The sequence below is a fragment of the Aureisphaera galaxeae genome (genome assembly GCF_028561275.1).
GTDB classification, from domain to species: Bacteria; Bacteroidota; Bacteroidia; order Flavobacteriales; family Flavobacteriaceae; genus Aureisphaera; species Aureisphaera galaxeae.
Genome location: NZ_JAQQTF010000004.1, coordinates 804,414 through 862,084, shown reverse-complemented (window position 1 = coordinate 862,084; position 57,671 = coordinate 804,414). Strand labels below are relative to the sequence as shown.

At 41.8% G+C, this 57,671-nt stretch carries 60 protein-coding genes (2 of these 60 cut by a window edge); 24 read left to right on the top strand and 36 right to left on the bottom strand.

The features are described from left to right. Positions 1-150: the end of a multidrug effflux MFS transporter gene (locus POV27_RS09250; RefSeq protein WP_419179938.1), read on the top strand. It extends 1,008 nt beyond the left edge of the window; only the last 150 of its 1,158 coding nucleotides appear in the window; the start codon falls outside the window, past its left edge; its stop codon occupies positions 148-150. On the opposite strand, the gene POV27_RS09245 is transcribed toward POV27_RS09250, so the two are convergent. Then, positions 151-615, bottom strand: a complete 465-nt coding sequence (locus tag POV27_RS09245; RefSeq protein WP_272862467.1) for a Dabb family protein — start codon at positions 613-615, stop codon at positions 151-153. It lies immediately after the preceding gene. Between the two features lie 498 nt (positions 616-1,113). Between POV27_RS09245 and POV27_RS09240 the strand changes: the two genes are divergently transcribed. Continuing rightward, a complete protein-coding gene (locus POV27_RS09240; RefSeq protein WP_272862466.1) occupies positions 1,114-1,857 on the top strand; it encodes a ThuA domain-containing protein in 744 nt (247 codons plus the stop codon). A gap of 17 nt (positions 1,858-1,874) precedes the next feature. Then, entirely contained in the window at positions 1,875-2,390 is a 516-nt protein-coding gene (locus POV27_RS09235; RefSeq protein ID WP_272862465.1) for a YceI family protein, read from the top strand. Positions 2,391-2,450: 60 nt separating this feature from the next. Here the strand turns inward: POV27_RS09235 and POV27_RS09230 are convergent, their stop codons facing one another. After that, positions 2,451-2,597, bottom strand: a complete 147-nt coding sequence (locus POV27_RS09230) for a hypothetical protein (protein WP_272862464.1) — start codon at positions 2,595-2,597, stop codon at positions 2,451-2,453. A gap of 100 nt (positions 2,598-2,697) precedes the next feature. Between POV27_RS09230 and POV27_RS09225 the strand changes: the two genes are divergently transcribed. Genes POV27_RS09225 through POV27_RS09210 form a run of 4 tightly spaced genes read left to right on the top strand, consistent with a single transcriptional unit; the run spans position 2,698 to position 6,882 of the window. After that, positions 2,698-3,681 (top strand): SMP-30/gluconolactonase/LRE family protein, encoded by a 984-nt coding sequence (locus POV27_RS09225; protein ID WP_272862463.1) that lies wholly within the window; start codon positions 2,698-2,700, stop codon positions 3,679-3,681. Beyond that, a complete protein-coding gene (locus POV27_RS09220; RefSeq protein WP_272862462.1) occupies positions 3,668-4,159 on the top strand; it encodes a gluconokinase in 492 nt (163 codons plus the stop codon). The genes POV27_RS09225 and POV27_RS09220 overlap by 14 nt, the downstream gene beginning before the upstream one ends. Continuing rightward, complete coding sequence (gene gndA / locus POV27_RS09215; RefSeq protein WP_272862461.1) at positions 4,152-5,549, top strand: NADP-dependent phosphogluconate dehydrogenase; 1,398 nt, start codon at positions 4,152-4,154, stop codon at positions 5,547-5,549. Before POV27_RS09220 ends, gndA begins: the two co-directional genes overlap by 8 nt. Further along, the gene (locus POV27_RS09210) at positions 5,542-6,882 is read left to right on the top strand and encodes a GntP family permease (protein WP_272862460.1); all 1,341 of its coding nucleotides are present in this window, start codon (positions 5,542-5,544) and stop codon (positions 6,880-6,882) included. Before gndA ends, POV27_RS09210 begins: the two co-directional genes overlap by 8 nt. Here the strand turns inward: POV27_RS09210 and POV27_RS09205 are convergent. From POV27_RS09205 to POV27_RS09150, 12 genes are all read right to left on the bottom strand, one after another. Next, a complete protein-coding gene (locus POV27_RS09205; protein WP_272862459.1) occupies positions 6,879-8,099 on the bottom strand; it encodes a class I SAM-dependent rRNA methyltransferase in 1,221 nt (406 codons plus the stop codon). The genes POV27_RS09210 and POV27_RS09205 overlap by 4 nt on opposite strands. Beyond that, positions 8,099-8,884, bottom strand: coding sequence for a TerC family protein (locus POV27_RS09200; protein WP_272862458.1), 786 nt, complete (start codon positions 8,882-8,884; stop codon positions 8,099-8,101). Before POV27_RS09200 ends, POV27_RS09205 begins: the two co-directional genes overlap by 1 nt. Before the next feature lie 13 nt (positions 8,885-8,897). After that, positions 8,898-9,149, bottom strand: a complete 252-nt coding sequence (locus POV27_RS09195; protein WP_272862457.1) for an acyl carrier protein — start codon at positions 9,147-9,149, stop codon at positions 8,898-8,900. Between the two features lie 3 nt (positions 9,150-9,152). Continuing rightward, positions 9,153-10,424, bottom strand: a complete 1,272-nt coding sequence (locus POV27_RS09190; RefSeq protein WP_272862456.1) for a beta-ketoacyl-[acyl-carrier-protein] synthase family protein — start codon at positions 10,422-10,424, stop codon at positions 9,153-9,155. Beyond that, on the bottom strand, positions 10,424-10,867 hold the full coding sequence (locus POV27_RS09185; protein ID WP_272862455.1) for a 3-hydroxyacyl-ACP dehydratase FabZ family protein: 444 nt from the start codon (positions 10,865-10,867) through the stop codon (positions 10,424-10,426). Before POV27_RS09185 ends, POV27_RS09190 begins: the two co-directional genes overlap by 1 nt. Next, entirely contained in the window at positions 10,868-11,626 is a 759-nt protein-coding gene (locus POV27_RS09180) for an SDR family oxidoreductase (RefSeq protein ID WP_272862454.1), read from the bottom strand. A 1-nt stretch (position 11,627) separates the two neighbouring features. Next, positions 11,628-12,680: a type III polyketide synthase gene (locus tag POV27_RS09175; RefSeq protein WP_272862453.1), complete on the bottom strand. Its 1,053-nt coding sequence runs from the start codon at positions 12,678-12,680 to the stop codon at positions 11,628-11,630. Next, positions 12,677-13,393 (bottom strand): methyltransferase domain-containing protein, encoded by a 717-nt coding sequence (locus POV27_RS09170; protein WP_272862452.1) that lies wholly within the window; start codon positions 13,391-13,393, stop codon positions 12,677-12,679. Before POV27_RS09170 ends, POV27_RS09175 begins: the two co-directional genes overlap by 4 nt. Continuing rightward, positions 13,393-14,496 carry an NAD(P)/FAD-dependent oxidoreductase gene (locus POV27_RS09165; RefSeq protein WP_272862451.1) on the bottom strand — a complete coding sequence of 368 codons (1,104 nt, stop codon included), beginning with the start codon at positions 14,494-14,496 and terminating at the stop codon, positions 13,393-13,395. The genes POV27_RS09170 and POV27_RS09165 overlap by 1 nt, the downstream gene beginning before the upstream one ends. Positions 14,497-14,606: 110 nt before the next feature. Beyond that, positions 14,607-15,323, bottom strand: coding sequence for a YiaD family glycine zipper/OmpA-like lipoprotein (locus tag POV27_RS09160; RefSeq protein ID WP_473087680.1), 717 nt, complete (start codon positions 15,321-15,323; stop codon positions 14,607-14,609). Beyond that, on the bottom strand, positions 15,323-15,808 hold the full coding sequence (locus POV27_RS09155; protein ID WP_272862450.1) for a lipocalin family protein: 486 nt from the start codon (positions 15,806-15,808) through the stop codon (positions 15,323-15,325). Before POV27_RS09155 ends, POV27_RS09160 begins: the two co-directional genes overlap by 1 nt. Before the next feature lie 129 nt (positions 15,809-15,937). Continuing rightward, positions 15,938-17,941: an alpha-ketoacid dehydrogenase subunit alpha/beta gene (locus POV27_RS09150; RefSeq protein WP_272862449.1), complete on the bottom strand. Its 2,004-nt coding sequence runs from the start codon at positions 17,939-17,941 to the stop codon at positions 15,938-15,940. Between the two features lie 123 nt (positions 17,942-18,064). Between POV27_RS09150 and POV27_RS09145 the strand changes: the two genes are divergently transcribed. Genes POV27_RS09145 through POV27_RS09125 form a run of 5 tightly spaced genes read left to right on the top strand, consistent with a single transcriptional unit; the run spans position 18,065 to position 21,982 of the window. Next, positions 18,065-19,015 (top strand): isopenicillin N synthase family dioxygenase, encoded by a 951-nt coding sequence (locus tag POV27_RS09145; protein WP_272862448.1) that lies wholly within the window; start codon positions 18,065-18,067, stop codon positions 19,013-19,015. A 7-nt stretch (positions 19,016-19,022) separates the two neighbouring features. Further along, positions 19,023-19,349 carry a translation initiation factor gene (locus POV27_RS09140; RefSeq protein WP_272862447.1) on the top strand — a complete coding sequence of 109 codons (327 nt, stop codon included), beginning with the start codon at positions 19,023-19,025 and terminating at the stop codon, positions 19,347-19,349. Further along, positions 19,339-20,262: a DUF1835 domain-containing protein gene (locus tag POV27_RS09135; protein WP_272862446.1), complete on the top strand. Its 924-nt coding sequence runs from the start codon at positions 19,339-19,341 to the stop codon at positions 20,260-20,262. The genes POV27_RS09140 and POV27_RS09135 overlap by 11 nt, the downstream gene beginning before the upstream one ends. Then, positions 20,262-21,131 (top strand): nucleoside phosphorylase, encoded by an 870-nt coding sequence (locus tag POV27_RS09130; RefSeq protein WP_272862445.1) that lies wholly within the window; start codon positions 20,262-20,264, stop codon positions 21,129-21,131. The genes POV27_RS09135 and POV27_RS09130 overlap by 1 nt, the downstream gene beginning before the upstream one ends. Next, on the top strand, positions 21,128-21,982 hold the full coding sequence (locus POV27_RS09125) for a substrate-binding domain-containing protein (protein ID WP_272862444.1): 855 nt from the start codon (positions 21,128-21,130) through the stop codon (positions 21,980-21,982). Before POV27_RS09130 ends, POV27_RS09125 begins: the two co-directional genes overlap by 4 nt. A gap of 203 nt (positions 21,983-22,185) precedes the next feature. On the opposite strand, the gene ung is transcribed toward POV27_RS09125, so the two are convergent. Next, the gene (ung, locus tag POV27_RS09120; RefSeq protein WP_272862443.1) at positions 22,186-22,851 is read right to left on the bottom strand and encodes a uracil-DNA glycosylase; all 666 of its coding nucleotides are present in this window, start codon (positions 22,849-22,851) and stop codon (positions 22,186-22,188) included. A gap of 59 nt (positions 22,852-22,910) precedes the next feature. Between ung and POV27_RS09115 the strand changes: the two genes are divergently transcribed. The 5 genes from POV27_RS09115 to POV27_RS09095 all read left to right on the top strand — a co-directional run bounded on the left by POV27_RS09115 (position 22,911) and on the right by POV27_RS09095 (position 29,529). Beyond that, entirely contained in the window at positions 22,911-25,082 is a 2,172-nt protein-coding gene (locus POV27_RS09115) for an endonuclease MutS2 (RefSeq protein ID WP_272862442.1), read from the top strand. Positions 25,083-25,119: 37 nt separating this feature from the next. Next, a complete protein-coding gene (locus POV27_RS09110; RefSeq protein WP_272862441.1) occupies positions 25,120-26,124 on the top strand; it encodes a serine hydrolase domain-containing protein in 1,005 nt (334 codons plus the stop codon). Positions 26,125-26,143: 19 nt separating this feature from the next. Then, positions 26,144-26,644 (top strand): hypothetical protein, encoded by a 501-nt coding sequence (locus POV27_RS09105; protein ID WP_272862440.1) that lies wholly within the window; start codon positions 26,144-26,146, stop codon positions 26,642-26,644. Between the two features lies 1 nt (position 26,645). Beyond that, positions 26,646-27,827, top strand: a complete 1,182-nt coding sequence (locus tag POV27_RS09100) for a helix-turn-helix domain-containing protein (RefSeq protein WP_272862439.1) — start codon at positions 26,646-26,648, stop codon at positions 27,825-27,827. A gap of 70 nt (positions 27,828-27,897) precedes the next feature. Then, positions 27,898-29,529, top strand: a complete 1,632-nt coding sequence (locus POV27_RS09095) for a serine hydrolase domain-containing protein (protein WP_272862438.1) — start codon at positions 27,898-27,900, stop codon at positions 29,527-29,529. A gap of 72 nt (positions 29,530-29,601) precedes the next feature. On the opposite strand, the gene POV27_RS09090 is transcribed toward POV27_RS09095, so the two are convergent. The 4 genes from POV27_RS09090 to POV27_RS09075 all read right to left on the bottom strand — a co-directional run bounded on the left by POV27_RS09090 (position 29,602) and on the right by POV27_RS09075 (position 33,627). Further along, complete coding sequence (locus POV27_RS09090) at positions 29,602-31,152, bottom strand: thiol-activated cytolysin family protein (protein WP_272862437.1); 1,551 nt, start codon at positions 31,150-31,152, stop codon at positions 29,602-29,604. 258 nt (positions 31,153-31,410) lie between these two features. Continuing rightward, positions 31,411-32,031 (bottom strand): hypothetical protein, encoded by a 621-nt coding sequence (locus POV27_RS09085; RefSeq protein ID WP_272862436.1) that lies wholly within the window; start codon positions 32,029-32,031, stop codon positions 31,411-31,413. A 72-nt stretch (positions 32,032-32,103) separates the two neighbouring features. Next, a complete protein-coding gene (locus POV27_RS09080; RefSeq protein ID WP_272862435.1) occupies positions 32,104-32,754 on the bottom strand; it encodes a hypothetical protein in 651 nt (216 codons plus the stop codon). 219 nt (positions 32,755-32,973) lie between these two features. Further along, complete coding sequence (locus POV27_RS09075) at positions 32,974-33,627, bottom strand: hypothetical protein (protein ID WP_272862434.1); 654 nt, start codon at positions 33,625-33,627, stop codon at positions 32,974-32,976. A 288-nt stretch (positions 33,628-33,915) separates the two neighbouring features. Between POV27_RS09075 and POV27_RS09070 the strand changes: the two genes are divergently transcribed. After that, positions 33,916-34,311 (top strand): thiol-disulfide oxidoreductase DCC family protein, encoded by a 396-nt coding sequence (locus POV27_RS09070; RefSeq protein WP_272862433.1) that lies wholly within the window; start codon positions 33,916-33,918, stop codon positions 34,309-34,311. Positions 34,312-34,320: 9 nt separating this feature from the next. Here POV27_RS09070 and POV27_RS09065 read toward each other — a convergent pair whose 3' ends face one another. The 5 genes from POV27_RS09065 to POV27_RS09045 form a co-directional block, all read right to left on the bottom strand. Continuing rightward, a complete protein-coding gene (locus POV27_RS09065; RefSeq protein WP_272862432.1) occupies positions 34,321-35,484 on the bottom strand; it encodes a peptidase MATCAP family protein in 1,164 nt (387 codons plus the stop codon). A gap of 1 nt (position 35,485) precedes the next feature. Further along, the gene (locus POV27_RS09060) at positions 35,486-36,316 is read right to left on the bottom strand and encodes an N-formylglutamate amidohydrolase (protein ID WP_272862431.1); all 831 of its coding nucleotides are present in this window, start codon (positions 36,314-36,316) and stop codon (positions 35,486-35,488) included. 14 nt (positions 36,317-36,330) lie between these two features. Next, positions 36,331-37,359, bottom strand: a complete 1,029-nt coding sequence (gene gshB, locus POV27_RS09055) for a glutathione synthase (RefSeq protein WP_272862430.1) — start codon at positions 37,357-37,359, stop codon at positions 36,331-36,333. A 66-nt stretch (positions 37,360-37,425) separates the two neighbouring features. Further along, on the bottom strand, positions 37,426-38,367 hold the full coding sequence (locus tag POV27_RS09050; RefSeq protein ID WP_272862429.1) for a hypothetical protein: 942 nt from the start codon (positions 38,365-38,367) through the stop codon (positions 37,426-37,428). Between the two features lie 5 nt (positions 38,368-38,372). After that, positions 38,373-39,161 (bottom strand): hypothetical protein, encoded by a 789-nt coding sequence (locus POV27_RS09045; protein ID WP_272862428.1) that lies wholly within the window; start codon positions 39,159-39,161, stop codon positions 38,373-38,375. A gap of 198 nt (positions 39,162-39,359) precedes the next feature. Here POV27_RS09045 and POV27_RS09040 point away from each other — a divergent pair, with 198 nt between their 5' ends. Next, the gene (locus POV27_RS09040) at positions 39,360-40,172 is read left to right on the top strand and encodes a mechanosensitive ion channel family protein (RefSeq protein WP_272862427.1); all 813 of its coding nucleotides are present in this window, start codon (positions 39,360-39,362) and stop codon (positions 40,170-40,172) included. Positions 40,173-40,224: 52 nt separating this feature from the next. On the opposite strand, the gene POV27_RS09035 is transcribed toward POV27_RS09040, so the two are convergent. Together POV27_RS09035 and aroC are read right to left on the bottom strand one after the other, a co-directional pair. Continuing rightward, positions 40,225-41,550 (bottom strand): dicarboxylate/amino acid:cation symporter, encoded by a 1,326-nt coding sequence (locus tag POV27_RS09035; RefSeq protein WP_272862426.1) that lies wholly within the window; start codon positions 41,548-41,550, stop codon positions 40,225-40,227. Between the two features lie 10 nt (positions 41,551-41,560). After that, positions 41,561-42,625, bottom strand: coding sequence for a chorismate synthase (gene aroC / locus POV27_RS09030; protein WP_272862425.1), 1,065 nt, complete (start codon positions 42,623-42,625; stop codon positions 41,561-41,563). Between the two features lie 172 nt (positions 42,626-42,797). Between aroC and POV27_RS09025 the strand changes: the two genes are divergently transcribed. Then, positions 42,798-43,637, top strand: coding sequence for a UDP-2,3-diacylglucosamine diphosphatase (locus POV27_RS09025; RefSeq protein WP_272862424.1), 840 nt, complete (start codon positions 42,798-42,800; stop codon positions 43,635-43,637). Here POV27_RS09025 and POV27_RS09020 read toward each other — a convergent pair. Together POV27_RS09020 and POV27_RS09015 are read right to left on the bottom strand one after the other, a co-directional pair. Continuing rightward, positions 43,629-46,535 carry an FAD-binding and (Fe-S)-binding domain-containing protein gene (locus tag POV27_RS09020; protein ID WP_272862423.1) on the bottom strand — a complete coding sequence of 969 codons (2,907 nt, stop codon included), beginning with the start codon at positions 46,533-46,535 and terminating at the stop codon, positions 43,629-43,631. The genes POV27_RS09025 and POV27_RS09020 overlap by 9 nt on opposite strands. Continuing rightward, on the bottom strand, positions 46,532-47,005 hold the full coding sequence (locus POV27_RS09015) for an Lrp/AsnC family transcriptional regulator (protein ID WP_272862422.1): 474 nt from the start codon (positions 47,003-47,005) through the stop codon (positions 46,532-46,534). Before POV27_RS09015 ends, POV27_RS09020 begins: the two co-directional genes overlap by 4 nt. Positions 47,006-47,172: 167 nt before the next feature. On the opposite strand from POV27_RS09015, the gene POV27_RS09010 reads away from it, so the two are divergent. The 4 genes from POV27_RS09010 (at position 47,173) to POV27_RS08995 (ending at position 50,691) form a co-directional block, all read left to right on the top strand. Further along, positions 47,173-47,967 (top strand): DUF1338 domain-containing protein, encoded by a 795-nt coding sequence (locus POV27_RS09010; protein ID WP_272862421.1) that lies wholly within the window; start codon positions 47,173-47,175, stop codon positions 47,965-47,967. A 97-nt stretch (positions 47,968-48,064) separates the two neighbouring features. After that, positions 48,065-48,553, top strand: coding sequence for a hypothetical protein (locus POV27_RS09005; protein WP_272862420.1), 489 nt, complete (start codon positions 48,065-48,067; stop codon positions 48,551-48,553). Positions 48,554-48,703: 150 nt separating this feature from the next. Further along, positions 48,704-49,066 carry a hypothetical protein gene (locus POV27_RS09000; RefSeq protein ID WP_272862419.1) on the top strand — a complete coding sequence of 121 codons (363 nt, stop codon included), beginning with the start codon at positions 48,704-48,706 and terminating at the stop codon, positions 49,064-49,066. Between the two features lie 5 nt (positions 49,067-49,071). Beyond that, positions 49,072-50,691, top strand: coding sequence for an FAD-linked oxidase (locus tag POV27_RS08995; protein ID WP_272862418.1), 1,620 nt, complete (start codon positions 49,072-49,074; stop codon positions 50,689-50,691). A 63-nt stretch (positions 50,692-50,754) separates the two neighbouring features. Here POV27_RS08995 and bshA read toward each other — a convergent pair whose 3' ends face one another. The 8 genes in view from bshA to POV27_RS08955 are tightly spaced (at most 31 nt apart) and all read right to left on the bottom strand, a layout consistent with a single transcriptional unit that may run on beyond the window. Further along, complete coding sequence (gene bshA, locus POV27_RS08990; RefSeq protein WP_272862417.1) at positions 50,755-51,894, bottom strand: N-acetyl-alpha-D-glucosaminyl L-malate synthase BshA; 1,140 nt, start codon at positions 51,892-51,894, stop codon at positions 50,755-50,757. After that, positions 51,891-54,851, bottom strand: coding sequence for a serine hydrolase domain-containing protein (locus tag POV27_RS08985; RefSeq protein WP_272862416.1), 2,961 nt, complete (start codon positions 54,849-54,851; stop codon positions 51,891-51,893). Before POV27_RS08985 ends, bshA begins: the two co-directional genes overlap by 4 nt. Positions 54,852-54,882: 31 nt before the next feature. Then, positions 54,883-55,368, bottom strand: a complete 486-nt coding sequence (locus tag POV27_RS08980) for an ABC transporter ATPase (protein ID WP_272862415.1) — start codon at positions 55,366-55,368, stop codon at positions 54,883-54,885. Between the two features lie 3 nt (positions 55,369-55,371). Next, complete coding sequence (locus POV27_RS08975; protein WP_272862414.1) at positions 55,372-56,163, bottom strand: (Fe-S)-binding protein; 792 nt, start codon at positions 56,161-56,163, stop codon at positions 55,372-55,374. A gap of 7 nt (positions 56,164-56,170) precedes the next feature. After that, positions 56,171-56,578 carry a hypothetical protein gene (locus POV27_RS08970; RefSeq protein ID WP_272862413.1) on the bottom strand — a complete coding sequence of 136 codons (408 nt, stop codon included), beginning with the start codon at positions 56,576-56,578 and terminating at the stop codon, positions 56,171-56,173. 1 nt (position 56,579) lies between these two features. After that, positions 56,580-57,014, bottom strand: coding sequence for an LNS2 domain-containing protein (locus POV27_RS08965; RefSeq protein ID WP_272862412.1), 435 nt, complete (start codon positions 57,012-57,014; stop codon positions 56,580-56,582). Next, positions 57,007-57,354 (bottom strand): hypothetical protein, encoded by a 348-nt coding sequence (locus tag POV27_RS08960; protein WP_272862411.1) that lies wholly within the window; start codon positions 57,352-57,354, stop codon positions 57,007-57,009. The genes POV27_RS08965 and POV27_RS08960 overlap by 8 nt, the downstream gene beginning before the upstream one ends. Next, positions 57,344-57,671, bottom strand: partial view of a 4Fe-4S dicluster domain-containing protein gene (locus tag POV27_RS08955; RefSeq protein ID WP_272862410.1) — the final stretch only. It continues 974 nt past the right edge of the window; 328 of the gene's 1,302 nt are visible here — the last part of the coding sequence; the start codon falls outside the window, past its right edge; its stop codon occupies positions 57,344-57,346. The genes POV27_RS08960 and POV27_RS08955 overlap by 11 nt, the downstream gene beginning before the upstream one ends.

Genomic DNA, 57,671 nt, shown 5'->3' with positions numbered 1-57,671 from the left:
ATCTCCACCTTAATGGCAGTGCCTATTAGTACTTATATCGGAAGGTTTTTGGAGTCTTCTACCCTACCGGTTTTTATCGGTTTCGCAGCCTGTTCGGGAATTTCTACCGTAGTGCTTTTCGCTATTAAAAGGAAAAAAGCCGCCGTCTGATTATCTCAGATTCTCAGAATCGTATACCACCACCTTATTCCATAAATGTGATGACTCTTCTACGAATTGAACATGTACAGGTTCTACCTGATACAGATCTTGCTCCTCTTTGTTTTTAAAGGTAAGTACAATACTGAAAGTGAAACTATCATCCACTACATCGCGATCTGACAGGGCTGGCGCTCCCACATGACTGGAAACTACATATTCGGAAGCATCTAAAAATTTATATAACGAAGCAAGAAAGGCTTCCCGGTCTTCTTCATTATCCGGTTGTTTCAGCCATATGTAGACATTGTGAGCAAAGCTTCCGTAACAGGGTCCATTGTCCGATTCGACAGTTTCCGGGGATTCGCCATTTCTAAGGGTCACCGTACCGGTATCCGACGTTACGGGTTGTTTTTCCTCTGGGGATTTGCAACTGAAAAGAATCAAAAGACTAAGGGAAAGGAAAATGTATTTCATGAGATCTACGATTGACTAATTTGTTATTGACGGGTGATTATTTATGATTGAATATTTCTTATTTATAATTTACTGCTAACTGCTAACTGCTAACTGCTAACTGCTAACTGCTACTGTACACTGCAACTGCTAACTGCTACTGTGCACTGCATACTAATGACTCCTCGATACATTCTCTTTCGCTTCGATGCTCTCCGCTTCATAGAACACTCGGAGTCCCACTACTCATTGCTACTGCGCACTGATTATTCAACAGTTAAACAAATAAACCCATTAACCTTGAACCCAGAACATTCCATCCTTCCACAAGCTCAGGATGACAGGTCGCACTGTCAACTGCTACTGTTCACTGATTATTCAACGGCTAAACGATTAAGCAACTCAACATCCCAACCTTCCTACATTCGAACCCAGAACCAGAAAACCTTGAACTCGGAACTCGCAAACCCAAAAACCGCTTTCCAAATTTAGTACATTTGTTTAGCAACACCATCGTTAATGAAAAATATACTTGTTCTAGTAGTTCTCCTCTTCAGTTTTACCCAAGTTTCCTGTGCGGATAGTACCAAAAAACCGCGTATTCTGGTTTTTAGCAAGACCGAAGGTTATCGCCATGAGTCCATTCCCGATGGAATTAAAGCATTCCAATCGTTAGGACAACAGCACGACTTCATTGTAGATGCTACCGAAGACGCCACCAAGTTTACAGATGAAAACCTGAAACAATACGTTGCCATTGTCTTTTTGAATACTACGGGAGATGTTTTAAACGAATCCCAACAACAAGCATTTACACACTATATGAGAAATGGTGGTGGATTCATAGGCATTCATGCAGCTACAGACACCGAATACGATTGGCCCTGGTATGGCAAGATGGTAGGCGCCTATTTCGAATCGCACCCAGATCAACAAAAAGCCACCCTTAACAGTGATAATCTTATCCATCCAGCAACACGATGGATACCGAAAGTCTACGAACACTTCGATGAATGGTATAATTTTAAGAACGTACAACCCGATCTAGACATTCTTGTTACTGTAGATGAGTCAACCTATCACGGTGGAAAGCATGGAACACAACATCCCATTTCATGGTCTCAAATTTACGATGGCGGACGGGTGTTTTATACCGCATTAGGGCATACCAAGGAGTCCTATAAAAACAAGTACGTTTTAACCCATATACTCGGCGGATTGGAATGGGTCATTGGAGATAGAAATGTTAGCTTTTTTGAATAATTCCGACGTATCACACTATGAGAACCTTTGTTTATTTCCTTTTTATCTTACTGACTTCCAACCTCATCGGACAAACAATTTCGATCAAAGAATCCGAAGCACAAGTTTCTTTTGTTTTCTTGGATGAAGATGTACAAGGAAGCATCGAGGGTTTCACTTTTACAGGAAATATTGATCTGAATGCTTTGGAAAGTTCCGTCATTTCAGGATCTGTGATTACGAAGACTTTAGATACCAATAATTGGTTGCGCAGTCGACACTTACGGTCCAAAAAATTCTTTCATGCCAAGGAACATCCTACCCTCGATTTCAAAAGTGAGCAGATCACTGGCACAAATGAATCGTTCCAAGTAAAAGGCACATTAACCATAAAGGGAATCACTCAAGAAGTGACGTGGAAATTTGCAAACGGGGGAAATCATCTTATTGGGACAACCCACATAAACACTCACGATTTCGAGATTGAAGTGTACAAGGAAAGAGAACGAAACGAAGTAGATATATCGATCACCCTTCCCTACTCCCGCCAATAAAATTCCATAAAAAAAGGCACACCAAGTGCACCTACATCTGTTATATAAAACAAGGCAGTATTACTCTTGCTCGTTCTTCACCAGCACCAATTCGCCATTTTCATTCAGTACCAACTTATCATTTTTAGAGCTACGTCTAAAATTGAATGATCTTCTGTAGCGGGATTGGAAATCTGCATGCGTTTTTTTCTTGGGTCTTTTCGTCATAACTCATCAGAATTTATTTCGAAATTAAATACTAAACGATTAATTTTAAAACTTTTTAGAAAAAAATTGTGAAAAAATCACATTTTTAACATTCCAATTAATGAAAGCTAACCTTCTATTAACCATAATTTTACTTTGCACTTTATCCTTTAGCTGCAAACAAAAAGATACACAAATCCCTATTGTGGAAACCGAAATGGAAACTCCAAATCTTGCCAAATTAGAATATAAAATTAAAGCCGAATTGGGTGAGGGTGCTTTTTGGAACCACAAAACCCAAGAATTTTATTGGGTAGATATTCTAGGAAAACAATTACACATATATAATCCTGAAACCAAAAAAAATAGGTCCTTCCCCACTCCTTCTTTAATCGGAACTGTGGTTCCTAAGAACGATTCTTTGGCTTTGGTAGCACTAGAAGATGGTGTGTATATGCTGAATACTGTAAATGGCTCCTTAGCAATACTTTCTGATGTAGAAAAAGAATTGACCATCAATCGATTCAATGATGGTAAATGCGACCCCAATGGTAATCTTTGGGTGGGCTCCATGCACCTGGAGCAAAGCGAACCCAAAGGGAGCGTATACAAGATCGACGAACAAGGTAAGACTGAAAAGATGATTGATAGCGTGACCATTTCTAATGGAATTGTTTGGACATCAGACCACAAGACCATGTATTATATCGATACACCCACAGCTACCATTAGAGCGTATGATTATGATGTTGAAACGGCCACTATTTCCAATGAGCGTGCCGTGGTTACTGTAGATCCCAAAGATGGTTTTCCAGATGGTATGGCGATAGACAGCGAAGACATGCTTTGGGTAGGCATGTGGAATGGTAATGCAGTAGCCCGTTTCAATCCCAAAACAGGAGCGCTTATTTCCAAGATTGAGGTACCTGCACATAATGTGACGGCCTGTGCTTTTGGAGGACCTAACCTAAATGTTCTTTATATCACCACTGCTAGTGTGGACATGACCGAAGCTGAAAAAGAACAGTATCCGTTAGCGGGCTCTATTTTTGTTGCGAATCCAGGAGTAGCTGGTGTAAAAAGTGATTTCTTTGGAGCGAAATAAAGTCATAGTAGTATTGGGTGTTAGCGGTAGTGGTAAAAGCACTATTGGAAAGAAATTGGCCCATGCCCTTGAAATTCCATTCTATGATGCGGATGATTTTCATCCGCAAAGCAATATTGATAAAATGAAAAGCGGCCAACCCCTCAATGATGAGGACCGCTATCCTTGGCTAAAGAAGCTCTCTGAAGAGATCCGTTCTTGGAATAAAAAGGAAGGTGGGGTTTTAGCCTGCTCGGCTTTAAAGGAATCCTACAGAAAGATACTTGAGACGCACACGACAGTCGATTGGGTGTTTCTTACAGGCTCTTTTGAAACCATTTTTGAACGCATGAAGAACCGAAACCATTTCATGAAGGCAGATATGCTACAGTCCCAATTTGATGCTTTGGAAGCTCCCGAATATGGATACCATGTTGATGTTCGCATCAACCCTAGAAGAATTGTTGAATCCATTATAAAACGTTTTGGATATGCTTAAATCAGACATAGGGATAATCGGATTGGGAGTTATGGGCAGAAGCCTAGCTAAGAATATGCTATCTAAAGACTTTTCGGTTTCCGCATACAACCGATGGACAGAAGCCGAGAAGGATATCGTACCTAATTTCCTGAAAGATGCCTCAGATAATGCACAAGGCTTCACTAATCTATCTAAATTCGTGAACTCTTTGCAATCTCCCAGGAAAATTATACTTATGGTTACTGCAGGAGCCGCCGTAGATGCTGTAGTTTCTGAACTTAAGCCGCTACTGGACTCAGGCGATATCATCGCTGATGGTGGTAACTCCCATTTCAAGGATACCCAACGACGCGTGCAAGAATTGAAAGAAAACGATATCGAATTCTTGGGTGTTGGTGTATCCGGCGGCGAACAGGGCGCCCTTCATGGCCCTTGTATTATGCCCGGAGGAAAACAGGAAGCGTATTTGCAGTTTCAACCTATATTAGAAGCTATTGCTGCCAAGGACAACGATGGGAAACCTTGTGTTTCATGGATTGGTCCCGATGGTTCAGGGCATTTGGTAAAGACCGTTCACAACGGAATTGAATATGCAGAAATGCAACTCATTGCCGATTGCTATGCCATCCTCTCTCCTACCCATTCCAATGAAGAAATCGCAGCCATTTTCATAAAGTGGAACAAAGGCGATCACAAAAGTTACTTACTGGGTATAACAGCCACTATCCTTCAAAAAAAGGAAGGAGATGACTATCTAATTGATAAAGTATTAGACAAAGCTGGGAACAAAGGGACGGGGTCATGGACTTCTCAATTGGCTTTTCAATTAGGTATCCCCACACCCACCATCAATGCTGCGGTAACCGCGCGTTACCTTTCTTCTAAAAAAGAGGAAAGGATGAAGCTTAGCAAGGCCATCCCTGGACACGCCATAGATGAAGTACCAAGTCTCGAAGCCTTAGCGGCAACTTATCGTGCTTGTCGTATACTAAATCATCATCAAGGGTTCGAAGTGATCCGAGCTGCCTCTGATGCCCACAACTGGAATATCAATCTATCGGAATTGGCGAGGATTTGGACCGAAGGCTGTATCATTAAATCCCAACTCATGGAGAGTTTTGTTGATGTATTCAAAAACCATACATCAATTCTCGATGATCGCACCATACTTCGAACCATTTTGAAAAGCGAAAAGCCGTTTCTTTACACCTTGATTTATTCATTGAAATATAGATTATTAAATAGTTGTATTTCAGAAAGTTACAATTATTATGCATTCATAACCACTGCGCAATCTTCTGCTCATATCATCCAAGCACAGCGTGATGAATTTGGAGCACATACCTATAGACGAAACGATCGTCCCGAAAACGAATCCTTCACCACTAACTGGACCAATAATGGATAGTACTTTACTCATTGCCATCTTTGTGGGCATCGCTGCCCTCCTACTGCTTATATTACGTTTTAGAATCCAGGCCTTCATTGCCCTACTCATTGCAAGTATCATCGTGGGGATCATTGCTGGCATGGATCCGTATCAAATCATAGTGACCATACAGGAAGGAATGGGCAGTACACTGGGCTTTGTGGCCGTTGTCGTGGGTCTCGGAGCCATGTTCGGGGCTATCTTGGAACATTCTGGAGGTGCGGAAGCTGTCGCTTCTTTCTTACTAAGTCGTTTCAAAGAAAAGGGAACTTCCTGGGCGCTCATGCTCACTGGGTTTCTTATTGCTATTCCTGTGTTCTTCGATGTGGCCTTTATCATCCTCGTTCCTATGATCTATTCCTTGCAGCGAACCTCTAAAAAATCTTTGCTGTTATACGGAATCCCCTTATTAGCTGGACTTGCGGTAACTCATACCTTCATCCCACCTACTCCTGGTCCCGTGGCAGTAGCCGATATATTGAAAGCAGATTTAGGATGGGTAATTGTTTTTGGATTTATTGTCGGAATACCTACCGCCATAATAAGCGGACCCATATTCGGACGATATATAGCAAAGAAAATCCATATCGATGCACCTGCCCTACTTTCCGATATTGAACAGGAAGATGGCAAACGCCCTTCCGTCTGGATGATTTTCAGCATTATTGCATTACCGATTTTCCTAATCGTGGGTAACACATTCCTAAATAGCGATATGGCCTCTTGGGCTTCAGAAAGTGTGAAAAACTGGGCCAAAATGATCGGCCATCCCTTTGTCGCCTTAATCCTAGCCAATCTCATTGCGTGGTATGTATTGGGAATTAAAAGAGGAAACACGGCCAAAACCTTGCAAACCATTACAGGAAAATCATTAGCCCCTGCAGGAATTATCATTCTACTCACGGGTGCTGGAGGCGTTTTTAAACAAATGCTTATTGAAACAGGTACCGGAACCATGATGGCCGACTACTTCAAGGAATTGGGTCTGGGAATCTTAGTAGTTTCGTTCATCATTGCTGCGCTCGTACGCATCCTGCAAGGATCTGCCACCGTAGCCATGATCACGGCTGCTGGTGTGGTAGCTTCATTATTGGAAACGGATCCCTTAGGTGCTATCGACACAGCTTTATTGGTCATTGCCATAGCCTCTGGAGCGACCATATTGTCGCACGTGAATGATAGCGGATTCTGGATGGTATGTAAATATATGGGAATGACGGAGAAACAAACCTTCCGAAGCTTTACGGTCATGACCACCGTCCTAGCATTAGTGGGGATTACATTCGTTGGCCTAATTTCAATCTTCGTTTAATTGCTGAAACGGTAATATCCGCACTTAAGATAAGCTCCTTCTGGAAATCCGATGGGATGATCTACATCGTGATAGGTCTTATCCTCCATTCGAAACGTTCTTCCGGATGCTTCCAACGCCTTTGCGTTGATATCGAAGAAATCTGGGGCCGTTACTCGTGAAGAACAGGATGCCAAAACCAGTAAACCCTTAACAGCTACCAATTGTGCCCCTAAAATCGCCAATTGCGCATATTTCTTTTTGGCTAAGGTGATTTCCTTGGCGCTCTTGGCAAAACTAGGCGGATCTACCACTACAATATCGTACTGTTTTCTATTTTCAACCAAGCGGTTCATCTCAGCAAAGGCGTCTCCTGCAAGGGTGATATGAACTCCTGAGACATCATTCAATTTTGCATTTTCTTGAGCGACTTCCAACGCTTGTTTGCTAATATCCAAACTAGTCACTTCAGTGGCGCCACCCACCAAGGCATGTACCGAAAAGCCTCCCGCATAACTGAATACATCCAACACGGTTTTTCCTTCAGATAGCTCCCCTACCCGTTTTCGGTTCGCTCTATGATCCAAGAAATAGCCCGTTTTGTGACCTTTAATCACATTGGCTGAAAAGTTCACTCCGTGTTCTACAAAGGGTACCACTTCGTCTTCCAACGCACCAAACGCCACCATTCCATCTTCTAGGTTATGGGAATTGTTTTGCTGAAGGTTCCTACTTAAACGCAATACGCAACAGCTTGCCTCGGAAGTTTTTATGAGTAACTCTAATATGACTTTCAAAAAGGGAAACCAAATAGCGGAATACAGCTTCACCACCAAAACAGTATCGTACACATCGGCTATCAAGCTTGGAAACCCATCATTTTCCCCAAATAGTAAACGATAGCTATTCGTTTCTGTTTTCAATAAGGATGCTCGTTTGGAATAGGCTTCATTAATCTTACTTTCGAAAAAGGAGGCATCTAACTTAGCTCCACTTCCAAAGTGAACCATTTTAATGCGAATGGGAGAACTTGGGTCATACAAACCAACTCCAATGGGTTTATTTTTGGTATGACTAAAGATGACAGCAATGTCTCCAGAAGCCCCTTCTTTATTAACCTTGTCAATGCTATCGCTAAAGATCCAAGGGTGGTTACTGCGAACACTCTTTTCCCCTTTGGCCGAAAGCTTTATGGCTAAGACCTTCGGTGTTACTTCGGGAAAAGAAATAGAAAACATTAATCGTCGAATTCTCGGTTAATCTCTTGGCTAAGCTTCTTCTGGTAGCGACTTTGCACGATATCGATAAGCACCAGCACAGCAATCACGAAATAGAAAGTAGCCTTGCTCATGGCTTCAATTTCGCTTCCGAATAACTTGAGATGCGCTAAATGTCCGCCTTCCGAAAGCAACATGATTCCTACTACCAAAAGAATGAACAATCCAAGTACTTCGTACATTCGGTTCTTCTTTAAGAACTCGGTTACTTTTCCAGCCAACCAGATCATGAGTAATCCACCAATTACAATGGCAATAGCCATCGTAAGGAATACATCTGTAAGGGCGATAGCGCCGAGAATGGAGTCGAAAGAGAACACCAAATTCATGAGGACAATAGAAAAGATAATCGCCCCAACCGATTTGGGTTTCTTGGGTTTATCGTCTTCATCCTCTATCACCATCATATGCCATATTTCTTTCATAGCGGTATACATGATGAAAACACCTCCAAAGAGGATGATAATACTGTGCAGGTTGAAAGATCCTTCGAAAATGCCGTTATCGTGGAACTCAAACCACGGATCCTGGAACAATTCGATAAGGCGCAACAACACAAACAGCAAAACAATACGAAGTACGATCGCCATACCAATCCCAAGCCTGCGTACCTTGGCTTGTTGATCCAAAGGAGCTCTTTTGGACTCTATGGATATGTACAGAAGGTTATCCAACCCCAGTACCCCTTGCAACAGTATGAGCAATAGTAATGTAATTAAGTTTTCAGCAGTAAAAAAAGCTTCCATGGTGATGGTTTAGTTAGTTGTTTATTTTTTCTTGAATCAATTTAATTGCGTTGGAAACAGTATCCAAGGCTTGCAATTCATGATCCTTAATAGATATATTGAAGGCATCTTCCACATCCAAAACGACATCGATTAGGTGGGCAGAATTGATATTAAGTTCTTGTATTAGATGGCTTTCTGGTGTGATACTATCAACGGAAACGTCTTCTGGTAAGTATACTTTTATGATGTCCCGTAGTTGGTCATAGATGGCTTCGGATGTCATTCACTAAATTTTTCTAAAGATAATACACGCATTCACATCTCCAAAACCAAAACTGGCTTTTGCCGCGGTTTTTAAAGGCACTTCAATTTCCTCTTGCGGAACCTTTTCACGATCAATGAGTTCACTTATTTCGGGATGCAAATCTTCACAATTGATATTCGGAAAAACGAAACCATGCTGCAATTGCAATACCGTCGAAATAATCTCCATACTGCCACTGGCTGCCAATCCATGCCCTATCATAGCTTTTAATGAATTGATATAGGGGAAGTCCTTTCCTTTTCGACCTAAAGCCTCGCACCAATTTGCGATCTCTGTCGGATCTTTTGCCGTTGCCGTTAAATGCCCATTCAGGTAATCCAATTCCCTTGAAGTTATTTGGGCATTACGTATGGCATCTGTAATACATTTTTGCACAGCCTTGCTATTGGGAGCCGTCATGCTTCCGCCTAAACGTTGCCCACCATTATTGCTGCTTCCACCCAAAACTTCCGTATAGATGGTAGCACCCCGTTTTTGAGCACTTTCCAAGGATTCCAACAATACCGCCCCCGCTCCACTGCCTGGCACAAAACCACTAGCACTGGCACTCATAGGCCTTGACGCCTGTTTGGGGGTGTCATTATGTTTAAACGTGGTCACTTTCATAGCATCGAAACCACCCCAGACATAGGGACTGGCATCACTACAACTTCCACAGAGCATTTGTTCGGCTTTGCCATTGGCAATATGATCATACCCCATAAGGACTGCTTCCGTTCCGGTTGCGCAGGCCGATGAATTGGTGGTAACCCAATTGCCAGCTCCTATCTTACCTCCTAAATAGGCACTAATGCCACTAGCCATTGTCTGAATTACTGTAGTGCTTCCCAAACGTCTTACATTACCGTCATCCAATTTATAAATCGCTTCGCGAAATTTCTCTACGCCACTGGTCCCGGTTCCGAAAACAACTCCCAAATCCCATAAGGGTTCGCCTTCTTTTTCAGCGACGTTAATTCCTGCATCTGCCAAAGCATCCATACCCGCCATTACACCATACAAGATGCCATTGCTGTTAAAATTCCGCAATTCGAGATCGGTAAAGTATTGTTTTTGTAATGTTTCAGGAACCTCAGGTTGGGCGCCTAACTGACAAGAAAAATTAAGCTCGGTTAATTTGGGGAAATGCCGAATTCCAGAGACGCCAGAACGTATATTCTTAAGGAAGGTAAGAATTCCCACTCCATTGGGAGATACAATTCCCATACCTGTTATCACTACCCTTCGTTTCACTAGGATTCCTTTTTATTTTGAAAAATGATGCCACTAATGGTGCCTTTGCAGACCACTTTTTCATTTTCATTCAGCATTTTCACTTGACACTTCAATTTTCCAAAACGGAAATATTCCTTTTCAGAAATCACCGTCACCTTCTCACCAGGTAATACGGGCTCATAGAAATGAACTTCGTTGGAAACAAGGGCAATCTTATCGTCTTCGGTTAAGCCATCAATAAGATGAATCCCCAAACATACCACACCTATCTGGGCCATGCATTCGGTAAGAATAACACCGGGCGTAATGGGATTTCCCTTAAAATGACCTTGGTAGAAGTATTCATCTTCAGCAAACGTATAGGTCCCTTGGGCTCCGTCATCACTAACAGCATCCAACGCATCTACGAAGAGGAATGGCTTTTCGTAAGGTAATTGTGCTATGATTTCCTGATGTTTCATTTAACGTAAACTTTCCCCGCCATCGGCTTTGATCACAGTGCCATTAATCCACCCAGCACCTTCTTTACATAAGGCAACAACAACTCCACCAACGGCTTCGGGGGTTGTCACTTTAGAAAAAGGATTCCGTTGGGCGGCACTCTTTAAAAGGGCATCGTACCCAGGTATATGTCGAAGGGAAGGCGTATCCGTTACTCCCGCTTGTATACAATTAGTAGCAATTCCATGGGGCGCGTATTCTACCGCCATTTGCCGCATTAAGGCTTCCAAGGCCGCCTTGGCTACCGAAACTGCTCCGTACCCCTTCCAAACTCTGGTATTCCCTTCACTGGTAAAAGCTAAATTCTGAGCTCCTTCTGCAAACTTCCCTTCCGCTACCAAAGCTGCCGTCCATTGCCACCAGCTTAAGGCCATAGCATCCAAGGTAATTTTGAAATCTTCCAAAGAAATATGTGATAAGGGCTTTACCGTTCCTTTGGCGATGCTATGTAACAATACACCCACTGAATTATTTGGAAGCGCTTCCACTACTTCATTTAAGGTCTCCAATTTCAAAGCATCCCTATTGAAGGATTTCACTTGAACACCCAAAGATTCCATCTCGGCAATAGCCAATTGCAATGTCTCCATTTCGGACTTACGATCCCGATGCACCAGACAAATATGAAAGCCTTCCTTAGCCAACGCTCTAGCACTGGCGAGGCCTAATCCGCTACTGCCGCCTAAAATGACAGCCCATTTCTGTAGGTGATTCTCCATATTAAAATTCCAATAAGATGCGCTGGGCCGAAAAACCAGGCCCAAAACTCAGCATCAATCCCAATTCTCCTTCGGGTATGTCCCGTTCTAAAAATCGCTCGAGCACATATAGTACCGTAGCACTGCTCATATTTCCATATAAGTTAAGAACTTCTTTTGTATCCTCAATGTTTTTTCCCAATCCTCCGAATAAATCTTCGACCGTTTGTACAATCTTCTTCCCGCCGGGATGAAAAACAAGGTGATCCACATCGGCTATGGTCTTTCCATTCGCCTCTAAAAAGGGATGAATAATATTACCAAAATGCTGGGCAATCTGATCGGGAACGTCTTTGTCTAAAATCATCTGTAGGCCCGTATTCACCATTTTAAAACCCATCATATGGGTCGCATCATAAAAATGATACATGGCTTCATCAATAATCTTGGGGCCTTCGGCATTTTCTTCGGAAGACATCAATACACAAGCCGCACCATCGCCAAAAATAGCAGCACTTACGATGTTAACCATGGAAAAATCTTCCAATTGAAAGGTAGCCGTTGGGGATTCTAACGCCAACACTGCTGCTCGCTTCCCAGGATTGGCCTTTAGAAAATTATGGGCATAGATCATTCCTGAAATTCCAGCGGCACAGCCCATTTCAGTTACTGGTAATCGCACAACATCCTGCCGCAGGTTCATCTCATTGATGAGATAAGCATCTACCGAAGGAATCATGATCCCAGTACAACTTACGGTGATAATAAAGTCGATGTCCTTGGGACTCCAATTCGCTTTGACTAGGGCCTTTTCCAAACTCTGTTTCCCCAACTCCTTCATTCCCTTTATATAGATATCATTTCGCTCTTCGAAAGTGGAATTGAAAAACACTTCATGGGCATCCATGATGGAATAGCGACGACTTACCCCTGCGCCTTCGAAAATCTTGATCACTTTTCTACGAAAACGATCGTCCTGCCCCTGTAGCCATTGTTCCACAAAGGGAAGGATTTCGGCCGTAGACCGGGTATATTGGGGAAGTTGCTTGGCAACTGTAGTAATTGTTACGCTCATGTATTAGAGATCAACCATTGATACCGAAATGCCCATTTCCATCGTATGCGATGGGTTCCGGATATCTCCTGGCTTAGGTGTTGCAATTCTTTTTTCTTAAATCCTTTCGCTACCGAAATAAGTCCATCGTTCCTTGCCGTATCTGTTTTCAAAAACACGGCACCGAATATTCGAAACAACCGAAATGCCCATGCACTCCTTTCTAGGTCGTTTACAACGATGCCAACTTTCGATCGTTGCTGTAATTTCTGAAGCAATCCTATGATTTCTTCTTCTTCAAAATGATGTAAAAACAAGGTGCAAAGGGCAATGTCGAATTCGGGTAGCGAATCCATCCCTGAAAATACATCTATTTTTTTGAATTCTAGGTTAGAATACCCAGAAGAACGCTTTTGGGCCTCTTCCAAAATAAATGGATTGGCATCAACCCCTATCCCTGTCATCTCCAAACCTTTCTTTAGAGCCCAACGAGAACACTGTCGTAAGATCTCCCCATCTCCACATCCCAAATCTACGATCACCAAAGGTTCAGTTATTTTGTTTCTTCCATCTAATAGATCTTGAATACCGGAAAGCGTAATATGGGTGCCGCCTAAAAGGGTATTTACAGTTTTAAGGTCCTTCAGGAGCAGCTTCATCTCAGCACCTTGGAAGTTCATGTCGTCCATGACCTCCAACTCCTTAGATCGATATTTAGATGAAAACGAAACCATCAAAAAGTAGATCCATGGGTTTTACAAATCAGTTTGGGAATCAACACAGGGAAACGTTTCACAAATTGCACGCCCCAATGCGAAATCTGTTTGTTCAACAATAATTGCTGAAGGATCCTTCCGTAAAACAAACGTGTTTGAAAGGTTTGCCGCCATTGTTCGGAATACTTCTTTTCAATAGCCTCACGATTCAGGGAACTCGATTGGATTGCCCTGACCAATATTTCTGAAATGAGCTTCGCACTGTGAATTGCCATCGCCATACCATTACCGCAAAGTGGATGAATAAGCCCAGCGCTATCCCCAATCATAAAGGTATTGTGCTCCACAGGATTCTTAGGATAAAAGGAAACTTGCGCTATGGACAAGGGGCGCTCAAAAACAGGGGTTGCCTGCTCGAAGAACGTTTTTAAATGAGGATTCTGAGACATTACAGTTTCCTGAAATTCTGCTATACCCGACGACTTCTTAAACGTTGTGTACTTTGCCAGATAACAGGCATTCACCACGCCTGTTTCTGTTTTGGACAGTCCGCAATAACCTCCATCGAAATTGTGCAGGGCTACCACATCATCTTTAAAATCGAACTCGTAATGCGCCTTTACGGCCAACCATGGCGAGCGCTTTTCAATAAAATCCCGTTGCAAATACACATCGAGGTTGGATCGCTTACCGTAGGCCCCTATTAAAAAATGGGATCGATAGGTTTCATTGGATTTGGTATCTACGGTGAAGGTACTATCTTCTTCAAACCGGATTTCATCTACTTGGCCAAACACCACATCAATTCTGTCTTTTACTTTTTCGTACAACAGTAAATCCAGTGCATAACGGGATATCCCGAATCCGCCCAATGGAAGCTTTGCTCTGGCTACGCCTCCTTTTTTGGTCGAAATCTCAAATTGGGTAATGGGTATGGCACCTTCAGCAAAAGGATCGACTCCCAAAGAATTGAGATAAGGAATCACCTCGTTTGAAATGTATTCCCCGCAAACTTTGTGCTTGGGATAAGCGTTTTTTTCAATCAGCAACACTTTAATCCCATGCTTAGAAAAGTGCAAAGCAGCGGTTAACCCTGCAAGGCCGCCTCCTACTATAATCACTGAATATATCTTGGGGGAATTCACTTCTTAAAGTACGGAGGAAATCTTCAGAAAAAAAAATCCCAAGAACGCTGTCTTGGGATTTTATGATTTCAAATTCTTAATAGGGTTTAGTTCCCTCCGCCTGCCTCTTTTTCGGCTTCTTGCTTCATTTTCTCATTAGGAACAATTACAATATTCACCCTACGGTTCTGTGCACGACCTTCTGGTGTATCGTTGGAAGCGATAGGGCTTGTTTCCCCAAACCAGTTGGTATTGAAACGCCCTGGGCTTAATCCCTTTGATCCTGTAAAGTAATTGGTTACAGACTGAGCACGATTTTTGGAAAGTGTCATATTGTATTCATCACTTCCGGTACTATCGGTATGCCCAACTACCAAAACATCGGTGTCCCGGAATTCTACCAAAACACCTGCAAGTTTATCTAAAGTCGCTTTAGAATCGGCATTGATGTTGTATTTATTGGTATCGAAATACACTCCATTGTTTTCGCCATCGAAGGTGACGATAATACCGTCATCTACGCGTTCCACTTTAGCGCCTGGCACTTCTTCTTCGATTTTCTGGGCGTTCTTGTCCATTTTGGCACCGATAAGCACCCCAGCGGCACCTCCAACGACACCACCAATTACTGCACCTATTTCACCATTTCCACCTTTTCCAATATTATTACCCAAAATGGCTCCCAATACAGCGCCTCCAGCAGCACCAATTACGGCACCTTTCTGTTTGTTATTGGCATTCCGCGTAGCGTCACATCCTGTTAGCCCTAATGCTAGAACCAGGGCTAAACTTATACTAGCAATTTGTTTCATATATCGTTTCATTATTCATTGATTTTAGAGAAGTTCATAGTAATGGTAAAGGGCTTTCCTTCCAATTGTACCGTCTGTTCCCAGCGCATAGAAGAGTTACTCAACTGGGCCAATCGCAATCGGAAACCAACAGCCCTATCTTTATCGGGCTTACCCAGCTTTGTAGTGGGTTTCAGCAAGAAATCATAAAGGCCCGTATCCGGATCTATTTCCTGAATGGTAAAAATGAAATTTCGCTCACCCGTGGGGCAATTTCCATCGGTAATGGAGTAATAACCCGAGTTATTATTTGGAATAAAACGCCACGAGCTTCCTTCAAAACACTCTTTGGACGTATCCTGGAACATCGTAATGTTAAAGGTGCCTTTTTCGCTATAAGTAATGTCATCTATGACCCAATCGCCTTTAATGACTTTTTTGGACTCTATGACCGTTTTGGGCGTGCCGCAGCCCGCCATGATGGCGATAACCGCCAATAGCATCATAACTTTTTTCATATGCTTGGTTTTACGAGGTTGATATTCGTTTGGTTTGCTAACGAAAGGTACTAAAAAACGAAATACCCAAGACGTGGAATCGACGGTAAATCAACCAAATAAACGGGTGTTTAAACGAAAAGCGAACCTTTAATACGCCAAAAGTTCGGCCAATGTTTCTTCAAAACGGGTTTTAGGCAAGTAATTGTTCTCCAAATTCTGCGCAAAAGGAATCGGTGTTTCCAAACTGGCCACACGTCGGATGGGTGCATCTAAATGCTCAAAACAATTTTCAGTAATGAGTGCAGAAATATCACTGGCAATACCTCCAAACATAGAATCTTCCTGAAGGATAAGCACCTTCCCCGTTTTCTTAACAGAAGTATAGATCGCCTCTGTATCTAAGGGCGATAGTGTGCGTAGATCGAGCAAATCCACGGAATAATTGTTATTTTCCAATACTTCCAATGCCCAGTGAACCCCAGCTCCATAGGTAATAATGGTAAGATCGTTACCTTCCTTTAAAAGTGCAGCTTTCCCCAGGGGAAGCGTATAATAATCTGTAGGAACTTCTTGACGGATGCTTCTATACAATGCTTTGTGTTCAAAAAACATCACAGGATTCGGATCTTCAATGGCCGTTGCCAATAGTCCTTTTGCATCATAAGGAAATGCGGGATAAACGACTTTTAACCCTGGAGTATGGGTAAACCACGCTTCATTGGTCTGACTATGGAAAGGTCCAGCACCTACTCCTGCTCCACAGGGCATACGGATCACAACATCGGCATTCTGATCCCAGCGGTAATGGCATTTGGCTAGGTAATTTACGATAGGATTGAAACCAGAAGTAACAAAATCGGCGAACTGCATCTCCATAATGGCTTTAAAACCATTAATGGACAACCCCATGGTAGCCGAAACAATAGCACTTTCACAAATGGGAGTGTTGCGCACACGCTCCCTTCCAAAAGCTTCAACAAATCCTTCCGTAATCTTAAAAACACCTCCGTATTCTGCAATATCCTGTCCCATGATTACAGCATTATCATGGCGTTCCATGGACTGCTTCAAACCTTCAGAAATAGCATCTACAAAACGGAGTTCTTTTGTTTCTAATTTCGAACTAACTTTCTGATATATAAATTCTTGAAATACATCATTTAATTCATCACTTTCAGTAGATTCAATAACCTCTTCAGCGAAAGCAATGTCCAAGCCAGCATTGATTTCATTCTTTATTTCGGCCTTATACGTAGCGATTTTTGTTTCAGAAAGGATGCCTTCAGAAAGTAGATAACTTTCAAAATTCAATACAGGATCTTTTTGAGCCCAAGTCTCCATCAATTCTGCAGGCACGTATTTGGTACCACTCGCCTCTTCATGACCTCGCATCCTAAAGGTTTTGAACTCCAATAACACCGGTCTTGGATCCTTGCGCATGCTTTCCACAATGTCGGTAACCTGCGAGAATACCTCCAAAACATTATTCCCTTCAATAATATGGGATTCCATACCGTAGCCCTTACCGCGGTCGGCTAGGTTTTCGCATCGATATTGTTCTTCAGTAGGCGTAGAAAGCCCATATCCATTGTTCTCAATACAGAAAAGTACGGGCAATTGCCATACAGAAGCCACATTTAATGCCTCGTGAATATCCCCTTCACTGGTCCCGCCTTCTCCGGTAAACACAGCACATACTTGGTCGTTATTCTTTAGAAGATTTCCTAAGGCAATCCCAGAGGCTACTCCAAATTGAGGCCCCAAATGGGAAATCATCCCCACAATATTGTATTCCTGGGTTCCGAAATGGAAACTTCGGTCGCGACCTTTAGTAAATCCACTAGCTTTTCCTTGCCATTGGGAGAACAGACGGTGCAACGGAATTTCACGGGTGGTAAACACCCCTAAGTTTCGGTGCATGGGCAGGATATACTCTTCTTTATTCAGTACAGAAGAGATTCCTACCGATATGGCTTCTTGCCCAATACCACTGAACCATTTGGAAATTTTCCCCTGCCGCAGAAGAATCAACATCTTTTCCTCTATTAATCGAGGTTTAAGCATACGCTTGTACAGGGTAATCAGTACATCATCACTGAGATTCTTGCGGTCATAATCGAAAAAAATGGATTCCTTGGTTTCGGTTGCCATGTTCAAAATTTTGTGAATGTCAAATGTAGAAAAAAAGCCTATTGTACAAACTATTTCCCCGTATTTTTTCGCTCGGAAATCCTCGGTATATTTGATATATTTGTATGTATAAACGATGATGTTATGAATAATATACCTAGCGTAGATTTGGCCGACTTCCTTTCGGAGGATCCAGCGAGAAAGCAAAAGTTTGTGGATGAAATTGGAAGTGCCTATGAAGAGATTGGATTTGTATCCCTTAAAAACCACTTTTTGGATGACCAATTGGTGGAAGATCTTTATAAAGAAGTAAAAGGTTTCTTTGCCTTACCCGTAGAAACCAAACGACAATACGAAATTGAAGGTTTGGGGGGGCAACGTGGTTATGTTTCCTTCGGAAAAGAGCACGCCAAAGGCAAGAAAGAAGGAGATTTAAAAGAATTCTGGCATTTTGGCCAAGAACCGGCAGCAGATGCCAACCTTCCCGAGGAGTATCCGGAAAATGTAATAGTGGAAGAACGCCCTTATTTTAATGCCACAGGAATGGAAGCCTATCGAATGCTCGAGAAAACAGGAATCTATGTGCTTCGCGCTTTGGCTTTATATATAGGTTTGGAAGAGCACTATTTCGACAAATGGGCAAACAACGGAAACAGTATCCTACGCCCCATCCACTACCCTCCTATTACCGAAGAACCCCAAGGGGCCGTTCGCGCCGGTGCCCATGGTGACATTAATCTAATCACCTTACTTATGGGAGCTTCTACAGGAGGACTGCAGGTACTGCGTAAAGACGGACAGTGGATCGACGCCATTCCTGAAGAAGATGAATTGGTGATCAATGTAGGCGATATGTTAGAGCGTCATACCAACAACAAACTTCGTTCTACGATCCACCGTGTGGTAAACCCTCCTAAGGAGCAATGGCATACGCCAAGATATTCCATTCCATTCTTCATGCACCCAAGAAGCGATATGCGTTTGGATTGTTTGGAAGCTTGTATTGATGAAAACCACCCAAAAGCGTACGAAGACATTTCTGCAGGTGAGTTCCTCCACCAACGATTGGTAGATATTGGTTTGATTAAAAAGTAACGTCACTTTGGATTTACAAGAACAACTTAAAAACCTTTTTCCAGACCATGTTCCCAGTGAGGAACCTAAGAAGGAAGAGAAGCCCACAGTTTGGCTTCAGGACGAGCCGCTCATTTGTAAATATGAGAAGCGCAAGGGAAAGCCCATCACCATTATTGAAGGATATAACGGAGCCGACCATGATTTTAAACAATTGGCCAAGGAGATAAAGCAATTGCTGAGTGTTGGTGGAAGTTTTAAGAATGAACAAATCATCATTCAAGGAGATTACCGGGATCGGATCATGAAATTCCTTCAGGAAAAAGGCTTTAAAACCAAACGGGTTGGCGGCTAATATTGTACATCTTACCAACGGCGATAGCTTCACGGAATGCTTGCGATCGATCATTCAGAAGGAAACGATCCTAACTTGGAATGAAATCCTTTGTGAAGGCCCCACTTACCCTGAAGTCCTATCTGAGGCCTTTATCGATGAACGTATTGCATACCTGAAAAGGTTCGAACCTACAGCCGAGACTAAATACCATGATTTTGTTGCTCAATTTGATGTATTGAACACTTCCCATTTTGATACGGTAGTGCTCTGGTTCGAATATGATTTGTTCTGTCACATCAACCTAGCAGCCGCCTGTTCCTATATGGCTTCACAATTACCCAATACGACCTTTTATTTGGTGTGTAGCGGACATATCCCGGAAAAAGAAGGCCTTTTTGGGCTGAGCGAACTTTCTGAAGAAGCCATTCTTCGAGAATACGAAAACAAAGTCTTGTTGAATGCTTCTGATCGAAACTCTCTGATTCAATTTTGGGAGACCTATTGCTCGGATGATCATTCTCGATTAAGAGAAGTGGATTTTGACGCGGAAAAGCTTCCATACCTATCAGAATGCATAACAGCACATCTCCAACGTTTTCCTTCCGAAGAGAACGGATTAAATGCTTTGGAAACACAGGTATTGAAAGCCATTGATGACAACGAACTCACTTCCACTCATACATTGGTTGGGCAATTGCTTCGCAATCAGGGATATTATGGTTTTGGGGATCTGCAATGGTTTCAAATCGTAGAAAGGTTATGGCATTTATTCGACCAAGATGAGGTATTAAAATTAACGGATACAGGAAGTGATATTCTGCACAAAAACCACAATGTTTTACACGACTTACAGGACAATACCCTATTTGGTCGATGTGCCAAATACGACTACCTTTACAGCTCCACCAAACAGGCTATAGCAAAGAGATAATGCGCATTCCAGAATCGGAACTTATTCTAAACCAAGATGGTAGTATATACCACTTGCATTTACATCCAGAAGATATTGCTGAAACCATCATTACCGTTGGCGATCCCGACCGCGTATCGGAGGTAACACGGCATTTCGACACCATTGAATTCACCAAGCAAAAACGCGAATTCAAGACCCAAACGGGAAGTTATAAAGGAAAACGGATGACGGTAATTTCTACGGGGATTGGAACCGACAATATCGATATTGTTTTCAACGAACTGGATGCTTTGGCTAATATCGATCTAGAAACACGTACCACAAAAGAAACCTTCACCCAATTGGATTTCATTCGCATTGGTACTTCGGGTGCTATACAGCCAGATATTGCAGTTGATAGTTTTTTAGTATCCGCCATGGCCATTGGTTTCGATAACCTAGTCCATTTCTATGGAGACCATGATTATTCTGACGATGCCTTTATTAATGCCTTTATGAATCACTTACAATGGAGTCCAAGGAAATCGGAGCCTTATAGTGTGGCCGCGAGTCCGCACCTATTGGCCTTATTTCCAGATTCCGATTTCATTCAGGGAATTACAGCCACCAATGTTGGGTTTTACGGCCCACAAGGAAGAAAGTTACGATTGGCTTTAGAAGACGATGGGATGAATAAAAAACTGGAGTCTTTCAGATATAATGATAAGACCATTACAAATCTTGAGATGGAAACTTCTGGCATTTATGCCATGGCTAGTTTGTTGGGGCATAATGCTGTTTCCCTTAATGCTATCTTGGCCAACAGAGCGCTAGGAACCTTTAGCGATTCGCCTTCAAAGGCGGTGGATTCCCTTATTATAAATGTTTTAGACCGTATTGTAGCATGAAGAAATTTCACATAGGAGGCGTACCCGAGCATTTTAATTTACCTTGGTATTTAACGCTACGTAATAAGGAATACCAAGAAGAAGGCATAAACTTGCGTTGGAAGGATTTCTATGGTGGGACAGGGCAAATGTGCAAAGCCCTTCGTGAAAAAGAAATCGACATGGCGGTTATTCTTACCGAAGGCGTTATTCGTGATATCATTAATGGGAATGACTGTAAAATTGTTCAGGTCTTCGTGGCTTCCCCATTGATCTGGGGTATCCATGTTGCCAAGAATTCCGATTACCACTCCGTTTCAGACATAAAGGGAACTGCCGCCGCTATTAGCCGATACGGTTCTGGCTCACACCTTATGGCGTATGTCAATGCAGAAAACCACGGCTGGGATACGGAAAACGACCTTCAATTTGAAGTAATCAAAAACCTGGAGGGAGCTTTACAATCCCTTCCGGAGGGCAAAGGGGATTATTTCATGTGGGAAAAGTTTACGACCAAGCCCTATGTGGACAATGGCCCTTTCCGTTTAGTAGGCGAATGCCCTACCCCATGGCCTTGCTTTGTGATTGCCGTTCGGGAAGATGTATTGGAAAATAATCCGGATAGCGTGAAGACTATCTTGGATATTATTAATAACACTACCCTCGACTTCAAGAATATCCCATCGATCGATCGAATGATTTCCAATAGATACGATCAGCAATTGGAAGACGTTCAGGAGTGGCTTTCGCTCACAGAATGGTCTCAAAACAACCTTAGTTTGGACCAAGTTGAGGCTGTTCAGGAAAAATTATTGCAGCTGGAACTCATTGATAGAAAGGTGTCTAGCAAGGAATTGTTGCACTCTTTTTAATTTTTTTAAAAAAAAGCGCAACCTTTTTTGCTACCCGGCGTCTTACCTACGTAAAAACCTAAGAAGTATGACAACCTTTCTGATAGTTTTGGGAACCTTACTAGCAATCAACTTCTTGTTATTACAGTTTAGCTGTAACAAAGTAACCGAGCCAGAAGCACCCGCCGAAGAGTAGACTACCCGCAGTCTATTGTATGATATGTTCACCACTCTATAGTGGCATTCCCTATTTGTTTTAGATATTCATTCGTTTTACTGAAGTGTTGGTTTCCGAACCAATATCCCCTATTCGCGCTTAAAGGCGAAGGATGCCCACTGGCAAGCACTGTATGTTTTGCACCATTTACCTTAGCCCCTTTTTTCTTGGCGTAGCCACCCCAGAGCAAGAAGACCAATCCTTCTCTTTCTGAGGACAAACGCTCAATCACTGCATCGGTAAACTTTTCCCATCCTTTATTCTGATGGCTTCCCGCGGTATGCGCTCGAACAGTTAACGTAGCATTCAACAAAAGGACGCCTTGCGAAGCCCATCGCTCAAGGTTACCGCTTTGTGGTACTTCAATCCCCAGATCGTTTTTCAATTCCAAGAAAATATTCTGAAGGGATGGTGGATGTGGGATTCCATCGGCTACCGAAAAGCACAACCCATTGGCCTGTCCCGGACCGTGATAGGGATCCTGCCCTATGATGACTACTTTTACCTTGTCGAAAGGTGTATGGTCGAAAGCAGAAAAGATCTGTTTTCCCGGAGGATAACAGCGATGTGATTTGTATTCTGCCCTTACAAATTGGATAAGGTTCTGAAAATAAGGTTTGTCGAACTCGGACGTCAATTTATCGTGCCAAGTGGGTTCAATGTTTACTGACATTATTCGTACTTTTGCGCACGTAAAATTACAATAAAAACCCTTTGTAGATCATCCCGTTTATGATCAAGATCGATACAAAAACGCTTCAGGATTTAGAATTCCCCACGGCATTGCAGCAGGTCTCCGACCTTTGTATTACCGAATTGGGAAAGGAAGCCGTATTAGGTATTGTTCCGTTTTCAGACGAAGACGAAATCATGGGAGAGTTGCACAGGGTACGTGAGTTTACCGCTTCTTTCGATACCGACAACCCTATTCCCAACCACGGTTTCGAAGCCATTTCGAACGAATTGAAGTTGTTGGGAATTGAAAACAGTACGTTGGAAGTTTCGGGTTTCCGGCGCATTCTTTCCGTATCCGAAACGACTAAGACGCTGCTCAAATTCTTCAAAAAATATGAAGAGTTTTATGTGTATCTCGGTGAGTTTTCAGAAAAGATCACCTTTACGAGCCTTATCTCGGATGCCATTCATAAGGTATTCGACAGGTATGGAGATGTAAAGAATGATGCCACTCCAGAGTTGGCTGCTATTAGAAAGCGATTGAATGTAGTAAAGGGACAGATTAATTCTTCTTTTTCGAAAGCCCTCTCCCACTACGCCCAGAATGATTATTTGGATGAAATCCGTGAATCGGTAGTAGACAATCGAAGGGTGCTGGCGGTACGCGCCATGCATCGCAAAAAGATCAAAGGTGCTGTACTGGGAAGTTCCAAGACTGGGAGTATCGTATACATGGAGCCTCAAGAAACATTGGAATATGCCAATGAGCTAAGTAATCTACAGCATGAGGAACTGGAGGAAGTAAAACGTATCCTAAAGGAACTTACGGAATACGTGCGTCCTTATCAACAATTGTTATCGCAATACCAGGACTATTTAATTACTGTAGATACCTGGCATGCCAAAGCGAAATATGCTATTCAGATAAAGGGATGCCTGCCGATTCTTACCGAAGAGAAAAGGCTGTTTCTTAAGGACGCCTATCATCCCCTACTCCTTTTGGCAAACAAAGCACAAAAGAAAAAAACATTTCCGCAGACTATAGAGTTACACCTTGAAAACAGAATCATTGTTATTTCAGGGCCTAATGCTGGAGGAAAGAGTATTACGTTGAAAACCGCTGGACTGTTGCAACTCATGTTACAAAGCGGTATGCTCATTCCTGTAGATCCGTTAAGTGAATTCTGTTTTTTCGATCGTATCCTTACCGATATTGGTGATAATCAGTCGATAGAAAATCACTTGAGCACCTATAGTTATCGTCTTAAGAAGATGAATCAGTTTCTGAAGAAGTGTAACGCCAAAACCTTGTTCCTAATCGATGAATTTGGAACGGGAAGTGACCCTGAATTGGGTGGTGCCTTGGCCGAAACCTTTTTGGAAGTGTTCTATGAGCGTGAAGCTTTCGGAATCATTACGACACACTATACGAATTTGAAGCTATTGGCTTCCGAACTCCCTCATGCTACCAATGCTAATATGCAGTTTGATAGCAAAAGTTTAGAGCCTGTTTATAAGCTTCAATTGGGAGAGGCAGGAAGTTCCTTTACCTTCGAGGTGGCACAGAAAAATGGAATTCCGTACAGTCTCATCAACAAATCGAAGAAAAAGATTGAACGCGGAAAGGTTCGTTTCGATAAGACTATTGCCAATCTTCAAAAAGAGCGTTCGCAGCTACGAAAAACTTCGGCCTCTTTAAAAACCAAGGAAGAAAAAGCAAGAGAAGAAAGTAAGCAATTGGAAATGACCAACGCACGGGCTCAGGAAAAGCTGGAGCGCTATCAAGAGGTCTTTGATGCCAACCAGCGATTGATTCAGTTAGGAAAGAAATTCGATGCCTTGGCCAATAACTACTTCAACAACAAACAAAAGAAACGTTTGTTAGACGAGCTCATGAAGCTGGTCATGGTGGAGAACAGCAAGCGTAAAAAGGCCACCCCCAAGCCCAAAGCCAAGAAAAAGGAGGAAAAAGCAAAGGAACATGAGCTGCGTCAAGAAGTAGAACAAAAGGTAGCCCAGATCCGTAAAAAGAAGAAGAAAGAAAAAGCCGAGGCCCAAAAAGAACCAGCTCCCAAACCCAAGGTCGCCTTAAAAGTGGGTGATCGCGTTCGGATGATTAATGGGAAGGCCATTGGCACCATTGATACAATTGAAAAAAAGAAAGCCATTGTAAACTATGGCATGTTCACGACCAATGTAAGTTTGGAAGAGCTGGAAAAGGTATCGTAAGGGAATACCTTTGGCAGTAATAAGTTATATTGCAAACTTGAAATCGACCGCATTTTTATTGACTCTTTTTATTGCCCTGGCGTTTGGGTGTCAGAAAAAGCCTGAGATCTGGGATCGCGAAAAACTAAATGAAGCCTTGGCCTATGCCGAAAAAGCCGGCACTTTTTCACTCATCATACAGGTTGATGGAGAGATCATTGCCTCCTATGGAGATATTGATTCCATTAGTAGGGTGCATTCTATTAGGAAAGCGATATTAATGGCCCTTATTTCCCAGCATCTGGATAAGATTGATTTGGAGTCCACATTGTCAGAAATCGGTATTGATGACGATCCCATCCCGCTCACAGAATTGCAAAAGAGTACAAAAATAATTCACCTATTAAAAAGCACTTCGGGTATAAATCATCCGGCAGTTTCGCAAGTTGGAAATGCACAACTACTTAGGGACAGTTTATTGGGCTTAGCCGAAAACGAACCAGGAACGAAATGGGCTTATAATAATTGGGATTATAATGCACTTACCACGGTTTTTGAAAATCTATCGGGACTTTCTGTTGGAGAAGCCTTTGATGATGGAATAGCTAAACCCTTAGGAATAAAAGAATATGAGACCTTCTACAGAAAGGATACGACCCTATCGATGCATGCAAAGGTTGGATTTCGATTGTCTACAAGGGATATGGCGAAATTTGGTCAGTTGTTTTTAGATAATGGCAACTGGGATGGAAAGGAAATAATTCCGAAAAATTGGATTGAAAACATTACTACCAACTATACCTTGAATCCTATACCTAAAAAGGAAAGATTAGCCCAAGGATTTCTTTGGTGGCTGCCAGCCAAAGACTATGCGGGAGGTTTGCCTGAAGGCTCATATGTAACTACAGGGACCGCTGGGCAACGAATTTTTGTGATCCCCGAATGGAATATGGTAGTTGCGCATAAGGTAATGACCGATATTCCCTCGAAAGAAAGAACACCTGTGAGCAGCAAGGAGTTTGAACAAATAATGAAATTGATTAAGGAAAGTAAAAATTACTGATAAAAAGGTTTTTGTTATAATGACTGAACAATCCATCACAAAAAAGATTGGGAAACCAGCTAAAGTCGATTGGCGTAAACCCAAAGCCATTGGTAGTGCGGGGATGTACTTGAAGTCATTTGAAAGTGAGAACCCCGAAGATGAATCCTTGAAATTGAATTCAAAATGCAATTTTGAAAAACGAGCTCGAGGACTTTTATTAAGAGCCAATTATTCTAATAAGTTAACCGCTATTCCCATTGCAGAAGAAGATATTATCTCCATCACCTTAAAACGCGGAAAGGAAAATGTTTCCCCATTCTTTTTATCTCCTATGTGGATCCTGTTAAAGGTTGGTGTTTCCAAATTATACGCTCGCTACTTTAGACTGAGACTCCACGAATATTCAATCGATCAAATGAAACTCCATTTGAAAACGATTAACTACGAAATGGAATTTATCGCCAATGGGTATTTATATGAGCGGCAATTGAGTTTTTTTAATAATTTGAATTACGGAAACAAACTAAAGCGGGAATAACTTGAACGATCTACTATTTTTCGATTATAACCAGAAAAGTGCTACCCTACTCATTTTCTTCTTTCATGCCATTGTCTTTTCGTCCCTGCTTTTTAACAAAGGAATTAACGAGCAAAAGAAACACAGCAAATGGCTGGCTGTATTCATCTTTCTAGGTGCTCTATATATCTGCCCTTTTATGTTGGGGTATGCAGGTTGGTATTCTGTAAAAAGCTATCGGGAATTCATGTTCTTTATGCCCTTTCAGCAGTTATTCTTAATAGGTCCCGTTTTCTTTTTCTACATCAAAACACTATTGAATAGTGACTTCAAACTTAGTCGAAAGGATTATATTCATTTTCTACCTGCCGTGGCTTATATGATATACAGTATAATCGTCTTTGTTGGGGATAAACTTGTTTTGGATGAATTTTACTTCTATGCGGATGGAAGGGATAAAGATTTAGACTTTTGGTACCAAATGGCAGGATTGATATCTATGTTATTCTATTTGTATAAGAGTCTTCAGTACTACCTAAGCTATAGAAAATTATCATTACAGGAAGTAAGCTATGCCGACGAAATTGCCTTTAGATGGATTCAACATTTTACCATTGCCTTTGGTTTGATCTTAGTGCTACGGGTACTCTTCTTTATTTTAAATCCTGAATGGGGAGAGTTTGGTAGTAAATACTGGTATTATTTGTGCTTTTCCATCCTGCTACTGTATATCTCCATTACGGGCTATTCCCATACCATTAGAGTTACTAGGGGACTTAATGTTCATGATCTAGTGGATCTTCAGCCCATTCGGAATGATGTAAAGAAAGACGCCAATAATCAAACCAATGATTCATTGGACTTAAAGGAATGGAAAGGCAAGATCACCCTTCTTTTTGAAGCGGATGATATCCACAAAAATCCCAACCTCACTTTGAGCGATGTGGCGAATCTTTTAAATACTAACCGAAACATCATTTCAAAAGCCATAAATCAGGAGTTTGATATGAACTTCAATGATTTCGTAAATAAAAAACGTGCCGAAGCTGTTATAAAAATGCTACAAGAAGGAGCACATACCAGTAACACCCTACTTGGCATTGCCTTGGATTGTGGTTTCAATTCCAAGACGACCTTCAATAGAGCGTTCAAAAAACATACTACACTTACCCCAAAGCAATACATTTCGAAAAATCGGTTATAGAATTTAGGTTCAAATGGTCATTTGGAGCGATTAGAGCCAATAATCGCGGTTTATTTGATCAAAAAAAATCATGACGATACACAAAGTCCTATTGGCCATTCTCTTATTAGCTACCGCCAAAATGTTTTCGCAATCGATAGGCGAAGTAAAAAAAGAAGCGCTTAGCCAAATTCTTTACCAACATGCAAACGATGATTCCCCAGGTCTTGCGGTGGGTGTCGTAAAAAATAGTGAAATCGCATACGAAAACTATGTTGGCTTTGCGAATCTTGAACATAAAATAAAGGTAGCTAAAGACACCCGTTTCAATATCGCATCTAACGCAAAGCAATTTACAGCCCTCTGTGTATTGAAGCTAGTTGAAGAAGGAAAAATTCGCTTAGAAGACGACATCAGAAAGTACCTGCCAGATTTATACAAGAATATTGAAGATAGCATCACTATTTCAGATCTAATTGCCCATACCAGTGGTATTAGGGATGTGTACGAATTATGGGCGCTCAAGGGAAAAACGTGGTGGCAACTTTTTATAGACAATGGCGATGCCATGGAGCTTCTTACATCCCAGACCGCCTTGAACTTCAAACCGGGGACGGAATATTTGTACAGCAATTCGAATTACATCTTGCTTACCGAAATAATAAAAAAGGTGACAGGAGAAAAATTTAGTGATGTAACAAAGTCAATGTTTCAGGAATTGGGAATGCCCAACAGCGGTTTTCTAACAAATTATATGGCAGTGATTCCAAACAAAGCACAACCCTATGGTAATTGGAATGGTTGGAAGGAATACCCTGCTATAACCGAATTGCATGGAGACGGTGCTTTATATACAACGCTGGCAGATCAACTGAAATGGGAGCAAATCGTACAGCGCAATGATGGATCCTACTATTCGAGCAAGTTAATTGACCAAAGTCAAACCCTAATAGCCAACGCCTATGGGTATGGCCTCATGTTCGATAGTTCCGCAGATTTGGACTACACCTATCACGATGGAAATACAGGTGCCTACAACGCGACATTCTTACGATTCCCTTCCGAAAAGATGTCGGTTGTGGTTATGTCCAATAACGGAAGTGTACCTACAAATTATCTGGCTTGGCAGATTACCAATTTGATTTTGGAGAAAGACGATGCCGTATATCCTGGAACTCCAGATATCATTGAGAAATTAAAACGTATTGAAAATGTGCTGGGGAATTACCAAAACGAAGACGGGACCATTATAAAAATTATGGAAAAAGACGGTTCGCTGTATCGGGAATTATACCAACGAGATCCTGTGAAATTAATACAGGAGAAGGAGGGTTTGTTCCAATATGAAACGTTTCAGGATTTGAAAATGAACTTTACGAACATTGGCGAATCCAAGCAACAATTTACGCTGTACCTTTCATCTCAAAAGCCAAGCACCTACTATAAAATAGGAGATTCGGATTTGAGGAGTTTTGACAAGAATGCACTGAATGGCAGTTTTTACAATGACGAGACCGATACTAAAGTTTCGATAAAATTCATGAACGATACTACCTATTTTGTTACCAAAAATGGCAAGGAAAGAAAAGCGGAACTGATTTTAGAAGACTATCTAAGGATGAATTCTTATGAGATTAAAATCATTCGGGACGCACAGGGAAATGTCGTGGGACTGAATGTTAACAACGGCAGGGTACAAAACGTACTATTCACCAAAACATAAAACAACAGCCAGCACCAAGTTGTTGAATCTACAACTTAGGCACCGGCCGCGTTACAAACAATTTTTAGGGAATTAGTTACAGCTTATCTGTGCGATTTGAGACGGCGCTCCGAAAATATCACCTCCTGTAGATCTGTAACAACGTTCTGAATAGTTGTAACCTATGGTATATTCATCAATGTCGTTCCAGTCGCCGGCACCGTATTGCCATTCGAATTCCACTTCAACATCATGCGCTCCGTTTGGAGGTGTTCGGCTTAAAGTGTCATCCTGATCTACCTCATAAAACGCAGTATAGTAGATAAATTCGGTATCCTGTCCACGGTATTTGATTCTAAAACGAATGTCATGGAAGGAATCATTGGTCACGGTAATTTCATCATGGCTAAATCCGTAGCTTCCACACTGCTCTATTCGATAATCCGTAGTGTATCCCATTTTGGCCAAGGAGTTGTCCTTTAAATAGCGAATGGAATAGGCAATGGGGACCCCTGGATTGTCCCTACTGTATACCGCATTGTCCCCGGTAATAATATAGTTCAACCCACCTGGGCCATCTTCGATATTAGAAGCTTCTACAGCACTCGTCGCTACTTCTGCGTTTCCACCAATGGTGATAATATTAAGAGTCGACTCTCGTAAGACTTGATCGTAGGTGGCGTTTATTTCACCGGTTCCATTGTTCAACCCACTACTGTATTCCAACACAGCATCCAAACTTACGGAAGTATCCATGTTGGTGGTTTCCATGCGCACCATGATAATACGCCCGTAGGATACGGATGCTACATAGGCCGGCGGATTGGACGCCGTCATGATCGCTTCTACCTGACTCAAGGAAGTTCCCGATCCAAATACCGACCCTGGGGATTGTGGGGTATCCATAGTAACGGTGTAGAATACTTGTTTGAACACCATAGAGGCTACACGCCTTTCCGTATTGCTTTCATATTCAAACTGAGAAGCGATGGCTCCGGTAGCCCATTCGGCATTAAGCCCAATATCCAAACTTAATTGGGTAGAAGAATATGAGGTTGCGGCCTGATAGGTAGAATTTGCAGCGTTTACATAACCTTCTTCATAGGAATTATCGTTCCACCACTCTAAAGCTTCATCGATTCCAGCCTGTACTTCTGAGTTTCTGGCGGGATCATCGATGGTGATGTTTCCATTGGTTCCTATACCAGGCAAATCCAATCGTAAGGTGGCAGGAGCACGACTTACTGCAAAAGGATCGGGAGCACCGTCCAATAAGCCTTGATTTCCTACTACAAGGGCGCCGGGATATATAATTCCGTTGGTAGGGCGAAGAATAGCCACGTCGTCGAAATTGGATTCTAGACTGTAATCGGCTACTTGGCATTCTACGACTGTTCCTTGGTTGGGAGAAGAGGTGGTTACATCCTCAGCAGTAAGTGTACGCTCGCTGGACAAGCCGCCCGTGTCTTGCACATTGAGCATGACATCTGGACTATAGGTTAAGCTCAAAATATATTCGGTAATACTGTTGGCTTCGGGATTCTCCCCTCCGCCTCCATCATCTTCAGTACTACAAGAGCTAAAGAAGACAAGACTAAGAACAAGAAGAAAATACCTGTGTAAAAAATGGTGTGTCGTTTTCATAATTTGTTTGTTTGAGATTCAACGCTTCAAAAGTATCTGCGCCTCCCTTTTCTTCCTAAAAATGGGCATGGACAAAGTATGGACAGGGTTCAAAAAAGCATTGAGCCATCGGGTGGCAACCCCAGTAAGTATGGTATATCCGGGATTTACATAAAAAACAAATGCCCTCACCAACCTGAGGGCATTTCATTGTAATGGGTATGGGGTGAATCAGTTGAGGAGAATGGGGATCCCATACCTCAAAACAATGTAGCTTGCCTAGTTATCACCGCGGAATACGATCCAACGTTGAACCAAACCATCGTAAACCAGAATGATTCCGCGCCCAGGTTTCAGAACAATATTCTGATCGAGATAAAATCTGTTTTCAGGATCTGAACCTATAGCATTGGCTTCGCTAAGCATCGTAATTTCATTTATATTGGATAAATTGTATAATTGAATCGCCTTACCATGAGTGCCGTCTTGAATGCCGGATAAGAAAATATCGGTAGTCGGTATACGGTCCAGACGAAAGATATCTATAAAGTCATTGGGTCCGGTAAGTGAAAAATCGGCATTGTCATTATTCACAACAGGCAATACGACTGTATTGAACATTTTGTCCGAGCTTACCGAATAACTTCGCACCCATCGGCTATCTTCCCAATAATAGTAGCCGGGAAAAACATCATTGGCTGTATTGGTATTGTACACCAAAGTACCATTGGCCAACTTAGGTCCCGAAGAAGATGTATTCGTAACCGGTAAGTCGACCGTAGTTTCTGTAAGGGCTACCCTAGGCATTAACATACCTTGATCACTACTTACCACATCTAATATTCCCTCAGGGTCCGTATTGTTAATTCCTACTTGTGCATGGCCACAGAGACTAACCATAAGTAAAAGTTTTAGCGAGTTTAATTTAAAATTCATGGGGCATTGAAATTTTGGAGTTATTTATTGTACCAATCAATTATCACCTCTAAACACAATCCAACGCTGCACTGTACTGTCATAAGCCAATATAGTACCGCGACCCGGTTTTAAAATCACATCCTGATCCAAATAAAAGCGATTTTCCGGGCTGGAAGCGGTACCATTATTTTCGCTGAGTAAGGTAATCTGATAGGTATCGGATAAATTATAAATATGAATGGCCTTTCCATGGGTGCCTCCAAGAATACCAGACAAGAAAATGTTGGTAGAGGCAGTTCGATCTAATCGGAAAACATCGATATAATTATTGGCACCATTCAGTGAGAAATCTACATTATCGTTGTTTAAACCCGTCAACAAAACAGTACTGAATTGCCTTCCTTTGCCATCAAAACGAATCCAGCGATTTGTCTGCCAATAATAATAGCCTGGGAATACGTCATTTACCTTATTTGTATTGTATACCATGGTTCCATTGGCTAAACTGGGCCCAGAGGAACCGCTATTCGTTACTGGAGCTTCTACATTAGTTTGTGTCAAGGCTACCCTGGGCAATAAGGCACCTTCATCCTTACTTACTATATCCAGAATGCCCTCGGGATCGGTAGTATTTATTCCTATTTGGGCATGACCGTAAAAACAAGAAAGCAACAAAGCGATTAGGGGGCGTACAATGAAACTCATGAGTTTGCGCAGGTTAGTTAGATTTGGGGTTCCTAAGATTTGGCAGAGGGAAATTATTGGTAACCTGCTTATTACAAAAGAAATGTATATACTAAAAATCTACTTAAGTATATGATAAGTATGCCCCAGAGAGAGGCAATTATCTTTCAAAAAAACAAAAACAAATGGGTGGCTTTAAAAACCACCCACGACATCATATACTAAACTTTGTTTTGACGACTAGTTGTCGCCTCGGAATACGATCCATCGATTTACGACACCATCGTATACGAGTATGGTACCTCGACCCGGTTTAAGAACCACATCCTGATCGAGAAAGAATCTATTTTCAGCACTAGAAGCTGCCGCATTGAGTTCGCTTAGAATCGTAAGCTGGTAGGTGCTGGAGAGATTATATACCTGAATGGCCTTTCCGTGGGTTCCTCCGTCAATCCCGGATAAGAAAATATCTGAACCCACAGACCGGTCCAATCTAAAAATGTCTATGTAATTATTAGCGCCTGTTAGTGAAAAGTCAACATTGTTGTTATTAAGGGCTGGTAAAGTAATTGTGTGAAATTGTTTTCCCTTACCATCCAATCGGATCCATCTATCCGTTTGCCAATAGTAATAACCCGGAAATACATCGTTCACGGTATTGGTATTATAGACCATGGTGCCATCGGCTAATTTTGGTCCTTTGGCAGAATTGTTTACCACTGGCGCCGCGACCGTTGTATTGGTGAGCGCCACTCGAGGCATTATGACTCCTTGGGTAGTGCTGGATATATCGAGCATTCCTTCCGGGTCTGTAGTGTTCATTCCGATTTGGGCATAGCCTTGCATGCTTATAAAAAGCAAGGCCAAAAACAGGGGGCGTAAAAGTTTTTGCATGGTAGACTGATTGTGAACTTCTTACATGCAATTAATCGTATAAAATTTTTCCTACAAAATAATTCCTACAAAATTCGTTGAAACATAAGATAGTATCGATTAAGTGTAGTTTTATTACGGTATAACATCAATCCCCCCCCATAACACAAACAAGGTCAATTATTTATAAAATTCGTTTGTCGATATTATTTACTTTTGGTCGATTTTGAAGCTGTGTATTTAACTTGATTTATTAGTGAAAATTGAGACTTGGTAATTAACTTTGTAATAATAAACAAAAGAACATCTTTGGATCATAAAATCATCTTATTCGATGGTGTTTGCAACCTCTGCAATTCGTCTGTCACATTTGTGATAAAAAGGGACAAGCAAAACCGTTTTAAGTTTACGGCATTACAGAGCGATATTGGTAAGGAGCTCATTCAATCACATGGTATAGACACCAACAAGGTGGACTCCATTATTTTCATTGAAAATGGAAAGGCTTATACCAAATCGACGGCAGCACTTCGTATATCCAAGTATTTAGGAGGGGCCTATCCCGTGATGATGATTTTCATGATTTTCCCACCATTTTTACGGAATATCGTATACGATTGGATAGCACGTAACCGATACAAATGGTATGGAAAGAAGGAAAGCTGTATGATTCCCACCCCAGAATTGAAATCTAAATTCCTGTAATTAGAAGGGTTACTTTAAATTCTGAAGAATAAACTCCAAAGTAGTATTTGAATTCTCATTCTTATCGAACGCAAGATTCTTGTAGGCAATAGGTTCTGCCAATCCTTCCTTTTGCCATTTCTGAACAACATCCACTTGATCTAAGGACACCTTACCAGCTAGCAGGTTGTCCAAATTTCCTTGGGCTTGATAGTAATCGTAGATTTTTTTTAGCCCCGTAAGGTATAAATGATCCTTGGTGAAGCCACCTCCCCTGTGTGCTCGCAATGTAATATTATAAGCCTCTTCCCTATTCAACTTATATTGGTTGTGCAGTAGATCGAAGGTATCACAGAAGGTAAATCCTTTGCGAAGGCTATCTGTTGCCAACACCCGATACGACAACTCCTTTAAGCGATATAAGGTAAGACAACCGCTCATGTATTCGCTAAATACCGCTAGTCCTTCTTGGGTCTCTACGTTTTTAGGGAATCCATTTTTAAAAATCTTTAAAGGCTGTTCCATACCGTTATAGGTAGTTACTAAGTGTACCCCTATTTCATGATTGGCAAGTACCTTTAATTGATTGGCGCTAAAACGATGATTCTTTTTCAGTAACATGGTCTGCGTATTGTTTTGTACCATGGCTGCGGCTGAAATTTTATTGGAAAATTTCAGTTTGAAAGGAAAATCATATCGCTTGGTAAATTCCTCAAAGTATTGTGAAGCTTCTGTAGCATTGAATACAGGAAACATTTCCTCATTGTAGACCTCGTCCTTGTAATGAAGGATAAAACGGGCATTTTCTACATCTTTTTCCGTTGGTGTTCCAAAGGATTTTAAGGAATTGTAGTAAAACTTAGAACCTTTACCAATGGTCTCTATGCATTCTATCAATCCCGAATAATCGTAGATCACATCCTTGTAAAAAGCTCTGGTTTCCTCGTCCTTAATGCTATCTATATCCTGAGAAAATAGCTCCTGTTGCAATTTATACGCATCAAAATCTATCTTCCGGTAATGAAACGATGGGTTCACGTTATACTTCGAAGAAAAGAAATTGCGCTTCTCCTGCTCAATATTGGTAGGGTTAATATAATTGAGCAATTCGATCTTCTTCACCAATCGATTGAGATTGGTATCGATCTTGAATAAATTAGGGTGTGTGTTTACAATAGTTTCAGGATACGTCATACTACATGTTGTGGACCGCATAAAAAGCATCGGCATGCTCTTTTACTTTTACCCTAAGTTGCTCTTCAATGGCAGCAACTACTTCTGGGTAAATCACTTGTCCTATCTCGTCACAATATATTTTTTTAAACTCAGTTGCCAAAACTAAGGTATTTTTGAAGTTTTTGGTAATAAATTTCAAAAAATACCCATTTCCCTGAAAGGTATCATTAATCTTAGAAGTGGATTCAATACCGTGTGGTAGTTTCAATTGAGAAAGGGAATGACGCCAAGTCTCAATCTCATTTTCGAATCGGGCGTTGTCTACATTGGCAGTTCCCAAATTAATAACAGGCACTTCCCGATCCCATCGTACCCAATTATAGCTGTGCATGTCGTAAACCACGCATGCGCCAAATTTCTCCTCCATCTTTTTTACTAAGGCATGTACAACTTCATAGAAAGCATTGTGTTTGGCCAGGCTATGCGCTTTTTGGGAAGCTGGTAAAGGTTCTTTCCAAAGTTTTTTACCCCAGGCATCTTCGTAGATTGCATTCTCGGGATCGCGATTTAGATCGTATTCGAAGCGGCTATCACAACCGGCAATAACAATAGGATGGGATTTTACAAATTCCTTGGTGCAAGGATCCTCTTCGTACCAACGGTCGTATTCGGTGTGCAAACAGTTATCCCATAACTCCCGTCTAAATTGATGCCCATCATGAACCGCTCCACATAGATAAGGAACATAATCATCTATTTTGAGGGTAAAGGAATAATCGTTGGAAACGGCCTCGAATCGTTCTTCGGCCTCTATCTTCCGAATGATTTCTGAAATGGAAAGTTGCTGCATACAATCACGTTACATTAGGCATCACTTACATGCTTTCTAAGCTTCTGTCTCCTTTCGAAAGCGGCTACGCGTTCTTCAACTTTGTCTTCCACAAAATCGATGATCTTCTCCTGAACACGCGATTTATATACTTTATTGATATAGGTAATTCCTCCTGGGGACATCACATTCACTTCTACCAATTTCCCATTAATCACATCGATTCCCACAAAATAAAGCCCATCTTTCACCAACTTCGGTCCTATTCTCCTACATAACTCCTTCTCCACCTTGGTCAAACTGTGCTTTTCTACACGGCCTCCAGCAGTTACATTAGATCGATGGTCTTCTTCTCCTGGCACTCTACGCATGGCACCAATGGGTTGTCCATTCAACAATAAAATACGAACATCGCCCATCTCTGCACCTTCAATATAATCCTGAAGGATCACATAATTAGAAGTTCCGTCTTTGTTGGTAATATAAAAGTCCAGCAAGGAGTTGATACTCTTCATGGCCCTCTTTTCTATAAGGATAACACCCGATCCCCCAAAACCGTTCAAGGGTTTGAGGATCATTTTTTCTGGGCCTTCCTTAATAATATTTTTTAGGTACTCCTTGTTCTTGGTTACGTGCGTGCGCGGAATGATCTCATTATTCTCATCTTCGAACACAGCGGTATACAATTTATTGTTCGCCCTTCGTATGCCATCTAGGTCATTCATAATAAAGACATCATCCTTTACACTATCCAAGAAATTAAGCATAATCATATCCAATGGCGGATTGCTTCTTAATACAATGGCATCGAATCCTGCCAGAGGAAGCATTTCATCATAGAACTCTGCTTTGCTATGAAAAGATTTTAGATTACTAGATACTTTATCAGCACGTCTTAAACAACGGCTAAAGGCGTAGGCAACACTATCCCGAATGGTGAGGTTGGCTGGTGTGGTTATGGCAAGTCCGTGGCCCCGTTTTGCAAGTTCTTGAATCAACGCTAAGGTGGAGTCATTTTCGGGATCCATTTCATCCCACGGATACATAATAAAACAGACATTCATAGATTGGTACTTTAGAGAAATAAATATAGCAAATAAGATAAAAAAGTATATGCTTTTTTTATTTTTCTATTGGCACCGTACAATTAGGTCGTCTATGTATATGGATTCGTTGTTGGCCCAGTTCTGAAGGCGTAACCGAATAATTAAATTAGAAGCCGATAAACCAGTCAAATCAGCCGTTAAATTAACGAGACTACCATCGCTCGCAAAGGTTTCGTCGAAAACAATAGTGTGGTTTACCGTCCCCAAAGAATTGAAATTTGATACTTCTACATAGGCTCCGCCATCGATGGAATACTCCAAATCAAAGTAATCGGAGTTCGTTTCACCGCAATTAAAGTCGTCTGTATGGTCTAAAACGTCGTATTCGAAGTCACCCGTTCCCCGAACATTTACGGAAATCTGAATGCTCGAATATCCCGAAATATTAATGGATTGGGTTTCCAGTCTGAAAGTGCCGTTTAAATCCCGAAATCGGAGCTCTCCAGATTCTACCAAAGCATAATCATTGGCATCTGCCAGCGTTCCAGGTAGGGCGGGCGTGGTCGACCCGAATGCCGAAAAGCTGGTAAGGGTCCATTGGGTAACTCCCGAAGGATAGTCACCATTGGAAGAGCTGGCGCCGGTAACACCCGTACCATCTACATAGGAATCGAAATCTTCTTCAAATAAAATATCGCTACAACTGGAGGTAGAAAAACAATTGATACTTCTCCATGTATGGGCCACGCCGTCATAGATATCCCAGCAATGTTTTCCAGTACCAGGATCACTTACAAATACCATCATCCCATCATCCGTTGCATCGGTAGTAGATACGGGAATCAATAGTTGCTCTGCCTCAGTAACCACGGGCATTAAGAATCCGCCAATTCCTATACTATTACTTTGAGATGCTTCCACATGAAGAGCTGCTGCATCACTAGGCGTGGTAGTACCCACGGCTACTTGTGACAAGGCAATTGAAGTTCCTAAGAACATCATTCCATAAAACAATACCTTTCTCATAGGAATTAATTTATGGTTTGACCTGAATTGATATCACCTCTGGAATGCGTACTGGGCCCAGACCAAGTGAAGTCGGAATACTGATTTCCGGTTCCGGTGAGTTGCAAGGACTCCCCTACGGGTGAACTCCCTCCTTCGGCCACACCTATATCGGTAGAAGTCATTCCATTGGCGGCTCCAGAGGTAGCAGTAAAATTGCCTTCATAGCTCAAGAACTGAATGACGGTTCCTGCATCATCAACCAATGCAAGTCCATCGGGAGATCCGTTTTGCAAACCAGAACGCAAAAAATTCACAGCACCATATCCTGTGCCTTCGTCATCTATGGTTCCTGAAAGGTTAATGGTGTCGTACACAGATCCATCGCCTCCATTGTACAGCAATACACTCCAGTTGGTAAGATCGGTACCTGCCGCTCCAGCAATTTCCACACCTTCGTTGGTGTCCGAACCGTTATTGTCGTAATGAATTTCATTGATCCAAGGGTCGGCTGCAACTATAGGCATGCAAAAGACATCCTCCCATTGGCCATCTACTCCATTATAGATCTGAACACAACGGGTAGATCCTTCCTGAAGGAACACCAACAAACCATCATCGGCTGCAGTCACGGGAATGGCATCCCGCTCTGTTTGCGATACTCTGGGAGGCATAAAACCTCCATAATTTACGTTGTCATCTGTGGCCGAAACTTCTAGAACCGAAGCGTTACTGGGCGTTGTGGTATTTACTCCTACCTGGGCAAGTAGGGTTTGGGCACAAAGCCCAATCAACAGTGCATAAAATCCTCTCATTATTTCAGTAGTCTGGGGACTGCAAAAATACGAAATATGCTGGCTATCAATGCATGACAATAGTTAAAATTCCTATTGAATTACTAGGATAAAAATCCTTTTCGACAAGCTGTAAAATTTCATCTTTAAAAAACATAACTTTCTGTTTCATAGGGCCTTCTTTTTGCTAATTTTGGGTGACTCATAAAAACACACTGTATGGACCTAGAAAAATGGATTGACAAAATTGTAGAATACGGTTCCGAATATGGACTTAAAGTCATCGGAGCTATTGCCATATGGATCATCGGATCCTGGATTATTAAAAAGATCATGAAGGGTATTGGCTTTGCCATGAACAGGCGTCATTATGACGAAAGCCTTCAAAAATTCTTGAAAAACCTTATAAGCTGGTTGCTAAAAGTTTTGCTCGTCATTGCCATCTTGGGCAATTTAGGGGTAGAAACCACTTCCTTTGCCGCCATTTTGGCCGCTGCTGGTTTGGCTATAGGTATGGCCTTGCAAGGTTCACTGGCAAATTTTGCGGGAGGTGTGCTCATAATGATTTTTAAACCTATAAAAATCGGGGATCTTATCGAAGCTCAAGGAGAGTTGGGCCATGTAAAAGAAATAGAAATTTTTACTACCAAATTGGTAACCCCACAGAACAAATTAGTTATCATTCCCAACGGAGCGCTTTCCAACGGAAACATCACTAATTACAGTGCAGAGGGTGTACTAAAAGTATTCCATACCATTGGGGTGTCCTATGACGCCGATATCAAACAAACCAAGGAAGTGCTTATGAACGTGCTTACCTCTCAGGAAAAAGTTCTGAGCGATCCTGCTCCGATGGTCGAAGTTTCTGCATTGGGTGAAAGCTCTGTAGACTTCGCGGTACGTCCCGCTTGTAAAGTAGAAGATTACTGGGATGTTTATTTTGACACACTGGAAAAAGCGAAGATTGCATTGGATGCAGCTGGAATCGAAATTCCATACCCGCACAGCGTGGAAATTCAAAGAGAAGGATAATACCTTTGCTATACCTCACAAAAAAACCGCTCTTTAAGAGCGGTTTTCTTTTTTATTTTACTTCTTCGTAATGGTCGTCCCATTCTTTTACATTAGGCTCTCCCAATTTCCCTACGGACTTTGCCACCAGCATAGAAACTGTAGCATCTCCTGTAACATTGATTACCGTACGGCACATATCCAACGGACGATCTACTGCGAAAATAAGTGCTAACCCTATGGCCAATTTATCAGCTGGGAAACCAATAGATTCCAATACAATTACAAGCATTACCATTCCCGCTCCTGGAACTGCTGCCGAACCAATGGAAGCCAATAAGGCGGTAAGGACAATAGTTAACTGATCTGCAAACGAAAGATCGAAACCGAGTGCCTGCGAAATGAAAACGGCGGCTACTCCTTGGTATAAACTCGTTCCATCCATATTAATAGTTGCACCCACGGGAAGTACAAAACTGGATACCTCTTTATCTACCCCAATATGTTCCTCTACCCTTTCCATGGTTACAGGTAAGGTTGCCGCACTGGAACTCGTAGAAAATGCCAATAACTGGGCAGGGCTAATTTGTTTAAGGAACCAGAACGGGTTCTTTCTCACATAGGTTCCTACAACAATTAAGTAGAAAACCACCATTAGAATAAGACCTCCTACTACGACACCAGAATATTTCAATAGGGCTATGAGTAGATCGGGATCTTCGGAAGAAACCACAACACTTGCTAAAAGTGCGAAAACGGCATATGGCGCAGACAACATGATAAGATCTACCATTTTAAGGACCACCTCATTCAGGGAATCGAATATGTCCTTCATTGGTTTTGCTTTCTTCTCTCCAATGAGCAACATGGAGATTGCGAACAATATGGTGAAGAAAATCACCTGAAGCATTAAGCCATTATTAGATAGTGCATGAAAAGCATTATCTGGCACCATGTCCACTAAAAACTGAAGTGGGCCACTGCTCTTTTGCCTACCTGCCTCTGCAATCTTACCCTGCACGCCACTTTCATTAGCGTAGGTTTCCGTAAGCTTTGCGATTGTTTCTTCAGAAACACCATCACCGGGCTGTAACACATTCACTAACAACAATCCAATGGTAATTGCGATCACAGTAGTACCAATGTAGGTAACCATGGTCCTTAGACCGATATTCCGAAACTTGGAGATGTCCTTTAGATCGGAAATACCTTTGATCAAAGATGCCAAGATAAGCGGGATAGCAATAAGTTTCAGCAACTTCACAAAAATGGTCCCCAAGGGTTTGATCCAATCGTCTACGAATCCTGCTCCTCCATCAACGCCTGTCATGATTAGCCCGAAAACAATCCCTAAAACCATTCCGATAAGGATTTTCCAATGCAGTGCTAGTTTCTTCATATCTATAGATTTATACTTTTGAAATTCTATTTAACAACCAAAAATCGGCCAATACCAAAGCAGCCATGGCTTCTACAATAGGCACGGCTCTCGGGACCACACAGGGATCATGCCTGCCTTTCCCTTGCATTTCAACCACATTTCCATCCTTGTCGATGGTTTCCTGCGATTGCATGATCGTTGCTACGGGCTTAAAGGCCACGTTAAAGTAAATATCTTCTCCGTTGCTAATACCTCCCTGTACACCACCGCTATAATTGGTCTGAGTACTTCCGTCTTCATTAAAGATATCATTGTGCTCACTTCCCTTTAGTCGAGTGCCAGCGAAACCACTTCCATATTCAAATCCTTTTACCGCATTGATAGAAAGCATTGCCTTCCCCAACTCGGCATGAAGTTTATCGAATACGGGCTCTCCCAACCCTACAGGAACATTTTGGATAACACAGGTGATCTGACCACCCACAGTATCTCCTTGCTTACGGATGTCTTTTATATAAGCTTCCATTTTGGAAGCCATTTCGGTATCTGCAGTGCGTACCGGATTGTTTTCTATTTGGGAAAAATCCAATTCAGAATAAGGAGTATCCAGCATGAGTTCTCCCACTCCGGATACGTAGGCGGTTATCTTGATATCGCTTAGTAATTGCTTGGCAATGGCACCTGCCGCTACCCTGCTGGCCGTTTCACGGGCAGAGGATCTTCCTCCTCCACGGTAATCCCGAATACCATATTTCTGGTCATAGGTATAATCGGCATGAGAAGGCCGGTAGGTGTCTTTTATGTGCGAATAGTCCTTGGATTTCTGGTTCGTATTTTCAATTACAAATCCTATGGGAGTTCCTGTGGTTTTGCCTTCAAAAATACCTGAGAGAAATTTTACCGAATCGGGTTCCTTACGTTGGGTAACTATGGCCGATTGTCCAGGTTTGCGACGTTGCATATCTCTTTCAATGGCATCGAAATCGAGTGTAAGTCCCGCCGGACAGCCGTCTATAATACCTCCTAAGGCTTCCCCGTGGGATTCACCAAAAGTGGTCAATTTAAATAAGGTTCCGAAGGAGTTACCCGCCATAGTATGCTTTTCAACAAATGTAAATGTATCTAGTCAATAAAAAAATAGGCCGGCCATAATATTTAGAAAACATACCTATTGCGGCGTATAACATTTTCATGAAAAACGCATAACATTCTGGTAAACTGCATACTTGGCTTTTTTGAGTTCTTTGTAGCAAGATATTTTGGGTTTGAAGAGAAAGTTAGAAATCGTAGTCCTATCCGACATCCATTTGGGAACCTACGGCTGCCATGCCCGTGAGGTTTTACAATATTTAAACTCCGTTAAACCACAGAAGCTTATCCTGAATGGAGATATCTTCGACATCTGGCAGTTTCGCAAGCGTTACTTCCCCAAATCCCATTTATTGGTGATTAAAAAAATCTTTGCTTTGGCCGCCAAAGGCACTAAGGTATACTACATTACCGGCAATCACGATGAAAAGCTCCGTAGGTTTAGTGAAACCAAAATGGGAAATATCTACATCCTAGACAAATTAGTACTGAACCTTGATGGAAAGCGCGCTTGGTTCTTTCATGGCGATGTATTCGACGCTTCCATTCAGCACACCAAATGGATTGCCAAATTGGGAGGTTGGGGCTATGACCTTTTAATTCTTTTGAATCGCGCTATCAATGTTGTTTTGATAAAAATGGGCAAGGAAAAATACTCCTTATCTAAAAAAATAAAGAACAGTGTAAAGGGAGCCATTAAGTTCATTAGCGATTTCGAAAACACTGCTACCGAACTGGCTATTGAGAATAAATTCGACTACGTGGTTTGCGGTCACATTCATCAGCCTACCATTCGGGAGGTAAAAACCGACAAAGGAAGCTGCATCTATTTAAACAGTGGGGATTGGATCGAGAATCTAACGGCTTTAGAATACAATAACGAAGCTTGGAAGCTGTACCAGCATGGAAATCGACGTCCCGTTATGAGCCCCATTAAAAATACCTTGCGCGACGAAGATTCTTTCCCAGAGATGCTTTCGGCGTTCTCTGCCTTAAGCGAAATCGCCTCAAAGTAAGGCATTACGCAATACGGTAACTGGATGCAATGCCTGCCGGTTGGCTCCATCTTTTATTTGATGCCTACAACTGGTGCCATTAGCAACGATTACAGTTTCTTTTGAAGCCTTTCGCACCGCTGGAAACAGGCGCAACTCCCCTATTTTCATGCTGATGTCATAATGTTCCTTTTCATATCCGAAGCTACCCGCCATACCACAACAACCCGCTGTAATGATCTTAGGACTGTAATTTTTTGGAATATTGAGTATATCGAAAGTTACCTTCTGATTGCTCAACGCTTTCTGATGGCAATGGATATGCAGTTTTAAGTCCAATTCCTGATCCGTAAACTGCTCCTCAGCAATCCTTCCCTTTTCGAACTCCTGCGCCAGGAATTCTTCGATAAGGAACGTATTGGACGCTATATTGTTAGCAGATTCCTTATCATCTGCTATCCGAAGGAACTCGTCCCTAAAGCCCAAAATGGCCGAAGGTTCTATTCCGATTAATGGATGCTCCGTCGAAATCTTCCCTTTTAAAGCCGAAATAGCCTTATTAACGGCCTCTTTAGCCTCGTCTAAATACCCTTTACTGAATAAGGCCCTAGCACTATCCAAATCGTGAATGGGTTCTACCTGATAGCCCAAACCCATCAAAAGCTCATAGGCATCTATAGCCACCTCGGTATCCAAATAGTTACAAAACTCATCTACAAAAAGATAAATTATATTTTCATTAACTGTTTGATTTTGTTTTGATTGAATATACTTACTGAAGGTATTAGTTGAAATATTTGGGATCGTTCGATTTGAAGCGACTCCCATATAATTTTTGATAGCTCCTGAAACAATCGGCGCCTTGAACAAAGCGTTGGCCACCCTTGGAAACTTTGCCGCTATTTTATTGTAATGTGTGCTCTTTCCGAAGAATCCATCGGAACGCTTCCTTCCATTGGTTTTGGCATACTGATATTGAAATTCGGATTTGGCCACAGCGATATCCACATTACTGGGACACTCACTCGCACAGGATTTACAGCTTATGCATAGATCGAATACCTCCTTAAGCCCTGAATCATCGAATCTGTTAGCTTTACTGGAATCATTCAACACCTCCCTCAGTCTATTGGCTCGGGCGCGTGTGGTATCCTTTTCATCTTTGGTGGCATGGTAACTAGGGCACATGGCTCCATTAGATTTTTCTGTCTTTCTACAATCACCACTACCATTACATTTCTCGGCCAGGCGCACAATTCCCTCCGAATCGGAAAAGTCCATAAGAGTAGACACCTTGGGAGTTTCTTTATCCACAGCCGTTCGCAGTGAAGCATCCATAGGCCATGCATCGGTAATTTTACCGGGATTAAAGATATTTTCTGGATCGAAGGTTTTCTTTATTTTCTTCAGTAATTCAAAATTCTTGGAACCGATCTGCATTTCCAGAAATTCCGCACGCACAATACCATCACCATGTTCTCCCGAGAAAGAACCCCTAAATTTTTTGGTCAGTTTGGCCACATCTGTGGTTATTTTTCGGAAGTAATCTACCCCTTCAATGGTTTTCAGATTCAAAATGGGGCGTAAATGCAACTCCCCTGCACCTGCGTGGGCATAATACACGGCTACTTGTCCATGATCTTTCATGATCTGGGTGAATTCCGAAATGAAGTTCGGTAAATCTTCTAAAGCTACTGCCGTATCTTCAATGCAAGCCACCGCTTTTTTATCACCCACCATATTTCCTAACAATCCTAATCCCGCTTTCCGCAGTTCCATGGCCATATCAATCTCCTGCCTCATTAACACAGGCGCGACGTAGCCATTTCCAGACTGTTTCAAGGACACCAGTAACTCTTTGGTTTTCCGCTCAAGTTCTTCTTCGGTATATGCTCTTACTTCCAGCATCAACAGTGCTTTGGGATCGCCTGAAACAAAAAAGCGATAGGGGTCGTATTTCTTATTGTTTTCGGTACACTTCAGTATCACATCATCCATCATCTCGCAGGTGTAAAGCGAATGTTCCATGGCCACCTGCACGTCATTTAAACAATGCTCCAGGGTTTCATACTGGGGAACCACCATAGCAGAGAGCGGTGGTGGCAGATCGTCCAGTTGCAAGGTGATCTCGGTGGTGAAAGCCAATGTACCCTCACTACCAGAAAGTAATGCACAGAGATTAACTTCTTTTTCGGCGCCTCCAAACAATTCCGATTTCAATAAGGCATCAACAGCATATCCTGTGTTACGACGGTGAATTTCTGGCTTTGGAAACTCTTTTTGAATTTCTTCCTGTATTGTTTCTTGACTTAGTTGATCGAGAAGAACCTCATAGATTGAACCTTCCAATGAATCCTTCTTTGCCTTAGAAACAAAGGTTTCCGAAGGGATCGAAGAAAATTCAACCGCTGCTCCATTCGATAGCAAAACTTTCATGGACACAATCTTATCCCGGGTCACACCATACTTTATAGAGGTAGTTCCACTACTATTGTTACCAACCATCCCTCCTATCATACAGCGATTGCTGGTAGAAGTATTAGGCCCAAAGAAAAGGCCATAAGGTTGCAAATAAGTGTTCAGTTCATCCCGAATTACCCCAGGCTGTACCGTAACGGTTTTTTGATCCTTATCAACCTTAACGATTTGTGTAAAGTATTTGGAAACATCTACAATAATCCCTTCCCCTACACATTGTCCTGCCAAGGAAGTTCCGGCCGTTCTCGGAACCAAAGAGGTCTTGTGCTCATTTGCGAAGGCTATGAGTTGCTGTAAGGCTTGGGTTTTCTTAGGGAATGCCACGGCCAATGGGAGTTTTCTGTATACGGAGGCATCTGTGGCATAAAGGGTTTTATGGAGATCGTCGAAATGAAAATCGCCTTCAAAAGTAGCCTGAAAACGCTGTAAGTGTTTAATCAAAATGCGGGTTTTTCGAATATGACAGGGACGGAACGGTTAAAATTCGTCGTAAAGCAAATAAAGGATTCGGTCCCTTCTACTCCTTGTATTTCATGAATCTGTTCGTATAAAATAGCACGTAACGCATCGTTGTCCTTGGCATGAATCAATACAAAAATCGCATATTTTCCCGATACATAATTACATTCTTTTACTTCGGGTATTTTTTCGAGCTCCACAATCACTTCATCTGCAAAGCGGGCTTGCTTTAAACGGATCCCCACATAAGACTTGGTACTGTACCCCAATTTCTTTTCATCTAACACCAAGTCGGAACGAAGAATAAGCCCATTATCCTTCATTTTCTTGATCCTTTGATGCACTAAGGAGTTAGAAATCTGAAGTTCTTCGGCAATTTTGGAATAAGCCTTACGCGCATCCTTTTTCAAGGCCGTAAGAATTTTGTAGTCCACATAATCAATCTGACTCATAACACATTCATTTAGTATTGAAAAAAGTCAAAATGTTTTTAAAATCAGTTCTATAGAAATAAAATAACACAAAATCAATTTAATAAATAACATATTGACTATAATATCGCAAATATATAACAAACTTGGTTTAATTTTGAACAAAAATTAATCATAATTATTCCGCTATGGACACAACACAATTATTCGAGAAATTGTGGCAAGACTATGCCGCCACCACGCCTTCCGCAGAACTTGTGAAAAAAGCCTTTGAAAATGAAGGGAATACGGTAAACAATGACCATATTGCTTTTAGAACCTTTAACGATCCCAGAATCAACATTGATCAGTTAGCCGCTTTGCCATTGGCCTTGGGATACGAATTCAAGAACGATTATGTATTCGAAGAGAAAAAACTCTACGCCAAACATTTGGCGCACAAAACGAATCCTTCCCTCCCATTGATTTTCATTAGTGAATTGAAAATTGAAGAATTCCCTATCGAATTTCGATTACAGATACAGCGGATTATCGACAGTATTGATTTCAACAAACTAGACCCAATGGAATTGCTCTTTGCAGGAAGACTATGGGAGCTGCCCAGTTATGAAATTTATTCACAACTGTTGGAACAATCAGAATATGCCGCTTGGCTGTACGTAAACGGGTTCTGTGCGAATCACTTTACTGTAGCCGTAAATGATTTGACAACCTTTTCAAATTTGGAATCGGTAAATGCATTCCTGAAGGAAAAAGGTTTCGTCCTCAATACATCTGGTGGCGAAATTAAAGGAACCCCCGAGCAGCTTTTACGGCAATCCAGTATTGTTGCCGATAATATTCCTGTTCAGTTTCAGGAAGGTATATTCGTTGTGACCTCCTGCTATTACGAATTTGCCTATCGCTATCATGGATTTACCGGTTTTATTGCAAATTCTGCCGATAAAATATTTGAAAGTACCGATAAGCGAATGGCATATTAATTGTTAGGATATGTTTCGTAATTTCACAATTACAAAGAAATAATGAAGGGGTAAATACGTTATTTATTCCAGTGTACTAATTAAACAACAACCTAACATGAGAAAATTTGCATTCTTATTTATTGTAATGATTGTATCTGCAACCGGGTTTTCCCAAAATATTTCAGACAATGCCATAGGGCTACGTGTAGGAGATAGCGACGGATTTGGCACCGAAGTGAGTTATCAACGTGCTTTAGGCGAAAATAATCGTCTGGAACTAGACCTTGGATGGCGAACAGGAGACAACTACGATGCTTTTAGATTAACAGGTCTTTACCAATGGGTATTCAACCTAGATGGCAACTTTAACTGGTATGTTGGTGCCGGTGGAGGTGTTGGTAGCATCAGTGTGGATAATGTTCCCGCAGGTACAGACGACAGCGAAACTTATTTCTACGCTGCAGGAGATATCGGTATTGAATATGATTTCGATATTCCGTTGCTCCTATCACTGGATTTTAGACCTGAATTCGGTTTCGGAGGTGATCTTGTCGATGATGACGTAGACTTCGATATTGCACTTGGTATCCGCTATCAATTTTAAGAAATACCTCATTTTTACATATAGAAGTCCCCATTTTGGGGACTTTTTTATTGAAAATCACCTAACAAAAAAGGGGTTTTCCCTCTTTCCTCCCATAGTTTTCATTTATAACTTAGCAATCAATTAGTTTGATAACCAATTTCTTAAGTAATGAAAACTCCAAAATTCCTCAAAATACTTTGCGTATTCCTATCCCTCCTAATGCTGTCCTCCTGCTATTCGGTTAGGATGAAAGTTACCAATGGATTTGGTCCCGAATTGGACGATACTGGTTTTGATGATGAAGACAACGAAGATCCTGCCAGAGGTCAATTATTTAGGACTATAGATACCATCATCACCGTTAAAACAACCACCGATGAGAATCCCGTTAATATCGATGCATGCGAATCGGGCGCGTTGCATACGGTAGAATACCGAAGCACCTTTGGAGGTGTACTCCTCTATCTGGTCACCTTCGGAAGGAAACGGAAGATGAAAGTAAAATATGTATGTGTTAAAGATCAAGGCTAAACGATATGGCAACAACAAAGACAACCCCTAGAGAACGATGGAACACCATTCATAAAAATGGTCCATTTCCCCTTAAATTCTTTCTTTCCACCAAAATGGAGAAAAAGAACATGATGCCCAATCCGCTGGATCGTTACAACGATGCAGCAAACGAAATGCGCCGATTGCTATTGGTGGCTTCTAACCAAAATCACGGTTTCCGTTCCTTTGGTGCGCGCTGGTCCATGTCGTCCATTGCCCATCAAAAAGATCGTATGCATTTTACAGCCAATCTCAATGTGAAGATTGCCATTCAGCCATCGGACATGCACGGTAATAGTCCGTATCAAAGTGACAATCTACATTTATTGCAATGCGGGAATACGATTAAAGAAACTTCTTTCTACCTGGAAAGGCTGGGGAAATCCCTCAAGGCAAGTGGTGCCAGTAATGGTCAGACCATAGCGGGGTGTATTTCTACAGGCGTGCATGGTTCGGGAATTGATGTTGGGTCCGTTCAGGATTATGTGGTAGGACTCAATCTTATTCTAGGTCCCAATCCACAGGATGTCGTATACCTTGAGCGTCATACAAAACCTGCTTTAAGTAATGCTTTTGCAGCCCAGTTGAATGCAAGGGTGATTCGAAATGACGGGCTTTTTAATGCTGCCTTGGTAGGCCTCGGATCATTTGGATTTATTCATGGAGTTGTGATTGAAGCTGAAGACCACTACCTCCTATCGCGTCATGTGATTAAGGTGAAGAAGGCCGATGCGTTGGCATTGGCAGACACCTTGGATTTTAAAAATTCACCCATTAAAATCCCTGAAAAAACTGATGCTCAGGGGAATCCATTACGTCCTTATCATTATAAAATATACATCAATCAGTACAGTAATGAAGACACAGTGCCTGTAGAACTGATGTATAAAATGCCTTTCGATCCGCAATACAAGCAGAAGTTTGGCAACCCCATTCCTTTCATGAAGGAGTTTGTTTATCGGGACTTGATCTATTTACTGGTCAAGATTTCTGAAAAGTTCCCCAAGGCCATTCCAAAATTCGTGAAGGCATTAAGTAATAGCATACTGCCCGACGAAAATAAAGTCATTGTAGGGAAGCTTTCCGAAATTTTCTGGGATGCAGGATATCAAGGCAAGGCCTTTGCCTGCTCTTTTGGTGTGGATCACGCCAATTCTTCTAAAGCATTAAAGGTGTTGACGGATCTTACGAACAACGAAGGTCCTGTCCCCGGCATATTTGCCATGCGGTTTATTCAAAAATCGGATGGACTGATCTCGTTTGCCAAGTATCCATTTACCTGCATGGTCGAGATTGACGGTATTATTTGGGAAGGTTCTGATAAGATCATTAGTTTGGAGAAGTATGCTCAGCGTATGATTGAAGTATTACAACAACACCAAATTCCCTTTACCATTCACTGGGGTAAGAATGCCGATTGGGAATTCCCTGGATTGGCAGACCATATGTTTGGTGCAGACGCCCAGAAATGGATGGATTACCGTTCGGCCCTACTCTCTCAAGAAATGGCCAAAGTATTCACGAATGGTTTCTTGAAGGACGTGAAACTGGATGCCTATAATCCGAACGCCGATCCTAATTTAGTAGCAGATTTGTCGACCTAAAGCAGACCGAAACAACAATTGGGGTGACGGTAAGGATACACCAAAGAAATATTTGAAAATCGATTAAATACCGTTGCCCACGTTTTCAAAAGCCAATTCGTAAGCGGCTTCATAAAGGGGAAGAATATTCTTGGTATCAAATTTTTGTGCTGATTCTCTAGCTTGACTCTTAAATTGTGCAAGGGTCTCTGGATCCTTTAAAATAGAAAGGGCTTTCATGGACATATCACGCACATCCCCTACATTGCTTAAATAACCGCTAATTCCGTCTTCGTTTACTTCGGGCAAACCTCCCGTGTTAGAAGAAATAACAGGAACGCCACTGGCCATAGCTTCTAGAGCAGCCAGACCAAAGCTTTCTTTTTCCGAAGGAAGTAGGAACAGATCACTAAAGCAAAGGATTTTGTTTATTTCGCTACTATTTCCGAAGAAAATTACCTTGTCCGAAATTCCTTTTCTACGACACAATTCCTCTGCTGGTTTCTTCTCCGGCCCATCTCCAACCAACAATAGTTTGGCAGGAATTTCATTCACGATACGATCGAACACCTCAATAATATCCATGACACGTTTTACAGGACGCAGATTACTAATATGGGTAATGATTCGCTCATGAGGCGCTGCCATCATATCCCGTTGACAGTCGGTAAAGGTGTTGTTGTATTTGGAAACATCGATAAAATTGGGCACCACTTGGATTTCCTTATGTACATCGAACAATCGTAACGTATCATCCTTCAAACTCTGTGATACCGAGGTAACCACGTCGCTTTCATTGATACTGAAAGTTACAGCGGGCTTATAAAATGGATGGTTTCCTACCAGTGTAATATCGGTTCCGTGCAAGGTAGTGACCATGGGCACATGGATTCCTTCTGCCTTCAACATTTGCTTCGCCATATAACCTGCATAGGCATGGGGAATGGCATAATGTACATGAAGCAGATCTATCTTGTATTGCTTTACAATATTCACCAGCTTACTGGAAAGTGCCAACTCATAAGGTTGGTACTTAAACAGTGGATATTGCGGTACCGAAACTTCGTGAAATTGAATGTTCCAAGACAGCAATTCCAGTCGTACCGGTTGTTTATAGGTAATGAAATGAATTTCGTGTCCTCTTTCGGCTAGGGCAATTCCCAGCTCTGTAGCAACCACGCCACTTCCCCCGAAGGTTGGGTAACAAACAATGGCTATTTTCATTCTTCTACAATCGTTAGTTTTGTTGTTTCTGGTTCTTCCCGTATGATGGCATTGTAGATGGCTTCCTGTATATTGCTTCTTAAATTACTCCCGATCAATTTGCGGTTGTCTGCCGTGGGAAAGGTTCTGTTAGAAAGAAATACATACACAATATCCTCTTCTGGATCGGCCCACGTAAATGTTCCTGTAAAACCACTGTGACCAAAACTGGTCATAGACACACAACCACAAGTAGGCCCAACATCTCCCAATTGGGGTTTATCGAACCCTACTCCCCTACGCACATCATTATCGCAATAATAACAAGTATTAAAAGCATCTACGGTTTCTGGTTTAAAGTAACGCTTATCCCCGTAAAAACCTTTATTAAGGTACATCTGCATGATCTTCGCCACATCATTGGCATTACTAAACAATCCTGCATGCCCACAAACACCACCCATCATTGCAGCTCCTTGGTCGTGAACATAGCCATGAACTTTCTGCATTCGGAAATAACTATCGTTTTCCGTGGGAGCAATATCATCCTTGTCGAAACGGGACAACGGATTAAATAGAGTGTAATTGGCTCCTAATGACTCATATATATTGCGTTGCACCAATCGATCCATAGGAGTACCGTAGAAATCTTCCAAGTATTTTTTTATTAAATAATAGGGTAAATCACTGTATTTATATCCGGATCGTTGGCGTAAATCACTTTTCTTGATAAGGTCGTAAATCGTATCGGTAATATCCTTGCGAGCAAATAAGTCCTTTGCCACCCTTGTTGGGAATTCCTTCGACTTTTCTTTCGCATAATACTTATCTGAAGGTAACTGGGTAACGGAATCTATAGTATTAATGTAAAATGGAATCCAAGCCCTTAGCCTACCTGTATGCGTCAACATTCGCTTTAAACTGATATTAGCCTTATTGGACCGCTTGAATTCCGGAAGCATTTCCGAAATCTTGGTATCCATGTTAATAATGTTCCTATCGTACAACTCCATGGTTAAAGGTAGCGTTGCCAAAATCTTGGTAAGCGATGCTACATCATACACGTCGTCGTCTCGTACCCTAATCTTCTTTTCTGGAGTATGATGACCGAAGTTCTTACTATAGACCACCTTTCCTTTGCGTGCTATCAATATTTGTGCACCGGGCATCATACCCGCCCAAACACCAATTCGCGCCAAAGAATCTACTTTCTTCAATTTATGGGAAGACAGACCCACGCTTTCGGCCGTTCCATATTGCAAGCGATTTACGTCTTTGGTAACAATAGAGGTATTTACAGGAAAGTCCTCTCCCGCAGAAACCGGTAATTGTCCTTCGGCACCTCTGGCTCCAAAAATAAGCTGGGCCGATAATTGTTGCGCTACCTTACTATTCTGATAGGAAACAATAATCCCTTCAAAATTCCCTGTTGCGGTAATATCCAACAACGCATAAGGACGCGTAAATACGTCTAGTATGACTTTATTGGTCCTTGCAATCTCGTACAACCAAACCAACTCCTTGTCTTCCAACTTGTATCCTTTCCAAGGATTGGCGTTCGATTTATGAAAGCCTACGATGACATAGTCATACTTTTCAAGCTTTTTTACATAACTAGACAGGCTATTAGCACGGATCCAGTCGATATCGGAATACTTTCTCAAGTACTTCAAAAACTCTTTTCCACTATCATCCCCAAAGTTTACATAGGCAATTTTGGTATCCTTAAGGTTCTTTATGGGTAATATGGCCGAATCATTCTTGACTATGGTCAAGGCCTTTTCCATGGCTTCTTCGTACAGCGCATAATCTTCGGCTGCATTGAGTTCTTCTACTATATTTTCAGCTGCAACAGGTACATAATCGTTGAGTCCTACCTTGTATTTGGCGAGCAATATCTTCTTAACCGAATGTGCCAAACGTTCTTCGGTAATAGCTCCTTCACGATATGCCCTAACAAGCATATTATGTGCTTTAGGTACATTTTCAGAAATGAGAAGGACATCGTTTCCAGCCAAGAAAGCCGCTAAATCGATCTCTCCAGGTTGTTTGAAATCGGCCGCACCTTTCATATTCAAGGCATCGGTAAAGATTAAACCGTTAAAACCAAGCTCTCCTTGGAGGATATTGGTTACTACATTTTTTGAAATGGATGAGGGGTATCCCGATTCATGCACAATGGACGGAATATTAAGGTGGGCTACCATAACGCTGCTCAATCCTTCACTAATAATTTGTTTGTAGGGATATAGCTCCAACGAGTCTATCCGTTCCTTATCGAATAAAAGGGTAGGCAATGTTTTGTGCGAATCGGCATCCGTATCACCATGGCCCGGGAAATGCTTGGCATTGGCCAAAACACCGGCGCTTTGCATTCCTTTCATGAAGGCAATCGCCTTTTTGGAAACGTTCTCACGGTCTTCCCCAAAAGAACGATTCCCAATGATAGGATTCTTAGGGTTTGTATTAATATCTACAACCGGGGCAAAGTTGAAATGAACCCCCATACGCTTGGAGTGCTCTCCAATGCGCTTTCCTACCTGCTCGACAATACGATCGTCCTTAATGGCTCCCAAGGTCATGTTCCATGGATATGCAAAGGTCGAATCCAAGCGCATGGCCAGTCCCCATTCGGCATCCATACCAATAAGCAATTTGGTTTTAGAAAGCTCCTGAAACTCATTATTGAGATGTGCTTGTCTAACAGGACCTCCTTTTGAAAAGATAATACCTCCTATATAATAGTCGGTAATAAGGTCCTTTATTTGATCGGTTTTGGACTTGGGGTCGCTCGAAAAAACATCGACCATGAACAACTGTCCAATTTTTTCCTGCAAGCTCATAGCCCCATACACACTGTCTACCCATTGTTGCTGGTAAGGTTGTTCGGTCTCTACCACCAAAAGCGGGTTAATCTGTTGGGCATACCCCAATAAAGAAAAGGCTAGGAAAAGTGAGGTTGCTATGAAATGCTTCATAGAATCTAAGGTAACAAAAACTATACTAAAATTATGCTAAAAAACGGCTATGCCAGCTATCTTTTGCGGGAACTTCCCAATACTCAAGGTATTCGGCCTTGGTATTCACGAGGTTATTGAAAACAACCGTATTTGGGGATACCGATCTGTTCTTTGCCATTTGTTTGAAATCGGCCAAGGACTTATGGGCAATGAAGTCTCCATTATAGAAAGTAACGTTCATTTTATCCAATAAGTCTACTCCGAATTCATTTTCTAACGACTGAATAAAATGTACCGATGCGTCGATACTACAGCCGGAAGCGGAGGCATTGGTTTGGTTAAGGCCAATGATGATAAATCGGTTGTATTTCACCTCAAAACCTGCTTCCAAATCGGAACCATGAGCGGTCCATTGTTGCAGGAAATGGGCGGTTTTTTCATTTATATGCGAAACTTCCTCTTCGGAAAGTTTTCTATTGGATTGGTATATCCAAATCCTCGAATTATCTGGTAAATCGTTAAAATCTGCTAACATGCTCTATAAATCCTTTGCATTGGCGATCATTTCGGCTACGTCCATCACCTCAATGCTATCTTCCTTCTCTTTACTCTTAACGCCGTCGGTCATCATAGTATTGCAGAACGGGCATCCCGCAGCTATAATTTCTGGTTGGGTTTCCAGGGCTTCCTCAGTACGCTCAACATTGATGTCTTTATTCCCTTTTTCAGGTTCTTTAAACATCTGTGCGCCTCCTGCTCCACAACATAATCCACGTGTTTTACAACGCTTCATTTCTATAAGCTCTACCTCCAGCTTTTGCAATAACTCCCTTGGAGCTTCATATTCATTGTTGGCTCGGCCCAAATAACAAGGGTCGTGGAAAGTAATGCGTTTTCCTTTAAACTTGCCTCCTTCTACCTTAAGCCTACCCTCGTTCAATAGGGATTTCAAAAATTGGGTATGGTGCATCACTTCGTAAGTGCCTCCCAATTCTGGGTATTCATTTTTTATGGTATTGAAACAATGGGGACAGGTGGTAACGATCTTCTTTATTTCATAACCATTGAGCACTTGAATGTTCATCATGGCTTGCATTTGAAAAAGAAACTCGTTCCCCGCACGTTTGGCAGGATCTCCCGTACAACCTTCTTCCGTTCCCAACACAGCAAACTCCACTCCAGCTTCATTCAACAATCGGGCGAAAGCTTTGGTTATTTTCTTGGCCCTATCGTCGAAACTACCTGCACATCCAACCCAAAAAAGAACTTCCGGGTTTTTCCCTTGTGCCATGTATTCGGCCATTGTTGGAACTTTAATAGGTGCTGACATGTACTTCTTAATTTACTACTTTAAATACAACTTCCATTTTCTGACTTCCTTCTGGAGCAGTATACTGAGCAGGCGTAATCGCTACGAACTCTTGCTCGTTAAGGGAAGTAATCAATAAACTAATTTTCTGTTGTATGGCAAGTGCAATGCATTTACGTTCTGGGTTAAGTCGCCACTCCCCTACGGCCGATTGTTTCCCATTCTCGATGAAATCGAAGGTATTGTCTTCCCGGAAGACAAACATCATGTTCTTCTTCTGTCCCTCCATTTGCATCATGGCCTTCCCATTTTGGCGTGCTGCATCCATAAGCCATGATTTACTTATCAATTTTCGCACTTCTTCTTCAGATTGCGTCACTCCTTGCCCCCAACTTAAAGCGGTAGCAAAAAGGAATAGTATAAAAATGTATCTCATATTAATCTTTAAAAACTTCAATAGTTACTTCTTTTTCGACCAAATCGGTGAACTTGCCTTTATACCTTGTGGCTTTTACCAAGTGATTATCGATCCAGTGATAATTTCCTCCACGGGGTTTTCCCATAAGCATGGAATGATACTTAAATCCGTGTTTATTCAACCATTCTTCCGTCACTTCCCTATGTTCCTCGGTACGCGAGGTAAAAAAGCAAATAATATGGCCTTCATCATACCATTTGTTTAGGGTGTGCAAGGCATCTGGATATAGCTTTGCCGTTGCCATCCGTTCTGGTTCTTCATTCGGAATATCATCACAAATGGTGCCATCTATATCGATGAGGTAATTCTTTACTCCCTCGGGCAATACAGGACTTACTGTTTCACCGCTTTCTACCTTTTCGTGTAATAACTTCTCTACTTCGTCTTTATTCATCTTCTTCGTCGTTTAACGCTTTAAAATCTACTTTACTCAGTCGTATATAAAGGGCCAGCCTGTGCTCACCCGGTTTTCTATATTTTGGGTTTCTACTTTCGTAGACACTTCTGCGGAACGCTTCTTCGCGTAAAACCTCCAATTGTTTCTCGGAACAATAGTCGCAGAAAATCTTTTTTACTACTACGGAATCCAGTTCTATGGACTTGTTCACATAAATACGGGTATACATTTTAAACTGAAGGGAATCCTTCCTGTAATCCCGCTGTTGCGCCAATAGGCTGGACATCCCAGCAAAAACTAAAATACCTAAAAGAACGATTCTTTTCTTATGACTCATTTATCCAATTGGCACGATCCATCTGATTGAATGGCCATGGTGCCGCATTGTTCTCTATATTGGTCATGGTCACGTTAAGCTCTGAAGGAGCTGCCGATTGTTCCATCACCAAATACTGGCGCATGTCCATAATAATTGACAGTGGATCTATACTTACTGGACAGGCTTGTACACAGGCATTGCAAGTGGTACAGGCCCATAGTTCTTCCCTTGTAATATAATCATCCAACAACTGTTTCCCATCGGGTTCGAAAGTTCCGTTCTTATCAATGTTCTTACTTACTTCTTCCAAACGATCCCGGGTATCCATCATGATC

What these genes read in the sequence shown, in the direction of transcription:
- POV27_RS09245 (WP_272862467.1), bottom strand. Translation starts at nt 615, where the DNA reads ATGAAATACATTTTCCTTTCCCTTAGTCTTTTGATTCTTTTCAGTTGC.
- POV27_RS09240 (WP_272862466.1), top strand. Translation starts at nt 1,114, where the DNA reads ATGAAAAATATACTTGTTCTAGTAGTTCTCCTCTTCAGTTTTACCCAA.
- POV27_RS09235 (WP_272862465.1), top strand. Translation starts at nt 1,875, where the DNA reads ATGAGAACCTTTGTTTATTTCCTTTTTATCTTACTGACTTCCAACCTC.
- POV27_RS09230 (WP_272862464.1), bottom strand. Translation starts at nt 2,597, where the DNA reads ATGACGAAAAGACCCAAGAAAAAAACGCATGCAGATTTCCAATCCCGC.
- POV27_RS09225 (WP_272862463.1), top strand. Translation starts at nt 2,698, where the DNA reads ATGAAAGCTAACCTTCTATTAACCATAATTTTACTTTGCACTTTATCC.
- gndA (WP_272862461.1), top strand. Translation starts at nt 4,152, where the DNA reads ATGCTTAAATCAGACATAGGGATAATCGGATTGGGAGTTATGGGCAGA.
- POV27_RS09210 (WP_272862460.1), top strand. Translation starts at nt 5,542, where the DNA reads ATGGATAGTACTTTACTCATTGCCATCTTTGTGGGCATCGCTGCCCTC.
- POV27_RS09205 (WP_272862459.1), bottom strand. Translation starts at nt 8,099, where the DNA reads ATGTTTTCTATTTCTTTTCCCGAAGTAACACCGAAGGTCTTAGCCATA.
- POV27_RS09200 (WP_272862458.1), bottom strand. Translation starts at nt 8,884, where the DNA reads ATGGAAGCTTTTTTTACTGCTGAAAACTTAATTACATTACTATTGCTC.
- POV27_RS09195 (WP_272862457.1), bottom strand. Translation starts at nt 9,149, where the DNA reads ATGACATCCGAAGCCATCTATGACCAACTACGGGACATCATAAAAGTA.
- POV27_RS09185 (WP_272862455.1), bottom strand. Translation starts at nt 10,867, where the DNA reads ATGAAACATCAGGAAATCATAGCACAATTACCTTACGAAAAGCCATTC.
- POV27_RS09180 (WP_272862454.1), bottom strand. Translation starts at nt 11,626, where the DNA reads ATGGAGAATCACCTACAGAAATGGGCTGTCATTTTAGGCGGCAGTAGC.
- POV27_RS09175 (WP_272862453.1), bottom strand. Translation starts at nt 12,680, where the DNA reads ATGAGCGTAACAATTACTACAGTTGCCAAGCAACTTCCCCAATATACC.
- POV27_RS09170 (WP_272862452.1), bottom strand. Translation starts at nt 13,393, where the DNA reads ATGGTTTCGTTTTCATCTAAATATCGATCTAAGGAGTTGGAGGTCATG.
- POV27_RS09160 (WP_473087680.1), bottom strand. Translation starts at nt 15,323, where the DNA reads ATGAAACGATATATGAAACAAATTGCTAGTATAAGTTTAGCCCTGGTT.
- POV27_RS09155 (WP_272862450.1), bottom strand. Translation starts at nt 15,808, where the DNA reads ATGAAAAAAGTTATGATGCTATTGGCGGTTATCGCCATCATGGCGGGC.
- POV27_RS09150 (WP_272862449.1), bottom strand. Translation starts at nt 17,941, where the DNA reads ATGGCAACCGAAACCAAGGAATCCATTTTTTTCGATTATGACCGCAAG.
- POV27_RS09145 (WP_272862448.1), top strand. Translation starts at nt 18,065, where the DNA reads ATGAATAATATACCTAGCGTAGATTTGGCCGACTTCCTTTCGGAGGAT.
- POV27_RS09130 (WP_272862445.1), top strand. Translation starts at nt 20,262, where the DNA reads ATGCGCATTCCAGAATCGGAACTTATTCTAAACCAAGATGGTAGTATA.
- POV27_RS09125 (WP_272862444.1), top strand. Translation starts at nt 21,128, where the DNA reads ATGAAGAAATTTCACATAGGAGGCGTACCCGAGCATTTTAATTTACCT.
- ung (WP_272862443.1), bottom strand. Translation starts at nt 22,851, where the DNA reads ATGTCAGTAAACATTGAACCCACTTGGCACGATAAATTGACGTCCGAG.
- POV27_RS09115 (WP_272862442.1), top strand. Translation starts at nt 22,911, where the DNA reads ATGATCAAGATCGATACAAAAACGCTTCAGGATTTAGAATTCCCCACG.
- POV27_RS09105 (WP_272862440.1), top strand. Translation starts at nt 26,144, where the DNA reads ATGACTGAACAATCCATCACAAAAAAGATTGGGAAACCAGCTAAAGTC.
- POV27_RS09095 (WP_272862438.1), top strand. Translation starts at nt 27,898, where the DNA reads ATGACGATACACAAAGTCCTATTGGCCATTCTCTTATTAGCTACCGCC.
- POV27_RS09090 (WP_272862437.1), bottom strand. Translation starts at nt 31,152, where the DNA reads ATGAAAACGACACACCATTTTTTACACAGGTATTTTCTTCTTGTTCTT.
- POV27_RS09085 (WP_272862436.1), bottom strand. Translation starts at nt 32,031, where the DNA reads ATGGTTAGTCTCTGTGGCCATGCACAAGTAGGAATTAACAATACGGAC.
- POV27_RS09080 (WP_272862435.1), bottom strand. Translation starts at nt 32,754, where the DNA reads ATGAGTTTCATTGTACGCCCCCTAATCGCTTTGTTGCTTTCTTGTTTT.
- POV27_RS09075 (WP_272862434.1), bottom strand. Translation starts at nt 33,627, where the DNA reads ATGCAAAAACTTTTACGCCCCCTGTTTTTGGCCTTGCTTTTTATAAGC.
- POV27_RS09065 (WP_272862432.1), bottom strand. Translation starts at nt 35,484, where the DNA reads ATGACGTATCCTGAAACTATTGTAAACACACACCCTAATTTATTCAAG.
- POV27_RS09060 (WP_272862431.1), bottom strand. Translation starts at nt 36,316, where the DNA reads ATGCAGCAACTTTCCATTTCAGAAATCATTCGGAAGATAGAGGCCGAA.
- gshB (WP_272862430.1), bottom strand. Translation starts at nt 37,359, where the DNA reads ATGAATGTCTGTTTTATTATGTATCCGTGGGATGAAATGGATCCCGAA.
- POV27_RS09050 (WP_272862429.1), bottom strand. Translation starts at nt 38,367, where the DNA reads ATGAGAAAGGTATTGTTTTATGGAATGATGTTCTTAGGAACTTCAATT.
- POV27_RS09045 (WP_272862428.1), bottom strand. Translation starts at nt 39,161, where the DNA reads ATGAGAGGATTTTATGCACTGTTGATTGGGCTTTGTGCCCAAACCCTA.
- POV27_RS09040 (WP_272862427.1), top strand. Translation starts at nt 39,360, where the DNA reads ATGGACCTAGAAAAATGGATTGACAAAATTGTAGAATACGGTTCCGAA.
- POV27_RS09035 (WP_272862426.1), bottom strand. Translation starts at nt 41,550, where the DNA reads ATGAAGAAACTAGCACTGCATTGGAAAATCCTTATCGGAATGGTTTTA.
- aroC (WP_272862425.1), bottom strand. Translation starts at nt 42,625, where the DNA reads ATGGCGGGTAACTCCTTCGGAACCTTATTTAAATTGACCACTTTTGGT.
- POV27_RS09015 (WP_272862422.1), bottom strand. Translation starts at nt 47,005, where the DNA reads ATGAGTCAGATTGATTATGTGGACTACAAAATTCTTACGGCCTTGAAA.
- POV27_RS09010 (WP_272862421.1), top strand. Translation starts at nt 47,173, where the DNA reads ATGGACACAACACAATTATTCGAGAAATTGTGGCAAGACTATGCCGCC.
- POV27_RS09005 (WP_272862420.1), top strand. Translation starts at nt 48,065, where the DNA reads ATGAGAAAATTTGCATTCTTATTTATTGTAATGATTGTATCTGCAACC.
- POV27_RS09000 (WP_272862419.1), top strand. Translation starts at nt 48,704, where the DNA reads ATGAAAACTCCAAAATTCCTCAAAATACTTTGCGTATTCCTATCCCTC.
- POV27_RS08995 (WP_272862418.1), top strand. Translation starts at nt 49,072, where the DNA reads ATGGCAACAACAAAGACAACCCCTAGAGAACGATGGAACACCATTCAT.
- bshA (WP_272862417.1), bottom strand. Translation starts at nt 51,894, where the DNA reads ATGAAAATAGCCATTGTTTGTTACCCAACCTTCGGGGGAAGTGGCGTG.
- POV27_RS08985 (WP_272862416.1), bottom strand. Translation starts at nt 54,851, where the DNA reads ATGAAGCATTTCATAGCAACCTCACTTTTCCTAGCCTTTTCTTTATTG.
- POV27_RS08980 (WP_272862415.1), bottom strand. Translation starts at nt 55,368, where the DNA reads ATGTTAGCAGATTTTAACGATTTACCAGATAATTCGAGGATTTGGATA.
- POV27_RS08975 (WP_272862414.1), bottom strand. Translation starts at nt 56,163, where the DNA reads ATGTCAGCACCTATTAAAGTTCCAACAATGGCCGAATACATGGCACAA.
- POV27_RS08970 (WP_272862413.1), bottom strand. Translation starts at nt 56,578, where the DNA reads ATGAGATACATTTTTATACTATTCCTTTTTGCTACCGCTTTAAGTTGG.
- POV27_RS08965 (WP_272862412.1), bottom strand. Translation starts at nt 57,014, where the DNA reads ATGAATAAAGACGAAGTAGAGAAGTTATTACACGAAAAGGTAGAAAGC.
- POV27_RS08960 (WP_272862411.1), bottom strand. Translation starts at nt 57,354, where the DNA reads ATGAGTCATAAGAAAAGAATCGTTCTTTTAGGTATTTTAGTTTTTGCT.